The 56,460-nt window shown below is 69.5% G+C and carries 55 protein-coding genes and 2 pseudogenes (1 of these 57 only partly in view); 31 read left to right on the top strand and 26 right to left on the bottom strand.

Annotated features, from left to right (window positions below):
• On the bottom strand, positions 1-763 hold the 5' portion of the coding sequence (locus AC0ZLC_RS25090; RefSeq protein ID WP_476754219.1) for an ATP-grasp domain-containing protein. It extends 611 nt beyond the left edge of the window; only the first 763 of its 1,374 coding nucleotides appear in the window; the start codon lies at positions 761-763; its stop codon lies off the left edge, out of view.
• 430 nt (positions 764-1,193) lie between these two features.
• Between AC0ZLC_RS25090 and AC0ZLC_RS25085 the strand changes: the two genes are divergently transcribed.
• From AC0ZLC_RS25085 to AC0ZLC_RS25070, 4 genes are all read left to right on the top strand, one after another.
• On the top strand, positions 1,194-2,519 hold the full coding sequence (locus AC0ZLC_RS25085) for a PAS domain S-box protein (protein ID WP_476754218.1): 1,326 nt from the start codon (positions 1,194-1,196) through the stop codon (positions 2,517-2,519).
• Positions 2,520-2,824: 305 nt separating this feature from the next.
• Positions 2,825-3,346: a GNAT family N-acetyltransferase gene (locus tag AC0ZLC_RS25080; RefSeq protein ID WP_476754217.1), complete on the top strand. Its 522-nt coding sequence runs from the start codon at positions 2,825-2,827 to the stop codon at positions 3,344-3,346.
• A gap of 51 nt (positions 3,347-3,397) precedes the next feature.
• Positions 3,398-4,651, top strand: coding sequence for a hypothetical protein (locus AC0ZLC_RS25075; protein WP_476754216.1), 1,254 nt, complete (start codon positions 3,398-3,400; stop codon positions 4,649-4,651).
• 342 nt (positions 4,652-4,993) lie between these two features.
• Positions 4,994-6,199, top strand: a complete 1,206-nt coding sequence (locus AC0ZLC_RS25070) for an esterase/lipase family protein (protein ID WP_476754215.1) — start codon at positions 4,994-4,996, stop codon at positions 6,197-6,199.
• 137 nt (positions 6,200-6,336) lie between these two features.
• Here the strand turns inward: AC0ZLC_RS25070 and AC0ZLC_RS25065 are convergent, their stop codons facing one another.
• The 3 genes from AC0ZLC_RS25065 to AC0ZLC_RS25055 form a co-directional block, all read right to left on the bottom strand.
• Positions 6,337-6,792, bottom strand: coding sequence for an RICIN domain-containing protein (locus AC0ZLC_RS25065; RefSeq protein ID WP_476754214.1), 456 nt, complete (start codon positions 6,790-6,792; stop codon positions 6,337-6,339).
• A gap of 134 nt (positions 6,793-6,926) precedes the next feature.
• On the bottom strand, positions 6,927-7,919 hold the full coding sequence (locus AC0ZLC_RS25060) for an ArsR/SmtB family transcription factor (protein ID WP_476754213.1): 993 nt from the start codon (positions 7,917-7,919) through the stop codon (positions 6,927-6,929).
• A gap of 152 nt (positions 7,920-8,071) precedes the next feature.
• Positions 8,072-8,578 (bottom strand): hypothetical protein, encoded by a 507-nt coding sequence (locus tag AC0ZLC_RS25055; RefSeq protein ID WP_476754212.1) that lies wholly within the window; start codon positions 8,576-8,578, stop codon positions 8,072-8,074.
• A gap of 220 nt (positions 8,579-8,798) precedes the next feature.
• On the opposite strand from AC0ZLC_RS25055, the gene AC0ZLC_RS25050 reads away from it, so the two are divergent.
• On the top strand, positions 8,799-9,431 hold the full coding sequence (locus tag AC0ZLC_RS25050) for a DUF2461 family protein (protein ID WP_476754211.1): 633 nt from the start codon (positions 8,799-8,801) through the stop codon (positions 9,429-9,431).
• A gap of 71 nt (positions 9,432-9,502) precedes the next feature.
• Here the strand turns inward: AC0ZLC_RS25050 and AC0ZLC_RS25045 are convergent, their stop codons facing one another.
• On the bottom strand, positions 9,503-10,438 hold the full coding sequence (locus AC0ZLC_RS25045) for a helix-turn-helix domain-containing protein (RefSeq protein WP_476754210.1): 936 nt from the start codon (positions 10,436-10,438) through the stop codon (positions 9,503-9,505).
• A gap of 127 nt (positions 10,439-10,565) precedes the next feature.
• On the opposite strand from AC0ZLC_RS25045, the gene AC0ZLC_RS25040 reads away from it, so the two are divergent.
• Positions 10,566-11,609 (top strand): saccharopine dehydrogenase family protein, encoded by a 1,044-nt coding sequence (locus tag AC0ZLC_RS25040; protein ID WP_476754209.1) that lies wholly within the window; start codon positions 10,566-10,568, stop codon positions 11,607-11,609.
• 154 nt (positions 11,610-11,763) lie between these two features.
• Here the strand turns inward: AC0ZLC_RS25040 and AC0ZLC_RS25035 are convergent, their stop codons facing one another.
• The 3 genes from AC0ZLC_RS25035 to AC0ZLC_RS25025 all read right to left on the bottom strand — a co-directional run bounded on the left by AC0ZLC_RS25035 (position 11,764) and on the right by AC0ZLC_RS25025 (position 14,862).
• Positions 11,764-12,471, bottom strand: a complete 708-nt coding sequence (locus AC0ZLC_RS25035) for a hypothetical protein (RefSeq protein WP_476754208.1) — start codon at positions 12,469-12,471, stop codon at positions 11,764-11,766.
• 263 nt (positions 12,472-12,734) lie between these two features.
• The gene (locus AC0ZLC_RS25030) at positions 12,735-13,769 is read right to left on the bottom strand and encodes a DUF6215 domain-containing protein (protein WP_476754207.1); all 1,035 of its coding nucleotides are present in this window, start codon (positions 13,767-13,769) and stop codon (positions 12,735-12,737) included.
• Positions 13,770-13,980: 211 nt separating this feature from the next.
• Positions 13,981-14,862: a LysR family transcriptional regulator gene (locus tag AC0ZLC_RS25025; protein WP_476754206.1), complete on the bottom strand. Its 882-nt coding sequence runs from the start codon at positions 14,860-14,862 to the stop codon at positions 13,981-13,983.
• Between the two features lie 61 nt (positions 14,863-14,923).
• On the opposite strand from AC0ZLC_RS25025, the gene AC0ZLC_RS25020 reads away from it, so the two are divergent.
• The 3 genes and pseudogenes from AC0ZLC_RS25020 to AC0ZLC_RS25010 all read left to right on the top strand — a co-directional run bounded on the left by AC0ZLC_RS25020 (position 14,924) and on the right by AC0ZLC_RS25010 (position 16,376).
• The gene (locus AC0ZLC_RS25020) at positions 14,924-15,289 is read left to right on the top strand and encodes a DoxX family protein (RefSeq protein WP_476754205.1); all 366 of its coding nucleotides are present in this window, start codon (positions 14,924-14,926) and stop codon (positions 15,287-15,289) included.
• A gap of 170 nt (positions 15,290-15,459) precedes the next feature.
• Positions 15,460-15,840, top strand: a pseudogene (locus AC0ZLC_RS25015) (helix-turn-helix domain-containing protein); the annotation flags it as partial.
• A 212-nt stretch (positions 15,841-16,052) separates the two neighbouring features.
• Positions 16,053-16,376 carry a hypothetical protein gene (locus AC0ZLC_RS25010; RefSeq protein WP_476754204.1) on the top strand — a complete coding sequence of 108 codons (324 nt, stop codon included), beginning with the start codon at positions 16,053-16,055 and terminating at the stop codon, positions 16,374-16,376.
• Positions 16,377-16,900: 524 nt separating this feature from the next.
• Here AC0ZLC_RS25010 and AC0ZLC_RS25005 read toward each other — a convergent pair.
• Positions 16,901-17,224, bottom strand: coding sequence for an ArsR/SmtB family transcription factor (locus AC0ZLC_RS25005; RefSeq protein ID WP_476754203.1), 324 nt, complete (start codon positions 17,222-17,224; stop codon positions 16,901-16,903).
• Positions 17,225-17,532: 308 nt separating this feature from the next.
• Between AC0ZLC_RS25005 and AC0ZLC_RS25000 the strand changes: the two genes are divergently transcribed.
• From AC0ZLC_RS25000 to AC0ZLC_RS24950, 11 genes are all read left to right on the top strand, one after another.
• Complete coding sequence (locus tag AC0ZLC_RS25000; RefSeq protein ID WP_476754202.1) at positions 17,533-18,228, top strand: response regulator transcription factor; 696 nt, start codon at positions 17,533-17,535, stop codon at positions 18,226-18,228.
• Between the two features lie 94 nt (positions 18,229-18,322).
• Positions 18,323-19,699 (top strand): sensor histidine kinase, encoded by a 1,377-nt coding sequence (locus AC0ZLC_RS24995; RefSeq protein ID WP_476754201.1) that lies wholly within the window; start codon positions 18,323-18,325, stop codon positions 19,697-19,699.
• Between the two features lie 190 nt (positions 19,700-19,889).
• The gene (locus AC0ZLC_RS24990) at positions 19,890-22,151 is read left to right on the top strand and encodes an MMPL family transporter (RefSeq protein WP_476754200.1); all 2,262 of its coding nucleotides are present in this window, start codon (positions 19,890-19,892) and stop codon (positions 22,149-22,151) included.
• Between the two features lie 258 nt (positions 22,152-22,409).
• Entirely contained in the window at positions 22,410-23,543 is a 1,134-nt protein-coding gene (locus AC0ZLC_RS24985) for an acyl-CoA dehydrogenase (RefSeq protein WP_476754199.1), read from the top strand.
• A 178-nt stretch (positions 23,544-23,721) separates the two neighbouring features.
• Complete coding sequence (locus AC0ZLC_RS24980) at positions 23,722-24,798, top strand: SDR family oxidoreductase (RefSeq protein WP_476754198.1); 1,077 nt, start codon at positions 23,722-23,724, stop codon at positions 24,796-24,798.
• On the top strand, positions 24,795-26,081 hold the full coding sequence (locus tag AC0ZLC_RS24975) for an aspartate aminotransferase family protein (RefSeq protein ID WP_476754197.1): 1,287 nt from the start codon (positions 24,795-24,797) through the stop codon (positions 26,079-26,081). The genes AC0ZLC_RS24980 and AC0ZLC_RS24975 overlap by 4 nt, the downstream gene beginning before the upstream one ends.
• A gap of 1 nt (position 26,082) precedes the next feature.
• The gene (locus AC0ZLC_RS24970; protein WP_476754196.1) at positions 26,083-26,574 is read left to right on the top strand and encodes a type II toxin-antitoxin system RatA family toxin; all 492 of its coding nucleotides are present in this window, start codon (positions 26,083-26,085) and stop codon (positions 26,572-26,574) included.
• A gap of 59 nt (positions 26,575-26,633) precedes the next feature.
• Entirely contained in the window at positions 26,634-27,110 is a 477-nt protein-coding gene (locus AC0ZLC_RS24965; protein WP_476754195.1) for a flavin reductase family protein, read from the top strand.
• Positions 27,111-27,157: 47 nt separating this feature from the next.
• Positions 27,158-28,000, top strand: a complete 843-nt coding sequence (locus AC0ZLC_RS24960; protein ID WP_476754194.1) for an SDR family oxidoreductase — start codon at positions 27,158-27,160, stop codon at positions 27,998-28,000.
• Positions 27,997-28,668, top strand: coding sequence for a sterol desaturase family protein (locus AC0ZLC_RS24955; RefSeq protein ID WP_476754193.1), 672 nt, complete (start codon positions 27,997-27,999; stop codon positions 28,666-28,668). The genes AC0ZLC_RS24960 and AC0ZLC_RS24955 overlap by 4 nt, the downstream gene beginning before the upstream one ends.
• Positions 28,669-28,866: 198 nt before the next feature.
• Positions 28,867-30,102, top strand: coding sequence for a nitric oxide synthase oxygenase (locus AC0ZLC_RS24950; RefSeq protein WP_476754192.1), 1,236 nt, complete (start codon positions 28,867-28,869; stop codon positions 30,100-30,102).
• A 22-nt stretch (positions 30,103-30,124) separates the two neighbouring features.
• On the opposite strand, the gene AC0ZLC_RS24945 is transcribed toward AC0ZLC_RS24950, so the two are convergent.
• Positions 30,125-31,048 carry a sterol desaturase family protein gene (locus AC0ZLC_RS24945; RefSeq protein WP_476754191.1) on the bottom strand — a complete coding sequence of 308 codons (924 nt, stop codon included), beginning with the start codon at positions 31,046-31,048 and terminating at the stop codon, positions 30,125-30,127.
• Positions 31,049-31,108: 60 nt separating this feature from the next.
• Complete coding sequence (locus tag AC0ZLC_RS24940; RefSeq protein WP_476754190.1) at positions 31,109-31,858, bottom strand: helix-turn-helix transcriptional regulator; 750 nt, start codon at positions 31,856-31,858, stop codon at positions 31,109-31,111.
• Positions 31,859-32,442: 584 nt separating this feature from the next.
• On the opposite strand from AC0ZLC_RS24940, the gene AC0ZLC_RS24935 reads away from it, so the two are divergent.
• On the top strand, positions 32,443-33,105 hold the full coding sequence (locus tag AC0ZLC_RS24935) for a chaplin (RefSeq protein ID WP_476754189.1): 663 nt from the start codon (positions 32,443-32,445) through the stop codon (positions 33,103-33,105).
• Positions 33,106-33,460: 355 nt separating this feature from the next.
• On the opposite strand, the gene AC0ZLC_RS24930 is transcribed toward AC0ZLC_RS24935, so the two are convergent.
• Entirely contained in the window at positions 33,461-33,745 is a 285-nt protein-coding gene (locus AC0ZLC_RS24930; RefSeq protein ID WP_476754188.1) for a hypothetical protein, read from the bottom strand.
• A 73-nt stretch (positions 33,746-33,818) separates the two neighbouring features.
• Complete coding sequence (locus tag AC0ZLC_RS24925) at positions 33,819-34,388, bottom strand: hypothetical protein (RefSeq protein ID WP_476754187.1); 570 nt, start codon at positions 34,386-34,388, stop codon at positions 33,819-33,821.
• Positions 34,389-34,833: 445 nt separating this feature from the next.
• Here AC0ZLC_RS24925 and AC0ZLC_RS24920 point away from each other — a divergent pair, with 445 nt between their 5' ends.
• The 4 genes from AC0ZLC_RS24920 (at position 34,834) to AC0ZLC_RS24905 (ending at position 38,475) form a co-directional block, all read left to right on the top strand.
• The gene (locus tag AC0ZLC_RS24920) at positions 34,834-35,307 is read left to right on the top strand and encodes a hypothetical protein (protein WP_476754186.1); all 474 of its coding nucleotides are present in this window, start codon (positions 34,834-34,836) and stop codon (positions 35,305-35,307) included.
• A 190-nt stretch (positions 35,308-35,497) separates the two neighbouring features.
• Positions 35,498-35,779, top strand: coding sequence for a hypothetical protein (locus tag AC0ZLC_RS24915; protein WP_476754185.1), 282 nt, complete (start codon positions 35,498-35,500; stop codon positions 35,777-35,779).
• 841 nt (positions 35,780-36,620) lie between these two features.
• Positions 36,621-37,856, top strand: a complete 1,236-nt coding sequence (locus tag AC0ZLC_RS24910; protein WP_476754184.1) for a transposase family protein — start codon at positions 36,621-36,623, stop codon at positions 37,854-37,856.
• Positions 37,857-38,112: 256 nt separating this feature from the next.
• A complete protein-coding gene (locus AC0ZLC_RS24905) occupies positions 38,113-38,475 on the top strand; it encodes a hypothetical protein (protein ID WP_476754183.1) in 363 nt (120 codons plus the stop codon).
• An 869-nt stretch (positions 38,476-39,344) separates the two neighbouring features.
• Here AC0ZLC_RS24905 and AC0ZLC_RS24900 read toward each other — a convergent pair.
• Positions 39,345-39,590 carry a hypothetical protein gene (locus tag AC0ZLC_RS24900; RefSeq protein WP_476754182.1) on the bottom strand — a complete coding sequence of 82 codons (246 nt, stop codon included), beginning with the start codon at positions 39,588-39,590 and terminating at the stop codon, positions 39,345-39,347.
• Between the two features lie 458 nt (positions 39,591-40,048).
• On the opposite strand from AC0ZLC_RS24900, the gene AC0ZLC_RS24895 reads away from it, so the two are divergent.
• Complete coding sequence (locus tag AC0ZLC_RS24895) at positions 40,049-40,654, top strand: dihydrofolate reductase family protein (RefSeq protein WP_476754181.1); 606 nt, start codon at positions 40,049-40,051, stop codon at positions 40,652-40,654.
• Positions 40,655-40,727: 73 nt separating this feature from the next.
• Here AC0ZLC_RS24895 and AC0ZLC_RS24890 read toward each other — a convergent pair whose 3' ends face one another.
• A complete protein-coding gene (locus AC0ZLC_RS24890; protein WP_476754180.1) occupies positions 40,728-41,234 on the bottom strand; it encodes a carboxymuconolactone decarboxylase family protein in 507 nt (168 codons plus the stop codon).
• Positions 41,235-41,581: 347 nt separating this feature from the next.
• Here AC0ZLC_RS24890 and AC0ZLC_RS24885 point away from each other — a divergent pair, with 347 nt between their 5' ends.
• Positions 41,582-42,175 carry an isochorismatase family protein gene (locus AC0ZLC_RS24885; protein WP_476754179.1) on the top strand — a complete coding sequence of 198 codons (594 nt, stop codon included), beginning with the start codon at positions 41,582-41,584 and terminating at the stop codon, positions 42,173-42,175.
• A gap of 410 nt (positions 42,176-42,585) precedes the next feature.
• On the opposite strand, the pseudogene AC0ZLC_RS24880 reads toward AC0ZLC_RS24885, so the two are convergent.
• Positions 42,586-42,720, bottom strand: a pseudogene (locus AC0ZLC_RS24880) (IS5/IS1182 family transposase); the annotation flags it as partial.
• Between AC0ZLC_RS24880 and AC0ZLC_RS24875 the strand changes: the two are divergent.
• Positions 42,710-43,030, top strand: a complete 321-nt coding sequence (locus AC0ZLC_RS24875) for a ParA family protein (RefSeq protein WP_476754178.1) — start codon at positions 42,710-42,712, stop codon at positions 43,028-43,030. The pseudogene AC0ZLC_RS24880 and the gene AC0ZLC_RS24875 overlap by 11 nt on opposite strands.
• On the opposite strand, the gene AC0ZLC_RS24870 is transcribed toward AC0ZLC_RS24875, so the two are convergent.
• From AC0ZLC_RS24870 to AC0ZLC_RS24845, 6 genes are all read right to left on the bottom strand, one after another.
• The gene (locus AC0ZLC_RS24870) at positions 42,924-43,652 is read right to left on the bottom strand and encodes a GAF and ANTAR domain-containing protein (RefSeq protein ID WP_476754177.1); all 729 of its coding nucleotides are present in this window, start codon (positions 43,650-43,652) and stop codon (positions 42,924-42,926) included. The two genes, AC0ZLC_RS24875 and AC0ZLC_RS24870, sit on opposite strands and share 107 nt — an antisense overlap.
• Positions 43,653-44,237: 585 nt before the next feature.
• Positions 44,238-45,749 (bottom strand): HAMP domain-containing sensor histidine kinase, encoded by a 1,512-nt coding sequence (locus AC0ZLC_RS24865; protein ID WP_476754176.1) that lies wholly within the window; start codon positions 45,747-45,749, stop codon positions 44,238-44,240.
• The gene (locus AC0ZLC_RS24860) at positions 45,746-46,495 is read right to left on the bottom strand and encodes a response regulator transcription factor (RefSeq protein ID WP_476754175.1); all 750 of its coding nucleotides are present in this window, start codon (positions 46,493-46,495) and stop codon (positions 45,746-45,748) included. Before AC0ZLC_RS24860 ends, AC0ZLC_RS24865 begins: the two co-directional genes overlap by 4 nt.
• Before the next feature lie 104 nt (positions 46,496-46,599).
• Positions 46,600-48,513, bottom strand: a complete 1,914-nt coding sequence (locus tag AC0ZLC_RS24855) for a CotH kinase family protein (protein ID WP_476754174.1) — start codon at positions 48,511-48,513, stop codon at positions 46,600-46,602.
• On the bottom strand, positions 48,513-49,190 hold the full coding sequence (locus tag AC0ZLC_RS24850; RefSeq protein WP_476754173.1) for a DUF4956 domain-containing protein: 678 nt from the start codon (positions 49,188-49,190) through the stop codon (positions 48,513-48,515). Before AC0ZLC_RS24850 ends, AC0ZLC_RS24855 begins: the two co-directional genes overlap by 1 nt.
• The gene (locus tag AC0ZLC_RS24845; protein WP_476754298.1) at positions 49,187-50,005 is read right to left on the bottom strand and encodes a VTC domain-containing protein; all 819 of its coding nucleotides are present in this window, start codon (positions 50,003-50,005) and stop codon (positions 49,187-49,189) included. The genes AC0ZLC_RS24850 and AC0ZLC_RS24845 overlap by 4 nt, the downstream gene beginning before the upstream one ends.
• A 753-nt stretch (positions 50,006-50,758) precedes the next feature.
• Between AC0ZLC_RS24845 and AC0ZLC_RS24840 the strand changes: the two genes are divergently transcribed.
• Positions 50,759-51,997, top strand: a complete 1,239-nt coding sequence (locus AC0ZLC_RS24840; protein ID WP_476754172.1) for a PP2C family protein-serine/threonine phosphatase — start codon at positions 50,759-50,761, stop codon at positions 51,995-51,997.
• Between the two features lie 141 nt (positions 51,998-52,138).
• Here AC0ZLC_RS24840 and AC0ZLC_RS24835 read toward each other — a convergent pair whose 3' ends face one another.
• From AC0ZLC_RS24835 to AC0ZLC_RS24820, 4 genes are all read right to left on the bottom strand, one after another.
• Positions 52,139-52,810, bottom strand: a complete 672-nt coding sequence (locus AC0ZLC_RS24835; RefSeq protein WP_476754171.1) for a 2OG-Fe(II) oxygenase — start codon at positions 52,808-52,810, stop codon at positions 52,139-52,141.
• A gap of 232 nt (positions 52,811-53,042) precedes the next feature.
• Positions 53,043-53,339 (bottom strand): tail fiber domain-containing protein, encoded by a 297-nt coding sequence (locus AC0ZLC_RS24830; protein WP_476754170.1) that lies wholly within the window; start codon positions 53,337-53,339, stop codon positions 53,043-53,045.
• An 86-nt stretch (positions 53,340-53,425) separates the two neighbouring features.
• The gene (locus tag AC0ZLC_RS24825) at positions 53,426-53,833 is read right to left on the bottom strand and encodes a hypothetical protein (protein WP_476754169.1); all 408 of its coding nucleotides are present in this window, start codon (positions 53,831-53,833) and stop codon (positions 53,426-53,428) included.
• A 561-nt stretch (positions 53,834-54,394) separates the two neighbouring features.
• A complete protein-coding gene (locus AC0ZLC_RS24820) occupies positions 54,395-54,544 on the bottom strand; it encodes a hypothetical protein (RefSeq protein ID WP_476754168.1) in 150 nt (49 codons plus the stop codon).
• Between the two features lie 242 nt (positions 54,545-54,786).
• Here AC0ZLC_RS24820 and AC0ZLC_RS24815 point away from each other — a divergent pair, with 242 nt between their 5' ends.
• Positions 54,787-55,794, top strand: coding sequence for a hypothetical protein (locus tag AC0ZLC_RS24815; RefSeq protein WP_476754167.1), 1,008 nt, complete (start codon positions 54,787-54,789; stop codon positions 55,792-55,794).
• Between the two features lie 402 nt (positions 55,795-56,196).
• Positions 56,197-56,337 (top strand): hypothetical protein, encoded by a 141-nt coding sequence (locus tag AC0ZLC_RS24810; protein WP_476754166.1) that lies wholly within the window; start codon positions 56,197-56,199, stop codon positions 56,335-56,337.
• The last annotated feature ends 123 nt before the right edge of the window (positions 56,338-56,460 follow it).

The raw sequence follows: 56,460 nt of genomic DNA, 5'->3' as shown, positions 1-56,460 counted from the left end.
CGGCGCGCTCGGTGAACGGCTCGATGGTGGGCATCCGGCCACTGAGGCAGACGGGATGGAAGACACCGCCCGCCACGACACCCTCGACACTGAGGTAATCGCCCCAGCCGGGCTCCGCGAACCAGTCCGCGGCCGTACCGCTGACGATCTCCTCCACCACGAAGTCCGCGTCGGCCGCGGCGACATGAAGCTCCGCGAATCCCAACCGGGCCGACTCCGCCATGACTTCACGCGAACGAGCCCAGGCGGCGGACACCTCACCGGGGGAGCGAATGATCTGGTGCGCGGTGGACCCCGCGCTCCAGGCCGCCTTGAGCAGCAGCGGGCAGGACAGGGAATCCACCGCCGCATGCAGGTCCGCCTCCGTGGCGACAGCACGGAACGCGGGCTGCGGCAGACCGTACTGCTCCCAGGTGCTGCGCATCAGCCGCTTGTCGCGGGCGAGTTCGACGGCGCCGCCCGCGCCCACCAGACCGAGCTTCTCGCAGGCCCCGGCGACGGCCACGACCGCGTACTCGGAGAACGTGAGCACCGCGTCCGCGCCCACCTCCCTGGCCCGGGCCACGATCAAGGACACCAGGTCGGAGCATCCCGCGTCGCCGGGCGTCACCACCGAGGCGCACAGTCTGTCGGCGGCCCCCGTCACGGCAGGCGGAAGAGCGCTGAGCGCCAGCAGGTGCACGTCCGCCTTCGCAGCCGTCCGCGACAGGACATGGCCGAGCGGCGGACCACCCTTGGCATGCACCAACAGCACCGTGCTCACAGAAATCCGTCTCCATTCACCCATTCGGTACGGACCCTTGCCCGCACCGCTGGTGCGGTGACGGGCCCGGGGAACATCGCGTGCGGTGAACGCCGGAAGCGTGTTCACCCGCACACTCAAGGGGACCAGGCGGCACCCGCCTCCAACACCGCACAGGGCGCCCGCGGTTCAGGCAAATGCCTGAGTCGCACACCGTGGCGGGCCGCCCGGCGCGATCTGCGCGTACGCGCCGAGTCCTGCGGAGCGGGCGAGCTGCACCCGGCCTGCGTACGCAGCCGCGAACCGCCCCCGCACCCGCCGGTGGAGCAGTCCCTCGGTCCACCGTCCACTTTCGGCACTTCGGCCGGGAACGGAGCTTGTGCCGGACCGAGCGGGATATCCAACGTCATGTGACTGTGCGTCAGCCAGTCGCATACGGACGGAGACCGCTGTGGACGATCCCAGCCCCAAGACACTGCTCGAGCACCCCCCCGTGGTCCGGGAGGAAGCCGACGAGCCGCAGCAGGCACGGGAACGGAGAGGCGACGCCCTCACCGGCCCGGACACCGCACAGCGCCTCCCGGACCGGACCCGCCCAGACCCCGCAACTCCCGCGCACCGGAACGACGATGGCCGACGGCAGCCCCCCGCAGACAGCCGCACCCCCGTCGACGGCCGCATCCCCGTCGACGGCCGCACCCTCGACGTCGTCCGGCACCACCCCGAGCACCGCGCCCGCACTCACGCGACAGAACCCGACACCCACGCCGCGGTGCCCCGCGGCTACACCGCCTTCGCGGACCTCGTGGACCTCGCCCCGGCCGCCGCCTTCATCCGGGACCGCCACGGCCGCTACCTGTGGGCCAACCACGCCTACGCGCACCTCTACGGCACCGTCCCCCGGCAACTGGTCGGCAAGTACATCGAGGACTTCGACACTCCCGCCGAGGCCGACCGCTTCCGCGCCCTCGACCAACAGATCCTCACCCGGGGCACGCCGGTGCGCCACACCCTGCGCTACCGGCGCCCGGACGGCAGCACAGGCCGGGCGTTCGGCCACCGCTTCCCCGTACGGGAACACGCCCGCACCTGCATCGCCGGGATCTACGTGGACATCACCGACCACCTGCGCGCCACCGCCCAGCGCCAGGAGGCCGAGGAAAACCTCAGCGCCCTGCGCGACCACAGCGGACTGCCCTGTGCCCTGCTGTCGGCCAACGGGCGCGTGATCGAAGCAAGCGCGGCAGCCGCGGAACTCTTCGGTCTCAGCCTGCCCGACCTGGTCGGCCGCCGCGCCCACACCCTGCTCGCCCCCGAGCCCGCCCGCGGCCTCGACACGCTGCACCACCGGTGGAACAGCCTGATAGCCCGCCGCACCCGGCGCGTGGAGACAACCGCCCTGCTCGTCGACCCCCAGGGGCTGCAACGCCGCGCGGAGCTCCACCTGACGACAATCGGCCATTCCACCAGCCGGGCCCGCCACGTCTGGGCCGTGGTCACCCACCAGAGCCTCGCCCACGAGGCCCACCCGCCACTCACCGCCGCACAGATCCGCATCCTGTCCCTCCTGGCCCAGGGCAGCAGCAACAGCGACATCGCCACCTCGCTGAAACTGTCCCGGCAGACGCTCGACTACCACCTCAGCCGCCTGCGGCAACTCCTGGGCGCCGCCACCCGCCCCGCGCTCGTCGCCCGCGCCTACGTCCTCGGCATCCTCGCCCCCCACGCATGGCCCCCACGCTCCGCCACGGCAGCCCACCCACTCAGCACCGCCTGACCCGCACGGCGGGTGTGCAGCACGGCCAGGATCCGCCCAGCGGCTGCCGGCCCGGTGTCCGTGCCCGGCCCCCGCCCCCGGCATGGCTGCCGGGGGCGTCCGCTGCTCGGCCGGACGGCCGAGCCGGGTGTCAACGGTGCAGCCGCCGGCACGCTCCTGGCGACCGCAGGTCGCACGGGCACCCGCCCCGCCACCTGACCCGAAGCTCGGACGCGTACGGCAAAGCGGCAGCACCATGCCGCGGGCCAGGCCGGCACCCGGCACCGGTCCCGGAAATGCATTGCCGTGCCGTTGCGTCGGTCGGCATGCTCACGGCCGTGACCACCGCACACGGATCCACCGATGCCACCGCCGTCGTACGCGTCAGTGTGCGCGACCTGCTGCCCCGAGACCTGACCGCATGCACGTGGTCGGGCTCCGCCACCCATCTGCGCCAGGTGGAGCGGGAGTTGACGCGCGCTGCCGCCGGCGAGGTGGACTACCTGGCTGTATGCACCCCGGTGGACCTGCCGGTGGCGATCGGCGGCATCGACTACCAGGTTTCCAGGGGAGCCGGAACCCTGTGGCAGCTCGCCGTGCTCCCGGCACTGCAGTCGTGCGGCCTGGGAACGTTGCTGATCCGAGCCGCCGAGCACAGGATCACCAACCGCGGCCTGCGCAGGGCCGAACTCGCCGTCGAGGAGACCAACCCGCGGGCGCGCGCCCTGTACGAGCGCCTGGGATACGCCGTGTACGGCCGCCGGCCTGATGCCTGGGACGCAGAAGGACCTGACGGGTTGATCCGTCGCCACGAGACGATGTGCCTTCTCCTGCGAAGAGACCTCTGAGCGGTCGGGGAGGATGGGCGTCGGCAAGGGGAGCGACAGGGGAGGGCGGTCATGCGCAGCTCTGCGGGGACTTGGACCAGGGGCACAGCGGCGGCCGTCGCCGTACTGGCCGCGGTGCTCACGGCCGCGGGGTGCGGCACGGACTCCGAGCCGACCGCCTCCCGCACCACGCGCCCCGCCGGCACCACGCGCCCCGGCGACACGAGCGGCCCGCCGAACGCCTCCACGGTTTCCCTGGCCTGGGAGTTCGAACACATCGAGGAGGGCGGCGGAAACCTGGTGGATGTCGCCGCTCTCGCCGAGGACGACGTCTGGGCCGTCGGGAGCGGCCACACCGCCGGGTCCCGCCCGTATCTGCTGCACTTCGACGGTACGCGGTGGAAGCGTGAGCCGGTCCCCGAGGCCGTCGGCACCGTCGTGGCTCCGCTCGTGCTCGAAGAGATCGGTGACCAGGCCCTGTGGCTGGGACAGCAGTCCTCTCAGCAGGACACCGCCGAGAACTCCTGGGCGAGGTGGGACGGCACCCGCTGGTCCGCGGTGCCGGACCCGCCGCCGGGCCCGGTCATGGACCTGGAGGCCGCGGGCCCGGACGACATCTGGGCCCTGCAGGCCGGCGAGCGGTCCGCCCGGCACTGGGACGGCACTGGCTGGACCACGACCCGGCTCCCGTACCGCACCACCGACCTCGCCGTGGCGGGACCGCACGACGTCTGGGCGGTCGGCAGCCGCTCGACGGGCCCGGGCACCGAAGCAGGCTACGGCGTGCGCTACAGCCAGCCCGCCTCCATGCACTGGGACGGCACGAGCTGGAAGTCGGTCAGGACTCCGCAGGCCGGCTTCGACGAACCGCTCCCGCCGGAACCCAGCGCCGAACTCGTCCAGGTCTTCCCGCTCGACAGCGGCGAGGTGCGCGCGTACGGCACCAACACCTTCAACCACGGCGAGATCGACGACGAACCCGCGGACGAGTACCTGCGACTGCGCTGGGACGGCTCGAAGTGGGTCGAGCAGGAGCCGGCGCCCGGCGAGTGCGCCGCGCGGACCCCGGTGGGGCAGGACGACAAGGGTCTGTTCCTTCAGGGCAACTGGTACCTGACCGACGACGGCGAGTGCGTGAAGGTGGAACGCCGCCGCCTGCCCACCTCGACCGGGGCCCGCGAGGATTCACGTCAGTCGCTGTGGCTGTCGCAGATCCACCGGGTGCCCGGCACCGGCACGTGGCTGGGCGCCGGACACGTCCAGGTCAATCAGTCCGGCGCCCCCTTCGGCGCCCCCGTCGTCGTCCGCCTCGTACGCAGCGGCTGACCTCCGGTCCGACGGGCGCGGCTGCCGACGGCACCGTGTGGGTCGTCAACTCCGCCGGCGGCATCTACCGCTACACCGGAGACCAGCCGAGCTGACCGACGTGAGCACGCGTGCGGGGTCCCGTCGGTTGGACCGGGACCCCGCATGCGGCGGGCTCGTCATGGACCATGTCGTCCCTCGGCGCTGGCCTCGCCAGGCCGGCAGCACATGCCGGGCACGTCAAACACTTCCCGTGCGTGCTCCATCAAATGTGGTGAACTCCGCAGCCCAGAAGGGCGATACGCCCGAATCGCCCCTCATGATGACGTCGTCTCACCCACCCCCCTCACGAGGAGTACGTCCATGTCTGCGACGACCGAGCCCAACGTTGGTTCGTTCACTCTCGGCGGTCCGCTGATCGCCGAATCCGCCGGGACCATCGAGGTGCCGGAGCACGAGGAGTGGCCCCTGCCGAACGGCTTCGCGTGGGTCTTCCTCGGTGAGGGCAACCGCAGTCTCACCCGGCCCGTGATCATGGCCGACGGCTTCAACCTCGGTCGGAGCAAGCTCGACGCGCTCTACCAAGGCCTGGAGGGCGGCGACTTCGCGTTCATCAGCGAGCTGCGCCGACGTGGCAGGGACGTGATCCTGCTCGGTTTCGAGGAGCGCAGCGCCTCGATCCTGGACAACGCGGAGACGGTCGTGGCCGCCGTCATTCAGGCCACCGGAAGGCAGCAGGGCGACGACCGTCTGGTCGTCGGCGGCTTCAGCATGGGCGGCATCGTCACCCGCTACGCACTCGCCAAGATGGAGAAGGAGCACGTCGACCACCGGACCGCGCTGTACTTCTCCTACGACAGCCCCCACCGCGGCGCTTCCATCCCGGTCGGCGTGCAGGCGTTCTCCCACTTCATCCCCTTCCCGAACGACTTCGCGAAGCAGATGAACAGCCCGGCCGCGCGCCAGATGCTGTGGCAGCACTACGACAAGGACACCGGCAAGATCGGCGTCGCGCCGGAGCGCACGGAGTTCCTGGCCGAGCTGGAGCGGGTCGGCAACTGGCCGGCGATCCCGATGAAGGTCGCCGTGGCCAACGGCCGCGCGGACGGGGTCGGCCTGCCGGACGTGAAGCCCGGCGATGTCGCGCTGCGGATCGACCGGATCTACCCGGGCACCGCCTTCTACACCCAGGCCCAGGGCGACGACGTCACCGCCGCTTACCTGAACCGCCGGTTCCCCAAGGCCGAGAAGACCATCACGACCAGCGGCTTCCCGGAACTGGACGGCGCGCCGGGTGGGACCCTGCACACCTACAGGATCCTCGCCGACACGATCAAGAAGCTCGGCGGCAAGGCGGATCTGCGGCACGAGGAGGTCTGCTTCGTCCCCTCGGTCAGCGCGGTCGCGATCCGCACCATCGACAAGCAGGACGACCTGTACGCGAGCATCCACGAACTGAACCCGGACGAGAGCGAGTTGGACGAATTCGTCTGTTCGTCCGCGACCACCGCACACACCGCCGTCACCGAAGAGCTGTGCCACTGGCTCATGGAGCGGCTCCCCCACTGACCGCCGCCATGTGCCGACCAGGGCCGCCGACCGCCCACCTCGTGCGGAGGGCGGCCCCTCGTCGGTCCATCCGCTTCACCCCACCTGCGCGTTTGCGCCCCCCGGTCAGCCGGCCCCGGGTGAAACGGCGGGGTGGTCTATCCCCAGTGCTGGTAGAGGCTTCCGTTGCAGGCGACGAGCCGGATCCCCTGGGACACGCTGCCGTCGAGGCACCGCCCGGACTGAACGTGCCTGATCTCGCCGGTGGAGGAGGTGGGACGCCACTTCTGGTACGTGCTTCCGTTGCAGGCGACGAGCCGGACCCCCTGGGAGACGCTGCCGTCGAGGCACCGCCCGGACTGGTAATGCCTGATCGCAGCGGTGCTGTCCCAGAAATAGTCCCATTTCTGGTAGGAGCTCCCGTTGCAGGTGTTGAGGCGGACCCCCTGGGATGCACTGCCGTCGAGACAGCGATCGGCGTAGGCCAGATTGTCCCAGGTGTTCCACGCGGTTGCTGTCGCCTGAGCCGGTGCAGCGAACAGGGCCGCCGCGGCCAGTGTTGCCGCCGTTCCCGCAGCCAGCGCCGTCGCCCTCGACAGGACACGCTTGATCATCGGCGTTCTCCTTTCTCCAGGAGTTCGGCACCGGCCATCCGGAAACGCCGAACGCCATGAATGCTCCGGGCTGCCGGCACGGGCGGCCAGGCCCTTAAGCCATGGCTTAAGGGCCCCGGCCACGCTGCGCGGTGCTATCGGTTCCCGTCCAGCAGTTCCCGGCCCAGGGCGGTGGCCATGTGCAGCACGGAACCACCGCGCCGGCTGGTGGTGATGAGGCGCGCCTCGCGCAGCGCCCTGGTGTGCTGGCTGACGGCGGCCGGCGAGACACCCAGCCGCGCGGCCAGTTCGGTGGTGCTGCAACCGCCGGCAGCCACGCGCAGCGCGGTGGCCCGGGTACGTCCGAGCAGAGCGCCCAGGGGATCGCCGCTCACGGGGCCCCGGGGCTGCCACAGTGCGGCGCCGGTGGCCGGGTCGGTCACCGCGGGTACGGTGAGCCGCGGCAACGACGCGTCGTCGTACGGGTCGTACAGCAGGCTGAACGCACGCCAGGAGAACAGCGTCGGCGTCAGGACCAGCCCTCTGCCGCCCAGGTGGATCTCGACCGGGCGGGGGTGGCGTATCTCCAGCACGGGCGGTTGCCAGCGCACCAGCGAAGGGCTCAGAGCGGCCAGCAGGGCGTCAACTCCGCCTTCCAGGAACGTGCGGGCGTACTGCGCCCGTACGGCCTCCAGCTGTGACCGGGCAGCCGCCCAGTACGGTGCGACGGCCACCCGGTGGCAAGCCGCGAGGCTGGCCGCCAGCAGCCGCCGGGCATCGGCGTCCCAGTCGGCGAGGGCCCGCGCCCACGGCATGTGGGCGGGGCCGACGGCGACGGGTTCCAGTTCGCGGCGTACCAGGGTGCGCGGTGCCCGCAGCAGAGCCTCCACGGCGTGGTCGATGTCGGGCGAGTCACCGGCCAGCGCCAGCAGGTCGAGGCCCGGGCCCCGGGCCGGCAGCAGCGCGGTGAGTGGCCCGGCGTCCTGGCCCAGCAGGCCGGCCACCGTGGCGCGCCACCGTTGGAAGGGCAACGGGAGCGAGCGCCCGCACAACATCTCCAGGCTGTAGTACGTCTCCGCGGCGGCCCCGATGGTACTGGCCACCCGGGTGCGGGCGAGATCCTCCGCGGTGAAGTGAATGCGCAGCACCACAGACCCCCGTCACACGGCGGGGGACACCTTCAGGTGCGTGCGGTGCCGGTCCCGGCTGCCGCCTTGGTGGCGGCCGTGACATTGTCGGACGGGACGAGCGGGACCGACAACGCCCTTTCCGGACCTTTCGCATGCGGTGTTCATAGGCGTCACCTGCGGTTCTCGGCGTCCGCCTGCCGGGGCGTGGTCCAGCTGTGGTCAACCCCGTACGGCTCCCGGTCATCCGTCCTGGTCACCTCGGGGGTGTCAAAGCCCTGGGCCAGGACCAGACTGCGCAAGGTGCTGTACCCGAACAGGACGATCGCGGCCGCGGTGAGGTACAGGCGGAGGTCCGCCTCCCCCAAGCCGTCACCGGTCCGCAGCACATGCACGAAACCCCAGACGCTCGACACGGCCAGCAGCGCCCACACCGGCCACAGCAGCCGATGTGTACGCCGCCGCTGCCGTACGTCGGCCGTGGACCGGAGCACGACCCGCAGCCGTGCCTCGCAGTGCTCGCAGCATGCGCCTATCTCGCTCGGCCGCTCGGCGAACCGGTCCAGGCTGCCCACCTCCGCGTTGACCAATGTCGCCGTCTGTGTGCTGTCACCGACGTGCCGCGTGACGTAGGTGTGCGTGATGCTGTACCGGACCCTGTCCGAGATCTCGCTCCCCACAGCGCCTCCCCGCTCTCCCGGCTCCCGCCGACTTCCTTCCCGTTCCTGACAGTTCACACCCGTGGGCGGCAGGGACGGGTCTGGGTGAACCCACCCACCGCGCACAGCACAGCGAACCGGCCGGCGAGCCCCGCCGCAACACCCCCCCTTGCCTGCGGCTGCACCTCCCCGCCCGTCTCACTGCCCCGCGCACGGATCACGGGTGAGCTAACCTGCGCGCATGCGTGGACAGTTCACCGGCTGGCCGGAGCAGGCCATGGACGTGTTGTGGCAGCTGCAGGGCGAACCGACCCACGCGACCCGCGAGCGCTGCCGCGCGGACCGCGAGCGCCTGGTCCGGCAGCCGATGATCGCCCTGCTGAACGAGGTCGCGGACACCGACCCCCGGTACGAGGACTTCTCCGTCTGGCACTACCGCACCGACTCCTGGTGGTGGCAGCACCAGAGCGCGGTGATCCGGCTCGGCCGCAAGATCGAGATCGGTCTCCGGTTCGACCTGGACGGCCTGCGGATCCAGGGCGCCTGGTGGTACCCCGATCCCGGCCAGGTGGACATGTTCCGCAAGGCCGTGGCCTCCGAGGGGAGCGGCCGGGAGCTGTCCGGCATCGTCGAGGAGGTGCGGAAGAAGGGCTACGACATCTCGGGGGACATGATGAAGCGCCCTCCGCGTGGCTATCCGGCGGACCACTCCCGTACGCACCTGCTGCGCCACCGTTCGCTGATCGCCGCGCGGCCCCTCGGTTGCGCGGAATGGCTGCACACGCCCGAGGCGGTCGACCGGGTCCTCTCGGCCGCCGCCGACCTGGATGCCCTGCTGAGGTGGCTGGTCCGCCACGTGAAGCGCGCCGCCTGACATCACGGGGGTGCCGCGCGGCACGCGAGGCACCACACCCGATTCCCCGGTGGGGTCTTGGAGACCACTCCTCAGGGGCGGAAGGTGCGGCGGTAGGTGTCGGGTGGGACGCCGACGCTGCGGTGGAAATGGCGGCGCAGGGTGGTGGCGGTGCCCATGCCGGTGGCCGCGGCGATGGTGTCCACGGTGGCGTTGGTGGTCTCCAGCAGTTCCTGGGCGTGGCGGATGCGCTGGGTGTGAAGCCAGCGCAGTGGTGTGGTGCCGGTGAGGTGTTTGAAGTAGCGGCCGAGGTGGCGTGAGCTCATGCGTGCCTGGCGGGCCAGGTCCTCCACGGTGAGCGGTTGGTCCAGCCGCTCCAGCGCCCAGGGGAAGAGCTCGTCCAGTGGGTGGTTGCCCGGGGCGGGGAGGGGAGTGGCGATGAACTGGGCCTGGCCGCCGTCGCGGTGGGGCGGAATGACCAGCCGGCGGGCGATCTTGTTGGCGTTGGCCGAGCCGTGGTCGAGGCGGACCAGGTGCAGACACAGGTCCATGGCGGCGGCCTTGCCCGCGGAGGTGAGGACGTCGCCGTTGTCGACGTACAGGACGTCCGGATCGACGGTGGCCGCTGGGTGGCGCCGGGCCAGCTCCCCGGTGTGGGCCCAATGCGTGGTCGCGCGCCTGCCGTCCAGCAGTCCTGCCGCGCCCAGGACGAAGGCACCCGTGCACAGTGAGGCCACGCGGGCGCCGGCCTCGTGGGCGCCGCGTACCGCCTCGACCAGCTCGGCGGGCGGGTCCTGGTCGGTGTCGGCCCAGCCGGGGACGATCACCGTGTCCGCGTGCGTGAGGTGGTCGAGTCCGTGGTCGGGTTCAAGGCGGAAGCGGTCGAGGCGTACCGGACCGCTTCCGCAGACGGAGAAGTCGTACCAGGGGTCCACGATGTGGCTCAGGTCGGCTCCGAAGATCTCAACGGCCACGGACAGTTCGTAGTGGAGCATGCCGTCGGTGACGGCCAGCGCGACAGCAGGCATGTCCGAAACTGTATGCGTCGTGTCGTTTCCGACAGTCGTGCGGGGTGCCGCCGTGAGGCCAGGATGTGGGTGTCGGGCCGCAGCGGTTCGACATCGCGGCGAGCGTTCGAGGGCACGGGAGAGTCTCATGGGGTCAGGTCGGCTGGTGGCGGTGTTCGGCGCGTACGGTCACACCGGTCGGTTCGTGGTCGCGGAGCTGGCCGCGCGTGGGTTCGTCCCGGTGCTGTCCGGGCGCAACGCGCAGACCTTGGAGGAGCTGGCCCGCGAACACGGGCTGGAGGCCCGGGTGGCCTCGGTCGAGGACCCGGCTTCGCTGGATCGGGCCCTGGCGGGCACGGCGGCGGTCATCAACTGCGCCGGCCCCTTCGCCTCGACCACCGGCCCCGTCATCGAGGCCTCGCTCCGCGCGAACATTCCCTACCTGGACGTGGCCGCCGAGCTCGAGGCCAACCTCGACACCTTCGCCCACTACCGCGAGCGGGCCCGGGAGGCGGGAGCGGTGATCGTCCCGGCCATGGCCTTCTTCGGCGGCCTCGGCGACCTGCTGGCCACCGTGGCGATGGGCGACTGGACCGAGGCCGACGAGGCTCACATCGCCTACGCGCTCAGCAACTGGCACCCCACCTCCGGCACCCGGCTCTCGGGCGCGGTCTCCCGCAAGCGGCGCGGCGACCACCGCCTGCGCTACAGCGGCGGACAATGGGAGCACCGCACCGACGCCGCGCCCACCCTGGAGTGGACCTTCCCGGAACCGATGGGACCGCGGAAGGTGATCGGGGAGTTCACGATGGCGGACGCCGTCACCGTTTCCCAGCACCTGTCCATCCCCGAGGTGACCACCTACATGAGCGCCGAGGCGGCCCGCGACGTCGCAGCTCCCCACACTCCGGCCCCGACCGCCGCCGACGAGAGCGGGCGCTCCGACCAGACCTTCGTCGTCGACGTGGTCGTGCGCTCCGGCGGAGCCGAACGCCGGGCCACGGCCAGCGGCCAGGACATCTACGCCGTTACCGCGCCCCTGGTCGCCGAGGCCCTCGAGCGCGTCCTGACCGGCCGCACCAAAGCTGTCGGCGTCGTCTCCGCCGGCGAGATCTTCGATGCCCCCGACTTCCTTCACGCGCTCGCCCCGCACATCGCACTCGACCTGCACCCGCAGAAGCAGAGCGCCTGACGGGGCCGTGCGCAGGACACGGCCCCGCCGGCGACGGGCGGACAACGCCACCGGTTTCGGCGCCGGCCGCTCCCGTCGGCTCACTCCTGCCGTCGACCGCCGAGGCGGAGGCGGCGCTGACGGCTGCGGGCCTTGCTGCCGTACCGTGCACAGGTCAGCTGGTCTGCCCCGAGGAGGCGACCTCGTTGAGGTCGACGGTGTCACCGGCAGCGGGCTTCTCGGGGTTCACGGCCTTGCCGTACTCGCTGAACGTGGCGGTGTTGGGGCTCTTCCCGCCGCTGGTGGTGGTGCGCAGGATGTAGGGCTTGCCCTCGGTGGCCACGAACAGGCTGAGCGTCTCACCGCCCGCCGACTTCTTGGTCAGCCGGATGGCCTTCTTGCCGTCCACGGTCGTCGTGGCCCCCTTCTTCAGCCCCTTGCGCTCGGACTTGTCCTCGTCCATCGACGCCACCAGCCCCTGCTTGTCGCACAGGCCCTGCGTCATGGAGTCGTCGGCGGGAGCCTTCACCCACTTGTCGCTCACCTTCGGCACGATCCGGTCGCCCCGGGGCTGGTCCTTGAGGGCCTTCTTCCAGTACGCCTCGTTCCCCCGCAGGTACAGCGTGGCGTTCACGTGGCGCACGTCAGCCGTCGCTCCGGCCGTCTTCACCGTGCCCTCGCAGTTCTTGCGCTGGTCCACGGAGAGATCCACGTCCAGTGCCGCCCCATCGGCCTGCCGCAGGTTGCCCTGCACGTGCATCGAGTCGGCCTGCTCGGTCGCCTTGACCGCTTCGGCTGCGATCTTGTCGGCGCTCTTGCCCTCGAACGGCTGCTCCTCGGAGTCGGAGTCGGAGCCGCTCCCGCACCCGGTGAGGACCAACACCGCAGCTCCCGCTAAGGCGGCCATCGCTGACGTCCTGTTGCCCATCAAGTTCCCTCCCATGAGGCGCAGTTGCGCCCCCGTGCACCCACGACCCCTGCGGCCGCAGATCACCCCGGATACCCAGCGGATCCACCAACTCACAGGAAGAAGGAATTCCTCTTGTTCCAGGCGCTCGACAGGGACCGGCTCGCGGCGGGGGAGAGTGGCCCAAACGCAGAGGACGTCATCTCACCTGGGCGCATCAACGCGGGGCTCAGGCCGTCTCACCGGACAGGCCGTTCGGGGATCCTCGGAAGGACCTTCTCGGCGATGCCGAGCAGAGCGCTGTCGTCCGGGAGGGCTCCGGACGAGCTCCACACGGTGATGTCGCAGTAGCCGCCTCGGTCATGACGGTCCAGGGCCACGGACAGCGTCCGGGCCAGGGGGCCTTGTTCGACCGGTCCGCCGGACCCGCTGCTCCCGAGATCGATCTCGAACTTCATGGTGTGGTCCGAGGACAGGACCGCGGGCCGGCCGAGGACGGTGAGCTTCTTGATGTCCCTCTCGTCCCCGAACTTCATCAGCTTCACGTACTGGCCGGTCGTCAGCTCGTTGTAGGTGGCCGAGACGTTCACGGTGTACGTGTCGAACGCGACCTCGGCCTCCGGTTGGGCGACCCTCCCATCGGTGAGGGGAGCGGTGTTGTTGGTTCCGGAGGCAGTGGTCGCGGTCTCTTGGGGCGTTCCCAGGAGCTCGGCCAGGTCTGAGTGGTTGAGCGCCTTGCACAGCTCCTCACCGGTCACCGGCTGCGGCGTGTCCTTGTAGACCTTCGGAAGCTTCTCGTGTGCCCCGTCCGAACACGAGGCGGGCTCGGCGGTGTTGTCGTCGGACGGCGTGAAGCGTGGTGCCAGCCACAGCGCGGCCGCGAGTGCCCCGAACACGGCCACGGCCGCCACGGCCTGGCTCCATGCGTTGTGCTCCTTCTCCGCGGTGCTGGGGCCGGGAAGGGGCCCGGTGCCGGCCTGGGCCTCGAATCGGGGCGCGGGCTGCGGCTGTGGTTGTGGCCGGGCGCCGGCGTCGACGGCCGCCCCCTCCGCGGAGGCCGCCTGACCCGGGTTCCGGCGTGCGCGCAGGGCCCGGATCACCGTGTGGACGCGTATCGCGGTGAACACGAGGAACACCGCGCCGAGACCGGCCGCGACCCGATCGTGATCACGGACGGCGAGGTACGTGATGCGTACGCCGAGAACGGACCCGACCGCGATGAGCAGGGGCTCGCGCACCCAGAACGGCAGGAGGCGGAGGAGGAAACCGAGCATCCGACGATCTCACCAGGTCAAGATCACATTCGCCGTGATGGAGGCCACAGTTCCGGGCACGTGCCTGCGCGGAGGCCTCGCTGCCTGCCGAGCTGATCAGCGCACCTTGCTGCGGTGGCCGGGAGTGTCCTCGTGCTGGGCGAGTCGTTCGACGCGGCCGCCGGGAGCAGTGCCGATCCGCCCGGGCAGCCCGGCGGTGTCGGCCCCGTCGTCAACTCGGGTTCAGCTGCCGGGCGATGGCCGCCAGCAGCTCATCCAGCGCCGCGTCGTGCGTCCGCCCCCGAGGCCGGGCCAGCCCCACCCGGCTAGGTGAGATCCCGCGGACCGGACGGAACACCACGTTGGGGTGGGAGTAGAAACGGGCCGCCGACACCGGGGCCAGCGCCACGCAGCCGCCCGCCACCGCTCCGAGCCACTCGTCGGGACGGCTGGCCACGGCACCGACCCGGACGAGGTGCCCGCCCCGCTCCTCCGCCGCCAGCCAGTGTTCCCTCCAGGCTCCGGTCTCGGCTCCGGCCGCGACGAACGGCTCGTCCCACAGCTCCCGGAACTCCACCGTCTCGCTGTTCGCCAGCGGATGCCGGGCCGGTAGCAGCACCCCACGCTCCTCGACGAACAACTCCCGCACCGTCAACCGCTCCTGCCCCGGGAACGGCAGACGCACCACTGCCGCATCCACCTCACCCCGGGCCAGGCCGGCGCTCGGATCCGACCAGTCGAACTGCCGCAGCTCCACCCGCCACTCCGGCTGCGCCCGGCGGAACCCGGCGATGACTTCGGGGACGGCACCCACTGCGCCCGCGTCCAGGAAGCCGAGGCGCAGCACCCGCGCCGCCCGGCCGGTCGCCTGCACCGCCTCGTCCCAGCCGTCCAACAGCACGGGCACCCGCAGGGCGAGTTCACGACCAGCCTCGGTCAGCGCCATCCCCGACCGCGAACGCGCGAAGAGCCGTACCCCGAGATCGTCCTCCAGGCGACGGATCTGCCGTGTCAGCGCGGGCTGCGAGACGAACAGCCGCTCCGCTGCCCCGGTCAGGCTGCCCTCCTCCGCCACTGCGGCGAAGTACCGGAGCAGGCGCGTGTCCACGTCCATGCCGCCAGGTTATAGAAGCAGGTATTGGACGGTGCCGATGTGCACGCGGACCCTCAAAGGCATGACCGGTATCCAGCTCGCGCTCCTCCTCGTCACCCTGCTCACCGCCGTCGTCAATGTCGGTATCGCCGCCGCCGACCTCGCCGGGGCGCGCTTCGTGCTGGCCAACTCGGCGGAGGTGGGTGTCTCCCGATCCTGGCTGCCCTGGCTGGCCGCCCTCAAGCTGGCTGGTGCGGCGGGCCTCCTCCTCGGCCTCCTCGACGCCGCGCTGCGCCCCCTTGGCGCCGCCGCGGCCTGCGGTCTCGCCCTGTTCTACCTGGGCGCGCTGGCCTTCCATCTGCGCGCCCGCGTGCTGTACAACCTCGCGTTTCCCGGTTTCTACTTCGCCACCGCCGTAGCCACCCTGGCCCTGACCGTGTCCTGCTGATGGCGGCCACCACTCACTGTCCGACGAGAGCACTGAACCTTCGCTGCGAGAGGCAGGCTCCTCCGCAGCACACCGGCCCACCCTCCGAACGGCATGCGTACGCGATCCGTACGGCTGAAGTACGCGATCCTTACGGGTTGAGGGGTAGGGTGTGGGTCAGGAGGTGTTCCATGTCCGAGCTGTTCGACGCGGTCGACGCGCTGGTCGCGTCCCGCTCTCCGCTGCCGCCTGCGGAGGAGCGAAAGCGGCTGCGGGTCGCGCACGGCCTGACGCTGGACGAAGTCGCCGCAGCACTCCAGGTGCGCCGGGCCACCGTGTCCGGCTGGGAGTCGGCCAGGAAGCCGACCGAGCCGCGCGGCCCCGAGCGTGAGGCATACGCACGGCTGCTCCGGCAGCTCGCGGAGCTCTACCCCACCGCCCCGGAGGAGCCGGCCGCCGCCCCCACCGCGGCGCAAGCGCAGACGCTGCCCCCCGCTCCGGCATCCGACGCCGCGGACAGGACTGCGACCAAGAACACCCAGCCCCGCCCCGCCGCCAACTCCGCCCCACCTGTGGCCAAGATCGGTTGTTACGTATGGGAAAAGTGACGCAGCGCCCACTGCAGCTTCGGGCGGCTGTCGGCGGCATGACGCTGGCCTTGGCCATGTGCGGCGTCAGCGCATGTACCGGCGATGAGCAGCCTTCTGGGGGACCACCGCGTACCGCCTCCACGACGCACTCTGCACCGTCCTCCGCGTCCACTGAGAACGGCAGAGCAGAGCACGTGGAAGGCGAGACCGTAACCGACGCTCCGAAACCGATCAGCGGCGGCAAGGCCTTGCTGAGTGCGGCCTCGCGCCAGGGAAGTGCAGTACTCCCTCTGGACGGAGGGGCCAAGACTGGCGCACTTGGTATTCAAATCAACTGCTTGGGTGCCGGAAAGCTGAAAGTCAGCTTCGAACCTGCGGACCTCAGCTTCTCTCTCGACTGTGTACAGAAAGAAGTCAGCAGCACCTACAACGAGATCAACCTGAAACGCGAACGAGCAGAGGCAGCCCTTCGCATTTCGGCCCCCTCCGGTGTGAAGTGGGCAATCACCGTGGAGTAGCCGGGGGCACAGCAGTCGGCCAAGACCCGCAAGCGCGCCGCAGGCGCAACACGGCGGCGCCCCGGCCAGGAGCCACCGCCGCACCACGCCCGCCTGGGGCCCTGCCCACCAGCCTTACGTCCGCCGCTCCAGCCGGAGGGCGGCGGCGTAAGGCTGGTGCACTCACCAGCCGTCGGACGCGCTGCCCCACACGCGATCGGCTGCCACTGGCTGCTGTGGCCCAGTGCGGTGCGGCGCCTCCATCGAGGTCTCGTGGCCGTCGTCCGGGACACGGATCCGGCCCCACCGGCGGTGCTTGCCCGGACGGATCCCGGTGAGCCGGACCGCGTCGCCGTCGCGAGCGGCCTGCTCGTAGCGAAGTCGTCGACGCCGATCACTCGCGGCACCGCCTGCCGTGCCACCGCCGATATCATCTGGCAGGCCAGCTGCACTGTCCGGAGTTGGAGGGGCTTTAGCCGGCCGGGAATCTGCTCGCGGAAGGTTCCGCAGGGGCGGTCACGTCAGGGGTGGTGGCGGGGCGGTGCTCATCGGACGGGCTTCCCGGGGACTTCGGTGCCCTTGCCGTAGTTGGAGCAGAGGTCGACGGCTTCGCCCGTGGCGGCCAGCAGCTGCTCGGCGGAGGCGAGGAGGTCCAGCAGTTCGGGGCGGGCCAGCGAGTACAGCGAGGCGCGGCCCCGCGGGCGGGAGACCACCAGTCCGCACTCGCGCAGGCAGGCCAAGTGGGCGGAGACCGTGGACTGGGCCAGTTGCAGGCAGGCGACCAGGTCGGTGACGCGTGCCTCGCCCTCGGCCAGGCGGCGAATGATGGCAAGTCGTGCCGGGTCCCCCAGGGAGCGGAAGAGCGCCACTGCCGCCGTCGGGGCGGCGTTACATGGGTCGGCTGCGGGGGCTGGTTCTGTCTGTTGCATCGTCACTCTCCGCTTTAATGGGCCGTGTCGCCGGGGAAGTCGCCGCGCGCCGTCCCCCGGATCACGGCGGCGGCCCTACTCATCGACACGTGACGATGATAGCGCGGAACGCCGATGTGATAAATGCATGTATTCGGCTGTCCGCTCGGTTACCCGTTAGTTTCATCCATGTATTCCGATTTCATCGATAACATCCGATGTCGGGGTGGGTCGTCAGAGGACGGCTCCACTGCGACGGGGGTGCGGAGATGCAGGTTCTCGTGGTGGAGGACGACATACGGATCGCCGAGGCGCTGTCGGAGGCGCTGCAGCGCTTCGGGCACAAGGTCGACTGCGTGGGCAGCGGCGAGGAGGCGCTCGACGCGGCGTCTCACACCGACTTCATGCTCCTGGACCTGGGACTACCGGATCTGGACGGGCAGGAGGTGTGCCGGCGGGTCCGCCAGACGTCGGCGGTGCCGATCATCGCGGTGACGGCCCGGACGGAGGAGCTGGACCGGGTCCTGGTACTCCAGGCCGGTGCGGACGACTACCTGGTCAAGCCGTACAGCATGCGGGAGCTTCTGGCGCGTATGGAGGCGGTGGTCCGCCGGGTGCGTACCCACAGCGCCGTGCCGGCCGGCGGCGACGGTGCGGGGGCAGCGGAGCGGTGCGTGTTCGGGCCGATCTCGGTGGATCTGCGGACCCGGCAGGTGGAGGTGGAGGGAAGCCCCGTGCACCTGACGCGCCGTGAGTTCGACCTGCTCGCCGCGCTGCTGGCCGATGCCGGGGCGGTGCGCGAGCGGGAGGACCTGATCAACGAGGTGTGGGATCCCAACTGGCACGGCTCCACCCGGACGCTGGACGTGCACATCGGCTCGCTGCGTTCCAAACTCGGCGGCCGGGACTGGGTCGAGGCGGTGCGGGGGGTGGGGTTTCGCCTGGTGCTGCCCCAGCGGCCGTGACCACGAAACCGGATGTCTGCGGGGTCCGCCGCGGCGTGAGGGGAAGGATGCCGTGCGGCGTCACTTAATAGCAGCCCTGGTGGCGTTACCGGCTGTGGTGGTCACTGCGCTGGGCCTGCCGCTGGCCATGGACCAGGGGGACGAGGCGCTGCGGGAACTGGCGCACACCCGGGCCCAGCAGGCCAGGCAACTGTCGCCGGCCGCGGTCAAGGCCCTGACGATGGGTGAGCGGGACGAACTGCGTGAGCGGATCGCCGCGTATCAGGACGACACCGGAGGCCGCGCCCACGTCTTCGATGCCCACGGCCGCTCCGTCGAGGGAGCGTTGTGCCTGCTGACACCGGAAAAGCTGGCGCAGCAACAAGTGGTGCGGGCGGCGCTGCGCGGGCAGTCCACCGACTCGGCCGACTGGAAGTCATCCAGGCTTTCAGAAGAACTCGTGGTCGCGGTGCCGGTCATCCACGGCGGGGTGCTGGTCGGGGTGGTCGTGGTGTGCTCGGCCCTGGACGACCTTCAGGTGCAGCAGCTGAGGATGTGGCTGGTGGTCGCCGTGATCGCCGCTCTCGCGCTGGCTCTCAACGGCTTCCTGGCTGAGCCGATCGCCCGGTGGATCCTACGCCCGGTGCGGTATCTGGAGGCAGCGGCCCGCCAGTTCGCCGCAGGTGACCACGATGCGCGGGTACCAGTGCACCTGGGCCCGCCGGATCTGCGGGTGTTGGCGGAGACCTTCAACCACCTGGCCGTGCAGGTGCAACAGCAGGTGAGTGTGCAGAAGGCGTTCGTCTCCGACGCCTCCCATCAACTGCGCTCTCCGCTGGTGGCGTTGCGGCTGCGCCTGGAGAACCTGGAACCGCACGTGGCTTCGGCCGGGGCGGGCAGCCTGGAGCAGGCCCTTGGGGAAGTGGACCGGATGACCGGCATCCTCAACGCGCTGCTGCTGCTCGCCCGTGCGGAGTCCGGCACCCAGGCGGCCGAACCGGTCGATGTGCTGGCGGTTGCTGAGGAACGGGTGGCCTCCTGGAGGCTGGTGGCCACGCCCCAGAACGTCACCCTCGCCATCGACAGCGACAGCCAGCCGGTGGCACGGGCGATCGGGGGCACATTGGACCAGATCCTCGATGTCTTCCTCGACAACGCCGTCCGGGCCGCACCGGCCGCCTCGACCGTCGTTCTGCGGCTGGCCGAGGACGCCGGGATGGTAGCGGTGCAGTGCATCGACGCCGGGGCCGGGATGAGCCCGGACGAGCGCGGCCGTGCCTGTGACCGGTTCTGGCGCGGACCCCGGGCCGCACCGGGTGAGGGATCCGGTCTGGGTCTGGCCATCGCCGCAAGCCTCGCCCGCGTCAACAACGGCCATGTCCTGCTCCAGGAAGCGCCGGGCGGCGGCCTGCACGCCGAAGCCCGCCTGCCGGTCTGGCCGCCCGCACCCCACAAGCCGCACAGCGGCATGCTCCACCACACCCGGAGGTGATCCTGTCATGTTCCTGCATGTCCCCTGCATCTGCCCTGCATCTGCCCTGCCGGAGTGCTGATACGGGCGTTCCTAGGCTGACGCCCGGCCCCGGCCACGTCCGGCCGGCTGCCGTCGGCCCTTCACCCCTGTTCGTGTGCGGCCTTCGCTCGCCGGCCGCCGCCCCATCTGCACCTTCCAAGGAGGAGGCGTGGGATCCCCATCCACCGTTCGCAACCAGACCCCACCTGATGTCGCACCGTCCGTACCCACCCGGGGGCTTGCCAGGCTGGGCCACTGGCTGGCCCGCCGCCGACTTCTGGTCCTGCTGGCCACCCTCGCGGCGGTGCTCGTCGCGGTCCCGTTCGGCTCCGATGTCGAAAGCCGCCTGTCCGAGGGCGGCATCACGGTCCCGGCCTCGGAGTCGGCCCGCGCGGATGAACTGCTCAACACCCGCTTCGAGGGCGGCTCCCCGCACCTGGTGTTCATCGCCTCCGCCGATACCGACATCGACGCCGCGCAGGTCAGCAGAGAAGGCGCCGCGCTGACCGAGCGGCTCGTCGACGAACGCGGAGTGGTGCAGGCGGCCTCCTACTGGACCCTGGACAAGGCGCCCACGTTGCGCTCGAAGGACGGCCGCACCGGGCTGATCATGGTGCGGCTGGCCGGGAACGAGGACCAGGTCCGCAAGGCCGCAGCGAGGATCGTGCCCGACGTCGTCGGCGAGCGGGGGCCGCTGAAGGTCACCGCGACCGGCGTGACCGCGGTGCGCATGGAGATCGAGAAGCGCAGCGAGGAGGACCTGACCAAGGCGGAGCTGTTGTCAGGTCCGCTGGTGCTGATCATCCTGCTGCTGGTGTTCGGCAGCGTCGTGGCCGCCAGCACCCCGCTGGCCGTCGGCATCCTCGCCGTGATCGGATCATTTGTCATCCTGCGGCTGCTGGACATGGTCGTGCAGGTCTCCGTGTTCTCCGTCAACATCACCACCGCGCTCGGCCTCGGGCTGGCGATCGACTACAGCCTGTTCATCGTCACCCGCTACCGCGAGGAACTCGCCCGCGGCCGGACCGTGCACGAGGCCGTAGCCGAATCCGTGCGCACCGCCGGCCGCACCGTGCTGTTCTCTGCGCTGACGGTCGCGGTGTCGCTGTCGGCGATGCTCGTCTTCCCCATGTACCACCTGCGGTCCTTCGCCTATTCCGGTATCGCCGTGGTGGGCCTGGCGGCGCTCGGCTCAGTCGTGGTCCTGCCCGCCCTGCTGGCCGTCCTCGGCCGCCGCATCGACGCGCTCAATGTGCGCCGCCTCTTCCGCCGGAACGCCCCGGTCGCCGCCGCACGCAGCAACCGGGAGGGGTTCTGGCACAAACTGGCGATGGCGGTGATGCGCCGTCCGCTGCCCTTCGCACTGGCCGTGACGGCAGTCCTGGTGGCGCTCGGACTGCCGTTCCTGCGAGCCGAGTTCGGAGACAGCGACGACCGGGTGCTGCCCGCCAGCTCCTCCGCCCACCGAAGCGCCGAGGTGCTGCGCCAGGAGTTCGACAACCGCGAGAGCTCCCCACTGAACGTGGTCATGCCCGACATCGACCCCGAGGCGGCGTCGGCGAAAGTGGCCCACTACGCCCAGAAACTGTCGACGGTGCCCGGCATCACCCGGGTGGATGCACTGACCGGTTCCTACAGCGAAGGGCAGCGGGTCGCCCCGCCCGGCAAAGCGTCCGAGCGGTTCGAAGCAGAGAAGGGCACCTGGCTGTCGGTGGTCTCCGACACCGAGCCGTACTCCCCGCGGGGCATGGACCTGGTCGACACCGTCCGTGCCCTGCCCGCCCCGGACACGGCCCTCGTGGGCGGGCAGGCAGCGCTGCTGGTGGACTCCAAAGCGACCCTGGGCGACAAGCTGCCCTGGGCGCTGGGCATCATCGCAGCCTCGACCATGGTGCTGCTGTTCCTGTTCACCGGCAGCCTGCTCATCCCCGTCAAGGCGATCGTGCTCAACCTGCTGTCCCTGACCGCCACGTTCGGCGCGATGGTCTACGTCTTCCAGGACGGCCATCTGCGCTGGCTGGTCGGTGACTTCACGGTCACCGGCATGCTCGACATCGACACCCCGATCCTCATGTTCTGCGTCGCCTTCGGCCTCTCCATGGACTACGAGGTCTTCCTGCTCTCCCGGATCAAGGAGGAATACCACCGCACCGGCGACAACGTCTCCGCCGTGGCCTGGGGACTCGAGCGCACCGGACGGCTGGTCACCGCGGCTGCCGCGCTGGTCGCCACCGTCCTGCTGGCGTTCGCGACCTCCTCCCTGACCCCGCTCAAGCTCCTCGGGGTCGGGCTCGCGCTCGCCGTCATCGTGGACGCCACCCTCGTGCGCGGCATCCTGGTGCCGGCGTTCATGCGCCTTGCCGGACGCGCCAACTGGTGGGCCCCGCGTCCCCTGGCCCGCCTCCACCAGAAGATCGGCCTCGACGACTGACCAACCGACCCGCCCTCACCCGTCCGCCCCGGTCACCGACCGGGGCGGACGTCTTCACGCCGGGCCCCATCACCCGTACAGGACACTTCGCAGCACGCCGTGCCGAACTCTTGAGCGGTACCTGCAACTCCGCTGCATGGCTGCTGCAGCATCACCTCATAACGTTGCCCATGCCGTGGGGGGTTTTCGGCCGGGAGCGACTTCGGGCGGACGCAGCGGCTGATACGGGTAGGCAACCAGGTTGGGGGAACCAGGTCCATGCGGTATCTGCAACGTGAACGCGCCATCGTCGAGGAACTGCTGCCCGGACTGGACCAGGCCCTGGCCGCCGTGCCGCTGGCGGAGCTGGAAGCTCCCGGCGCTCCCGGCATCAAACTGTTCACCGAAGCCGACGGACCGGGCCTGCTGGTGCCCATCGAGCACGGCGGCCGCGGCGCGGACCTGCTCACCGCCCTCCGCGTACAGCGTGCGCTCGGCTCCCGATCGCCGTCGCTGGCGGTCGCCACCACCATGCACCACTTCTCCGTGGCCTCCCTGGTCGAGGCGGCGGCCACCAGCAGCGGCATGGAGTGGATGCTGCTGGCCGCCATCGCCAAAGACCGTCTGCTGCTCGCCTCCGGCTTCGCCGAGGGCCGCACCGGACAGGGCATCCTCAATCCCGCGCTGACCGCCCGGACCGAGGGTGACAAGGTGTTCCTGAGCGGGTCCAAGAAGCCATGCAGTCTGGCCCGCTCGATGAACCTGCTCACGGCATCCCTGCCGCTGCCCGGCCCCGGCGGCACCGAACAACTGGCCATCGCGCTCGTGCCCGCCGACGCACCGGGGGTGTCGGTCAAACCGTTCTGGAGCAGCCCGATCCTGGCCGGCGCCGAGAGCGAGGAAGTCGTCCTGGACGACGTCGAGGTGCCCGCCGAACTGCTGGTGCGCACCGACGTCACCGACGACGGCCGCCTGGACGCGCTGCAGACCGTCGGCTTCGTCTGGTTCGAAACCCTCATGACCGCCAGCTACCTCGGCGCGGCCTCCGCCCTCGTCGAGCACACCCTGGCCAACACCCGCGTGGACACGACCGTACGAGCCGACGCCGTCACCACCGTGGACGCCGTCGCCCTCACCCTGGAAGGGCTTGCCGCCGAGGTGGCATCCGACGGCGTCAGCGAGCACACCCTGGCCCGCTCCCTGGTGTGCCGCTACGCCGCCCAGGACGCGATCAGCCACGTGCTGTCGGTGTGCGTGGAGGCACTGGGCGGCATGGCGTTCATCCGTTCCGGTGACATCGCCTACCTGCACTCCGCCTGTAGCGCGCTGGCCTTCCACCCTCCGTCCCGGGCCCGCATGGCCGCCCCGCTGGCCGACTACTTCGCCGGCCACGCCCCGCTGCGCATCCCCTGACGGACCGCCGCCGCGCAGTCCCACCGCGCCGCCCTCCCTGCCTTTCGCTCGTCGCGCTCTTCCTGCGCGCCCTGCCGACCGTGCAAGCCGTGCTGCCACGCCGCAGCCACGACACGTCCGGCTGCCGCTGCCCGTCGACTCCTGTACGCCCGTAGACCTGTCCGTGAGGTGCTCGATCGTGCCCTGCCGTCCCACTGTTCTGCTCACCGGCGCGTCCGGTGTCCTCGGCAGCGCGCTGCTGCCCCAACTCGCCGACTGCCACGTCATCGCCCTGACCCACCGCACGCCCGCGCCCGGCGCCGACGAGCAGCTGACCGCAGACCTGACCGCGCCCAGCCTCGGCCTTGCCCGGGCCGCCTACCGCCACCTCGCCTCCCGGGTGGACGTGATCGTGCACTGCGCGGCCATCACCGCCTTCTCCAGCGGTCCCGAGGCCACCCACGCCCTGAATGAGGCCGGTACCCGGCAGATCGTGCAACTGGCCGCCGACGCCGACGCCGTGCTTTACCACGTGTCCACCGCGTTCGTGGACCGCACCGATCTGACCCGGACCCACCTGGGTCAGGACCAGGGGGAGGCCACCGCGCGCCCGGAGGACTACCTGGACTCCAAGCGGGCGGGCGAACAGGTCGTGCGCACGGCCGGCATCCCCGCGGTGATCATCCGTCCGTCCGTGGTGATCGGGGACGCCACCACGGGCGAGATCTCGGCGTTCCAGGGCATGCACGGCATCATCCACGGCCTCCTGCGCGGCCTGCTGCCGTTGGTCCCGGTGCCGGCCGACTCGCCCGTCGACTTCGTACCGCAGGACGTCGTCGCCTCCGCCATCACCGCTCTGATCCGGCAGGGCCGCCGCGACGGCGAAATATGGGTCACCGCGGGGAACAACGCGCTGAGCACCGAGCGCGCCCTTCAGGTAATCGGCGACACCGCCGGCGAACTCGGCCTGGACCCGGTGCGGCCGCGCATGACCGGCCCCGAGATGGTCGACCGGCTGATCAGACCCGTGTTCATCGCCAACCTGCACCCACGGGCGCGGCGCCGCTTCGACGACATGCTCGCCATGACCGCCCTCTTCGCGCACGGGCACGTCTTCCCCACCAGCCTCGGGGAGCTGCCCGGCATACCGGGCGCGCTCAGCGCCGCCGAACTGGAGGCGGCACTGCGCACGTCGGTCACCTACATGGCCCATGCCAGGGGCATGGTCCGCCAGCCGTCGGCGCCCGTCCTCGACACCGCGCAGGTGACGGCATGAGCGAACTCACCCTGACCCCTCCGGCGGCAGCGAATGCCTCGTCCGCCGAGGTACTGGGCATCTACCGGCGGCACCTGAGCAAGGGCCGGGCCCGCCTGGCGTCCCTGACCGGCGCGGCCATGGAGACCGCCTCCGAAGGCAGCCGCGTGTGGGACGCCGACGCCAAGGAGTACCTGGACTGCGGCGGCTACGGCGTCTTCCTCCTCGGCCACCGCCACCCCCGGGTCGTCGACGCGGTGATCGAGCAGATCAGACGGCACCCCATGGCCACCCGCCTGCTCCTGGAGCCGGCCGCGGCCACCGCCGCGGCAGCGTTGGCCAGCGTCACCCCGCCCGGGCTGGAGCGCGTGCACTTCGTCACCTCCGGCGCCGAAGCGACCGAGACGGCGATCAAACTGGCCCGCGCCCACGGCAGGCACCGGCTGATCTCCGCCGTCGGCGGCTACCACGGCAAGACCACCGGCGCACTCGCCGTCACCGCCAAAGCTCTCTACCAGGACCCGTTCCGCCCGCTGCTGCCGGCCGAACACGTCCCCTACGGCGACGCCGACGCCCTCGAGCAGGCCCTCGCCACCGGCGGGCCGGCCTGCGTCATCCTCGAACCGATGCAGGGCGAGGGCGGCGCCGTCCTGCCGCCGCCCGGCTACCTCACCCGCGTGCAGCAACTGTGCACCGAGCACGGCGCGTTCTTCGTCCTCGACGAGATCCAGACAGGCCTGGGCCGCCTGGGCACCTGGTGGGGTGCCGACACCGAGGCCGTCCGGCCGGACGTGCTGCTCGTCGGCAAGAACCTCAGCGGCGGCGTCATCCCCGTCGCCGCCGCCGTCGCCACCGCCGAGGCGTACACGCCCTTCGACAAGGACCCGTTCCTGCACACCTCCACCTTCGCCGCCGCCCCGGTTGCCATGGCCGCCGCGGCGGCGGCCGTGGCCGCGATCCGCGACGAGAACCTGGTGGAGCGGGCCGGCACCCTCGGCCAGGAACTGCTGGACCGGCTGCACGCTGCTCTGGCGCCGCTGTACGGCGACACCGTGGTCGACATCCGAGGCCGCGGCCTGCTCATCGGCATCGAGATGCGCAACGAACGCGCCGCCGGCGAACTCGTCCTGCACCTCCTGGAGGCCGGGCTGCTGGTGAACCACTCCCTCAACGCCCACCGGGTCGTGCGCCTGACCCCGCCCGCGGTACTCACGCCCGCCGATCTGGACTGGATCAGCAGCGCCTTCACCTCCGCGGCCACCGCCCTGACCCGCCCGACCGCCTTCAAGAAGGGGACACGCTGACATGCCCGAGGTGACCCTCGACGCCCTCATAGCCGACGCCTCCGCCACCGACGTATTCGACCGACTGCGCGACTTCGCCGCCTACCCGCGGTACACCGACGCCGTCCGCGAGGTGAACGTCACCGACAAGGGAGACGACACCCTGGACTCGGACTGGTCGGTGAACTTCCGCAACGGCATCCTGTGCTGGTCCGAACGTGACCGCGTCGACGCCGCCAACCTGACCATCGAGTTCACCCAGACCGACGGCGACTTCGACCAGTTCGACGGCAGCTGGCAGGTCTACAGCCACGACCGTGCGGTCACCGTGCGGTTCACCGCCACCTTCGACCTCGGCATGCCCAGCCTCGCCGCGATCATCGACCCGATCGCCTGCCAGGCCCTGGCCGAAGCCATCAGCCTGATCCTGCGCGGCCTGCTGGGCGAGCACATCACCCTGACCGCCTCCGAACCGCTGCCGGTCCCGGCCACCGCAGCGGACGCCCGGCCGTGACCCGCTCCCTCACCACGCCGGCAGCCCCGCCGCAACACCCAGGCGACGCCACGGACCCGGTGACCGCACAACAGTTCAAAAATCTGTTCGCCCAACTGCCCACCGGCGTCACCGTACTGACCACCAGCGCGACCGACGGCACCGGCCCGGCCGGGATGACGGCCAGCGCGGTGTGCTCACTGTCCCTGGACCCGCCGCTGATCCTGGCCTGCGCGGACAACCACAGCCGCACCCTGGCCCGGATCCGCGCCACCGGCGCGTTCGCCGTCAACGTGCTGCGCGATGACCAGGTCCACCTCGCGAAGCGGTTCGCCGACCGCAGCGTGGACCAGACCGACCGCTTCGCCCACACCGCGCACCACCGCATGGACCACCTGCCGGTTCTGGACGAGGCACTGGCCTGGCTGACGTGCCAGGTCCAGGCCGCCTATCCGGGCGGGGACCACACCATCCTCACAGCCGCGGTCCGAGCCCTCGGCCACCGCGGCGGCCACCCACTGATCTGGCACAACCGCACCTTCCGCATCCTCGCCTGACCCACCCCGTGCCCCACCGACCCACCGCGACTTCAGGAGGACCCTCCGTGCCCAGGGACATCAACAACAAGGTCGTCGCCATCACCGGCGGCAGCCGCGGCATCGGCCGCGCCACCGCCGAACTGTTCCTCGCCAAGGGCGCCAAGGTGGCCATCGGTGCCCGCAACCTGGACTTCGCGACCAAGGTCGCCGCCGACATCGGCGCCCACGCCTACCCCCTCGACGTCACCGACCCCCGCAGCGTCCAGGCATTCTGGACCGCGGTCGAAGCCGACCTCGGCGCCATCGACATCTTCGTCAACAACGCCGGCGAGATGATCGTCGGCCGGTTCGAGAACGAGTCGGCCGAGGACACCGCCCACCAGCTGAACGTCAACCTGCTCGGCACCCTCAACGGCATGAAGACCGCCATCAGCCCGATGCGCGAGCGCGGCCGGGGCCACATCATCAACATGGTCTCCGCCGTCGGCATGATCGGCCTGCCCGGCTGCGCCACCTACTCCGCCGCCAAACACGGCGTGGTGGGCCTGTCCGAGGGCGTACGCGCCGAACTGCGCGGATCCGGCGTGGACCTGTCCATCATCCTGCCCATCCCCGCCCAGACCGAGCTGACCTCCGGCGTCGGCAAGGGCCGCTTCGTACCCCTGCTCACCCCCGACGACATCGCCAAGTCCGTGCTGCGCACCGCCCGCCGCCCGGTCTACAACCGGTACGTACCCGGCTGGACCAACCCCGTCACCCGCTCCCTGTTCCTGCTGCCGCAGCCCTGGCGCGACGCCATGGGCCGTTTCCTCAAAGCCGACCAGCTGCTGCGCACCACCAACTACCAGGCCCGTGTCGCCTACGAGACGCGGGTGAAGGTTCCCACCACGGAAGGAGCCGGGGCGTGACCTCCCCATCACCCGCCCGGGGCAGCTACAAGGGCGCCGTCCGCCGCGGCAACGCGCCCGCCGTCGTCGGCCGGCGGTGGCTGGACAACCTCATCCACGTCCACCCGGTCACCACCGTAGCCATGTTCAGCCCCGTCATCGCCCTCTGCGTGTGGTTCTCCACCGGCCGGGCGAGCGGCTGGGCGCTGGCCGGCTGGGCGGCAGCCGGCTACCTGACCTGGACACTGTCGGAGTACTGGGGCCACCGCATCGTGCTGCACTACGAGCCCGAAAAGGGCTTCGGGGCACGCCTGCACTACATCCTGCACGGCATTCACCACGACTACCCGCAAGATGCGCGCCGCTCCATCCTCAGCCCGCTGCTGAGCATCCCCATGGTCGGCGGCACCCTCTATCTCGCCTCCGGGCCGGGATCACTCCCGCTGACCTTCGGAGCCGGCTACACCTTCGGCTACCTCACCTACGACCTGTTCCACCTCTACCTCCACCACGCCAAACCGAAGAGCAGGCTGATGCGGCACCTGCGCTCCCTGCACATGCGTCACCACTTCCGCGACGACACCCGCGGCTTCGGTATCTCCGCCCCCTACTGGGACGAGCTGTTCGGCACCTCCATCGCCCGGCACTCAGATCCCCGTACAGCAGCGTCAGGCGACCTGGCCGCCTGACGCGCCCCGCCGGTCCGGCAGATGACCCGGACCCCGTGTGCCGGCGTGGGCACCGGCGCGGTCGCACGGCTCACCCCCGAAGTCGTCGATGCCCACGCGCGGGTGCCCCCGCCCATCACCCCCGCGCCACAGCTCATCCGCGGCTCGCCCTGCCGACAAGGCGACCCACGGAGCCGAACGCCACCCGCGAGGAAACCCATGAACTCCGAAACTCTTCTGGCGCGCTCCACCCCCACCGACCCGACCCCCACCCCTTCCGGCACCTCGGCCGCGCCCTCATCCTGGCCGGACGCGGCCCGCCGGGCGCCTGCAGACGCGACGGCCGACTGGGACGAAGCCGAAGAGTTCGTGCGCCTCCACCACGCCGAGCAGCCGGACCAGCCGGCCCCACTGCACGCACGCCTGCAACAGATCCGCACCCACATCGAACGGAGCGGCACCTACACCCACACCGCAGACGAACTGGCCTTCGGCGCCCGCGTCGCCTGGCGCAACTCCAGCCGCTGCATCGGCCGCCTGTACTGGAAGAGCCTGCGTGTCCTGGACCGCCGCGACGCCACCAGCGCCGACCAGATAAACCGGCACCTCGCCGAGCACCTGCGCCAGGCCACCAACAACGGGCGCATCCGCCCGGTCATCTCCGTCTTCGCCCCCGACACACCCCAAGGACGAGCTCCGCGGGTGTGGAACGACCAGCTCATCCGCTACGCCGGATACCGCAAGGACGGCAACGACACCGTCGGCGACCCCGCCTACGTGGACTTCACCGACACCGCCCGCCGACTGGGATGGCAGGCCCCCGGCGGCGCCTGGGACGTACTGCCCTGGGTCATCGAAACCGACCACGACAAGCCCCAACTCTTCGACGTGCCCAGCGACCTCGTCCTCGAAGTCCGCCTGACCCACCCCGACCACCCGCGCTTCGCCGACCTGGGCCTGCGCTGGCATGCGGTCCCGGCCATCTCCAACATGCGGCTGCGCATCGGCGGCGTCGACTACCCGCTCGCCCCCTTCAACGGCTGGTACATGGGCACCGAGATCGGCGCCCGCAACCTCGTCGACGCCGACCGGTACGACCTGCTGCCCGCCATCGCCGAACACCTCGGGCTCGACACCAGCAGCGAGGCCACCCTGTGGCGCGACCGCGCCCTGGTCGAACTCAACATCGCCGTGCTGCACTCCTTCAACGAGGCCGAGGTCAAGATCAGCGACCACCACACCGAATCCCGGCACTTCCTGACCCACCTGGCCAAGGAGGAACGGCAGGGCCGCACCGTCCCGGCCGACTGGAGCTGGATCGTGCCCCCCGTCTCCGGCGGCATCACACCGGTCTTCCACCGCTACTACCACCAGGCCGACCAGCGCCCCAACTTCTACCTCGACGACGACGCCAAACGCCGTGGCAAGGGCGGATGCCCCTTCGGCCACGGCTGAACAGAGCGGACCTCAAAGCCCGCTACGCCCGGCCGGTGGCGTCCCCGGTACGGGTCCGCGATGGGGGAGAGCCGTGGTCCGCGGGTGGTGCGGTGCAGGCGCCGCGGGCACGGAACGGTTCGGCAAGCTGTGCGAGGTAGCCGCCCGGATAGCACGGCTTCGCGGCCATCCCCAGATCATCGCTGGAGAACCGGCGCCCGGGATCGTACGAGTACGTGCCGAGCATCCGGTCCCAGACGAGGGTGAAAAGACCGAAGTTGACATCACCCACACCCGCCCACTTCAGGTGGTGGAACCGGTGCCCCTCGTTCAGCGACAGCACGTACCGCAAAGGACCCACTCTGTAGTCCGCGTTGGAATGCTGCAGGAGCAACTGCACGGCAACGATCAGGGCCAGAGCCGCGGCCACATCGACCGGAAGGCCCATGGCCAGGAGCGGCGCGACCCCCGCACTCAGTTCCACACTCTGGTGCAGCGGATGCTTCATCAGACCGTTGAAGCCGTAGAAGCGTTTCACGGAGTGGTGGACGGCATGGAAACGCCACAGAACACCGACCTTGTGACTGGCGAGGTGGACGAGCGTGATCCCAAGATCCGCCACCAGGACCGCGAAGACCACCTGGAGGGCGAACGGCCAACGGTGCGGCCACACTTCGGCCACCGTGACGACGGCCGCCAGCACCGGAATGGCAGCGACGCCACCGAGGATCAGGGTCTCGTTGATCACAGCATGGGCCGTGTCGCGACGACCGTCACCCGCCGGCGTGTTCCACTCCCGGCAGTAGGGCAACAGCCGTTCCGCGGCGAACGACGCCCCGACCGCAGCCGCCAGCAGAGCGAGCAGCCACACCTTCGACGCGCCCGCCCCGGCCAGGGCGATGCCGCAGCCGTTGACCCCGACCAGCAGGAGCGGGGCATATCCGTACCGAATGAGGTTGCCGACCATGCAGTCCAGCGTGCTGCGCACCGCCAGGACTGGCTTGGACGGATCCGCTGCCGTGCGCCCTCAAGTGGCGAGCAGGGGGTTCGTCGAGGCCGGCGCCCACTGAACACCGCGGATGACCTCGGAGGGTGCGAGCCCGAACATCTCGTGGGCGACCCTCGTCAGATGCGAACTGTCGGCGAACCCCGCACCGTGGGCGGCCTGCGTGAGAGTCGCTCCGCCTCGTGCCAGCTCCATCGCCCGCCGCAGCCGGGCCCACCGCAGGTAGGCGGGGAAGGACAGCCCGAGCTCTTCAGCGAACAGGTGCCCGAGCCGATCGGCGGACAGACCGACCTCCGCAGCCACGTCGCCCAGCCGTATGGGGCAGCCCAGCAGTGCCTGGACACGGCCGGTCGCGGCGCGTACCGCCGGATGGCAGCCACGCGCGGACCGGCCCACGGCCAGACTGCGCATCACCCTCTCCCCGATCCCGCCGGCGGCCGGCGCCCGCAGCGAGGAGGCGATCGGGGCGGCGGCGGTGATCCAGCCGGTGAGGCGGTCACCCGGTGCGTGCGTGAAGCGGGCTCGAAGGGCCCGGCCCACAGGACTGTCCGGGTCGCAGTAGACACAGACCGCTGTCGCGCCTTCGCCGTTGACCACGTGCACGGCTCGGGCAGGGATCAAGGCAGCCTCGACGGCGCGCGCCTCTCCATGCCCGTCCGCGAGCTCTACCCGGCCGGCGGTGACGACCAGGAGCTGCACTGCCGCATGGGCATGCGCGTGCGCCGTACCCACCACGCCCTCGAAGACCAGCAGTCCAGGCTCCAGCGCCACCGAACCAGTCCATAGCGGAGCAACGTCGTCGTGGAGCGTCACGGGCTGCCCCTGCCGAGGTCGGCCCCGCCTGGCCCGACTGAGCCGCCTTTGGCGAAACGCACCGGAACACTCACCGGCCCGTCCCGGCCGGCGCCTGGCATCTGCACAGCGATCACCTGACCCTGATGACGCGAGGAGTGCGTCGGCTGTCCCGTACCTCCCCGCCGCGACGCCCGGGCAAGCGGCAGTTACCCGCCAGTTCCCGGCCTCCCGCCCCAGCCAGGGTGGCATCCGCCACGGTGGGCCAGCGCGAGCGGGAGCCACGGCCGTGACGACGGCCGCAGCAGCCGCACGGGCTTCTCGCCGCTGGGGACTCGGGGAGGGGAGGGTGCCGCGCGCGGGAACGCGGCCCCGACCGGTTTCGCTCTGACCGACAGTCACATGATTGAGGGCGGCTGTCGGAACCCCATGGCCCAGCACAACGACTTGGAAGGCGGTATGCCATAACTCTGCTGCCTTTCCAGCGTTTGCAGATGTGCGGGTGAGTACCCGCGGTGATGCTAGGAAGGTAAGGATCTATGAGACGGGCTACTCGAAACCGCATGCTCGCCGTTGCCGCCGCATCCGGCGCGATGGCCGTGGCACTTCCCACGTCCGCAGTTTTCGCGACCGACGGTGCTGATGCCGGGGGTGCGGCGGCCGGTTCGCCCGGGGTGCTCTCAGGGAACAACATCCAGGTTCCGCTGTCTGCGGCGGTCAACGTCTGCGGCAACACGGTGGACGTCGTGGGGCTGCTCAACCCGGCCGTGGGCAACGTGTGCAGAAACCAGGACGCGGTGAAGGCCCACGGTGCGGAAACCGACGGCGGACCGGACTTGTCAGGCGGAGCTTCGGCCCATGGCCACGTCAAGGACTCGCCCGGGCTGATCTCAGGCAACGGTATTCAACTGCCGATCGATCTGCCGGTGAACGTGTCAGGGAACAGCGTCAACGCGGTCGGCGTGGGTAACCCAGCGATCGGCAACCACTCGGTCAACGAAAGTGACCAGTCCCACCCACACGTCCCCCGGCAGACTCCGGCCCCCAAGCCCCCAGCGTCGCACCCCCCGACCCCCCGGCATCGGCCCGTTCCGAACATCCCGGATACGGCAGCGCCCACGCTGGCCCACACGGGAGCGGATCTGACCGTCCCTGCCGTCGCCGGCGGAGCAGCGTCCCTCCTGATGGGTGCGATCTTGTACCGCCGCTTCCGCCCAAGTAACTGACGCGGATGCCGATGCGGGGTGAGCGGCCTGCCGGTGCATAACCTGTAGGGCACAGCGTCGTTGAAGTATGCGTGTTCCCCCCCGGGGCCCCAGGAGGATATGACACTTCCTCCTGGGGCCCTTGATACGTTTGACCAGCTCAGCAATCGTGGTGCCTGCCACGAACACTTCGGACCCCCCGTTCGTGCTGCGTACCGACATCCAAATGGGAATACGCCGGCAGGTCACCGACATGCGGTCACGGTCTGTGCTCAGGAACCCAAGGAAAATGGAGGCGGCGCGGACGCTTCACGCGTCCACGCCGCCTCCATGCAACCCGATGCAGTGATGGTGCCGGCTAAGAGTTCGAAGTCGGTCAGAGCGCCCGGCTGTTGCAACCCATGTCGGAACCGAGGTGGCTGTTCTGTGCGCCCGGGGCCCCTTCTCCGTTCAGCAAGTTGCCTGCCAGGCCGGTGAGCGCGCCGATGTTGCCGAGCACCTCGATGTTCATGTCGTGTGATCGGCACTCGGTGCCCTGCGTGATGTCGATGCTGTCGATGTCGTGGCCCGGCTCGCCGTGTGCGAAGGCGGGGTTGGCGCTCAAGGAGCCGGCACTGCCGAGGAGGGCGCTCAGGAGAATCACCGTGTGCATCTTGCGCATTTGACGTTCCTTGGGGGAAGTGTAGGGATCCAACATGTCGAGTCAGGACCGCGGGTGGGCAGAGCGCGGGCTCTCAGCCGAGTCGGGGAAGTCCCAGTTGTCCGATCGGAGGCGCCGCGATCTGTCCGAGGCCGACCGGAGCCAGCTCCGGTGCGCTCGTGGGCGTGATCGACGGGTTGACGAGCGGGTTTACCTGAGGGTTGAGCTGCGGGTTCACCTGCGGGGCGACAAACACCGGGGGTTCGTCGAATGCCTGGGGTACTGCTACCTGTGGGGCCACTTGCGGCATGACTTGCGGCATGACCTGCGGCACGACCTGCGACGGGGCGGCCTGTGCCTGCTGTGCGGGGGCGGCCTGTGCCTGTGCAGGGGCGGCCTGTTGCGGGTTCGGCGAGCTGGCGGCTTGGGCCGTTCCCTGTGAGGAAGCCGAGGCCGAGGCGTATCCGGTCTGCTGTGGTCCTGACGGGGCGGCCGGTGGGGCTGGTTGGGGAGCCGCGGCCGGAGCAGTTGGCTGATCCGGAACCGATGCCGGAGTGGCACTGAGGCGCCCATCCGGCGAGTTGGCATAGCTGCCGCCGGCGCCGATGCCGGCCAACCCGCTGGCCGCTGCGACGACGAGCGCGGCCTTGTGAAGCTTCCGCATGAAACTCTCGGCCCTTCGTTACCTGAAAATGTGAGTCAATTGCATTCAATGCGGTCACGCGCAGTCGGTGCGCTAATCGCATCGCGTCGGGGGTTACGGTTATCTCAAGGAGCAGCGGACTTGGTGTCGGAGCTGGCAACAGATGGCTTTCGGTCGCTGCCTCTCGTCCGAGGAACGAGGTTTCGGCGCCGCAGTCACGGCACTCGACGACTTGTCACCCATTTGCCGTCTGGCGATCCGGGTGTCACGGTTCGCGCGCCCCTGCTCAAATGGGTGACCACACCCCTGCCCCCGTATCGAGTCCGTGCTCAATTCGTTCCCCACGAAGCGATAGGGATGGCCCATCGCAGCCGGACAGGGCAGCAAGGACAGCGAAGACTGCGTTGCCCCATCGGCTATCAGCTCCCGTGTACAGGTCAATTGAAGAGCCGAGGAACTCATGCGCATGCTTCATAAGGTCGCGCTCGTCGTCGCAGCAGCCGGCAGTCTGTCCGGCGCGGGCGTCGGCCCAAGCTCCGCCGTCACCCCGCCCGCCAACAGCGGCGCTGCACCGCCCCCGGTTTCGCAGCCCGACGCCCAGGCCGCCTCGGCGTCTTCCGCTCAGGCGACCGCGCAGACCTATGGCTCGCCGGCACCGCAACAGGCGGCACCGTCGCGTGGCACTCAGGTCTCCCCGCAGGTCAATCCGCAGCTGAATCCGCAGCTCAGCCCGCAGATCTCTCCTGAAGCGCCGCGGAAGGAACAGGGCGCTTCGGCGGGGCAGGCCAACCTGTTCCGTCCGTACCAGGAGTGCAGCCCGCAGACCCTGCTCGATGCGAACGTCCCGGTCGCCCTGCTTGCCCCGGCACAGACCAAGGGCGTCGAGTGCACCCAGGCCAACAGCCAGTCGAACTCCTTCGCCAGTGTGCAGCAGCACTGACGGACGGCCACGTCGGCGTGGGCACGGGCCGTGGACGACCGGGCTCGGCTGGCCCTGCGATTCGGCTTTCCGTGCTTTCCGGCGACACGAGGTCCGCGTGTCGCTGTCCGTTTCAGGGAATTTGTGAGTATTCTCCCCCATTGTAACCGCGATCTTCCACAGATCGTAAAACTCACCCATCGGAGATGAAATGCTCAAGCTTCGCAACGTTGCGGTCCTGGTCGCTGCCCTCAGCAGCATCGGATTCGTGGGCGGCACTGCCTACGCCGGCGGCGAGGGTCACGGCGGCGGCGACCAGTTCAGCGTCACGCAGAGCTCCAACTGCAAGTCGCACGACCTGAACCTCGACGTCCTCGGCCAGGTCGGCGTGCTGAACGGGCTGCTGGGCAACGCCCTCAACGGTGAAGGCAACCCGGGCGCTCAGTCCACCGACATCGGCTCCACCATGGGCTGCAACAACAGCGCCTTCTGAAGTTCCCTCCGGCGTAGCGACGCCGAACAATGAATGGTCCCGGCACTGGGCATCAAGCCAAGTGCCGGGACCATTCGCGTGTGCCCAGGGACTACTGGCTCGAACAAGGGCTGTTCATAAGTGTGTTGGCGGTCTACTGGTGGGTCTGATTGTGGGGAGGCGTCAGTCCCGGCGCCGTGGGGCGTGGCGGGAACTGTGGTCGCTCATCGAGCTGTTACTGCCCAAGCCGATGCCGAGGCTGGTCGAGGGCAGACCTCAAGCGCCGGACCACCGGGCTTTGTGCGGGATCCTGTTCGTCCTGCACACCGGTATGCAGCAGTGAGGCGGCGCGTGACGCCGCCCGTCACGCCGCGAAGTCCGACGCCCTCACGGACGGCGAGGCGGCACGCGCGGACGCCGAGGTGGAGGAGTCGGAGCGCGTGGGGGAGTACCGGGTCACGGGGCTTGCTCATGGAACTTCCGGCGTGCGCCAACTACCTGGGGCCCAGGCCGGCCGGCGCTGTCACAGCCCGCCGCCGCGGTCGAGCAACGGGGCCACCTCGGCGATGAGTTCAGCGATCGCATCCGGCGAGTTACGGGACAGCGCTTACGAACTCCTGCACGACAAGCGGTGAGACGTCGAGCCCGTGATGGCTGACCATGGTCGGGTGGTGGGAAACAGGACTCGTGCAGTGATCATCAGCAACCGTCGCATCACGGGCCTGACGGGCGATGTGATCGCTGAACGCATAGCCGAGATAGGTCTGTTGTGGCATGAGCGTCACCAGGCCGAGCCGGCCTCCCGGCCACGGAAGCGGGCCGTGGGCGGCGGGCCGAAACACCGCCTGGTGTTCGTCGACGGGTGCTGGCCACCCTCGTCGATCTTCGTCATGGAGCCACCCACGACGTGCTGGCCTGCTGGTTCGGCGTGGATCGCTCCATGATCACCCGAGCTGTCAACGAGGTGCGGCCTCTGCTCGCCGAGCGAGGCTGCACGGTCAGCCCCGACGTGCGGCTGCGGACCCTGGCCGAGGTCGTCGACCCCCTCGGCTCGAGCGGAACGACCGGCATCATTGACGGCACCGAGATCCGCGTCCGGCGACCCGCCCCAGGACGCAAGGACCGGGACACATGCATCTCGGGCAAGAACAAGCAGAACGCCGTCAAGTCCATGGTGGTCACGGACGGCGAAGGCCGCGTGCTGTGGTGCAGCCCGGCTCGTCCCGCGAGCTGCGCGGACATCACCCACGCCCGCCAGTTGGGGCTGGTCGCGCTCCTGGCCGACGGGCCCGCGCTCGTGCTCCACGCCGATGCCGGCTACCAGGGCCTGGGCGCTCAGACCGGCGGCCGGGTGGTGACAGCACCGCACCGCAAGGTCAAGAAGAACGCCCCCGACTGGTACGAGGAGATGTACCAGCGCCAGCGCAAGGCACACTCCTCGCGCCGTATCCGGGTCGAGCACGGCATCGCCCACCTGACACCTCGGCCGCCGCGAGCACATGAGCGACACCGTCCAGGCCGTCGCCGGTCTGTTGTCCCACCAGCGGACCGCGGACCTGCACTCGACACGGCAAACGTGAACACGGGCCCCACCGAGGTTCTCGACGTCTCACCGCTTGTCGTGCACGAGCCCGTTAGGCACGGGAAGTCTGTTTCCTTCGGGAGAAGGGCTGCCGCTGCGAAAAAGAAATTCTGGTCCGGGAACCCTTCCCGGACCAGAATTTCCGTGAGCTCTCAGATGCCGATGTGCGGCTTCTTGAACCCCTCAGGGAGCTTGGCCGTGTTGGAGCAGTCCACAACTTGTCCCTCTTTGACAGGCTCGCTTCCCAGCGATGGTTCCTGCTGCATGGCCACGTTCGGTCGTTCTGTTGTCGAGCATTGCTGGTCCTGCTGGATGACGTGCGTGCCGTCCTTGTCGATGTACGTCTTGTTCTTCTGGACGCACATGACGCCCTCCTGTACGGCCGTGGCGCACTCACCTGAGTTTCCCTCGGCATCGGCATGGGTAGCGCCGAGGCAGATGACGGCGAGGCTTCCGATGAATGCTGCGGCGGCCGCAGTCTTCTGCGAAAAGAGCATGCGTTGTATTCCTTTGTAGTGAAGGATCGGACAGTCGTTTGTTGACCGGCCCCGTCCGGGAGTCAAACAATTGAATCTGTACCTGCCGATGGGATGGCAGGTAGCCCGGACGCCAATTACGCGCCCGGGCTACCTGCACCACAGGTGTCACTCAGCGCACCGCATAGATCGAGCCAATACGTATCCCCGACGCTGAGTGAGACCGCGGCGCACCTTTACGGTCAGCTGTGACCGTAACCGTTACCGCCCTGCTCCGGCGCGGAGCCTTCCTGCTCGTGCGGCTGCTGCTGCGGTTCAGCCTGCGCTTCAGCCTGCGGCTGCTCCTGTGCTTCGGCCTGCGGCTGCTCCTGCGGTTCGGCCTGCGGTTCAGCCTGGGGTTCAGCCTGGGGTTCAGCCTGGGGTTCGGCCTGCGGTTCAGCCTGCGGCTGGACCGCGGGCTGAACCTGCGGCTGGAAGTAGTAGCCACCCCCGACGGCTACGGCGTTGGCAGAGGAGGAGGCAACGGCGGTGACCGGTGCCGGCGCGCCGTCGTTACCGTGTGCGAAGCTGACGCCGGCACCGAAGACGGACAGCCCCGCAACCGCTGCCGCTACGACCGCGGCGCGCTGGAACTTACGCATAGCATGACCCTTTCCTGACCCAGGCAGCTGCCTGGATTGACCACTCGCGGTAATCATAGGCACACCGTGTGTAATCATTCGGGATCTGCTCTCCCATGTCGCGCTGGCGCCCTGTCGCCATGGGGTGCCCATGAGGTTGAAGCCAGGAGTTCAGCCATCGCGCTCCTCCGGGAGGAAGCCGGTCAGCTTCCGCTCCCCCCGACCGTTTCAGGTGCTCCGGACTCGGCAGGTGAACAAGTCACCTGAGGGCCGAGTCGTGTTGTGCCGTTGCCCGTAGCGGCGGGCAGCGTGACGGCCTGCACCGGCAAGCAGGTCTCCTGATGAGGAATGGTGCCGCCCTCGGGGACCTCACCTTCGATGTGCTGCACGCAAACGACGTCTCCCTGAGGGCTCCGAGTGCAAGGTGCCGTGTATCCCGAGACGTGCGCATACGTGATGCCGGTGGAGGCCACGGCGAGCCCCCCGACGAGCCCCCAGAGGGCTGCGATCTTTTTCCTGCTGAACATGGAATGCGTGTCCTTAATGCGGGCGCCAGGGCGCCGCTCCTTCACGTTCGGCCGCGCCGCGGGCGTGGTCTGCGACGCTGGGTCATTTTCAACTTCTCGCATCGGCTGGGCGGTTGCCCTGCGGGAACGGAAAGTCCCCGGCAAGGGAACCGTCTCCACCAGGGGCGTCTCCAGCAGCCCGGCCCTCCGCTTTCCTGCCGCCTGCTTGAGGGGTGCGTCGGTATACGCACTCGGCACCCCGTGGCCAGGCCTCAGCGCGGACAGGCCTTTCTTCGCCCACTCCGCACGGCGGCGCTCTGAAGCAGCCGGACCGCATTCGATCCCTTCGGGTTAACCCGAAGGGATCCCGTCCCAACCGTCGCGACGATGGCGCCGCTGACTTCAGTCAGTGGAGGCGCTGTTGTATTGGCCGCAGGTGGTGTCCAGGGTCTGACCGAAGCCGAGCACCCCGATGGGGATGTCGTTTTCCGATACCGTCTGCGGGCTGCACTCCTGGTAGGGGCGGTAGAGGTTGATCACCCGCGGTCCGTCGTCATGGGTGTCGGCGGCAGCCGTTCCGGCACTGACGGCGGACAGGCCACCGGCCGCCACTGCTGCTGCGATCACGACCTGCTGAAACTTATGCATGGGACCCTCGGTTCTCCATTGCTTGCACATGATGGCTAGTTGCCTAGCGTGACTGGGTGAACACTAGCAGTAGCGCCCAGTGGCAGGCGCACGGAGGCCATCCGTGTCCTAGGGAGGAGCCGGCCCGGCGTGGATGCCAACTGGCGCTGCAGAGGGACGCTTTGCCCGTCGGCATACGGCAGGGACGCACAGCGGACGAGGGCCCGGCACCGGCCACCATCGCGTCAACCCAATCGCTTGGTCCGAGAGTTGCATAAAGACCCTGAGCTTGTTCGGAGTGCCACCCATCGGGTGACGGGTCGGTGTCCGCAGCGCACAAGGCTCTTGTGCCCCTTCCGTCGGCGCAAGTGCCTCGCTGGCCGCCTGGTCGCCAGTCGCTGCAGTTCCGGCGCCGCGGGAGTCCCGTCGATGAGTTTGCAGCGGTTGTGGGGTCTATCTGTCGACGAAGGGAGCGCACCATGCGCCAGATCATCGTTTGCACGTTCTTGACGCTGGACGGCGTCATGCAGGCGCCGGGTGGTCCGGACGAGGACGCTGAGAGCGGCTTCGAGCGCGGCGGCTGGCAGAAACCGGTGGCCGATGACGAGGTCGGTGTGGCCATCGCGGGTTGGTACGAGTCCTCCGACGCGATGCTGCTGGGCCGCAAGACGTACGAGATCTTTGCGTCGTACTGGCCGACCGCCGATCCCGGCAACCCGTTCACCGATCGGATGAACAGCATGCACAAGTACGTGGCGTCTCGGACCTTGACCTCCGTCGAGTGGCAGAACTCCACGCTGCTGGAGGGTGACGTCGTCGATGCGGTACGCAAACTGAAGGCGTCCGACGGCGGCGACATCAACGTCGTCGGCAGCGGTGACCTCGCCCAGACCCTCATGCAGCACGACCTCGTCGACGAGTACCGGCTGACCGTCCATCCGGTGATCATCGGCAGCGGCAAGCGGTTGTTCGCCGACGGAGCGATCCCCACCGCGCTGGAGCCGGTCAGCGTCTCGACGACGAAGGGCGGCACCGTCGTCGGCGTCTACCGGCCGAACGGAAGGCCCAGCTACGACAGCTACTAGGACGAGCGGCCCAGGCCCTCACCTCCTCGGGTCCCGCTTGGGGACCCGAACATCGAGCCTTGCACCAGTGGCTCTACTTCCACGGGTCGGTGAATGACCGGCCGGGCACCGGCTTGGCGATGAGCGCTATGGGGATGAAGAAGTTGATCTGGCCGATCGCGAACATCAGTGTGGCGAGCGCCTTGGCCTCATAGTGCTCGGCTGCCTGCACGTACAGCTCGTCGGAGACCCTCTCGCCGTCTGCGGACGGCTGAAGCACGGCTTCCACCAGTGCCAGCGCGGCACGCTCGGCACCAGTGAAGTACGGCGAGTCCCGCCAGGATGCCACCGACGTGATCCGCTCCTCCGACTCCCCGGTCTTGCGCAGGAGGCCCGTGTGCAGAACAGTCAGGTAGGTGCTGCCCACGATCTGACCGGCGCGCAGCTGGACCAGGCTGATCGTGGAGCGCGGTACCGAACCGTTGCCGGTGACCTTGAACAGCGCCGCCGACACCTCCGCCAGCTCGGGGACGAGCTCCGCGGGGTCCTCGGACATCCGCGGAACCATCGGGACTTCTGCCGTGATCGAACGTGTTTCCATCGCCGTCTCCCTGGGGCTTTCACGTTGCTGTCACTGCCCTGACGGATCGCGACAGAGAAATGTGACATGACCAAAGGAAGACAGTCGTTCTTGATCAGGTAGAGGCCCAGGGGTAAGCAGTGTCAGCCGGTCGCGCTCTCACCCACCGTGGTCGGCGGGCAGCGTCAGGGCTTTGTGGAGACAAGGGGCAGCGGTCCTGAGCTCGGTGTGACCTTCGGCTGGTGTGAATCGTTCCTGCGGTGAAGACCCTGGTCCGTGCGAGTGAGCCCAGCCGTCTGCGGCTACCGGGGGTGGGTGAGGGCCGGTAGAACGCGGGGGTTGTTCCGTCGTGCTGAAGGGTGGTCGTGGTGAGCCGAGGCTTGATCGTCGTGGATGTGCAGAACGACTTCTGTGAAGGAGGCAGTATCCCCGTGAAGGGTGGCGCGCGGATTGCGACCAGGATCGCCGGCCTTGTGGAGCAGAGCGCGGGGAGTGACTACCAGTACGTCGTTGCCACCCGCGACCACCACGTCGACCCGGGAGGTCACTTCTCCGAGACCCCGGACTTCAAGGACAGCTTCCCCGTCCACTGCGTGGTCGGCGGCGAGGGCAGCGAGTTCCACCCCCACTTCGCCCCCGCCGTCACGGGCGGGAAGGTCGACGCGGTGTTCTTCAAAGGCGCCCACAGCGCATCCAAGAGCGGCTTCGAAGGAGCCGACGAAGAAGGGACCCCCCTGGCGGAGTGGCTGCGCGCTCGTGGGGTCGAGGACGTCGACGTGGTGGGCATCGCCACGGACCACTGCGTGCGGGCCACCGCGCTGGACGCCGTGAAGGCCGGCTTCCGCGCACGGGTACGCCTGGACTACTCCGTCGGAGTCGCCCCGGACACCACAGCCATGGCCGTGGAGGACTTCCACCAGGCAGGTATCGCCGTATCTGGCGAGGCACCCCTACCGCAGTAGTCCTGGGGAGGCGGGCAGTCCGGAGGCCAGGACTGCGTCGGCCGCGTTCCTGCTGGGCCGGCGGATGCATCGGGCTGCGGATCGCGTACCGAGCTTGCCGAGACCGGGTGTGGGGCAGGGCGTGCAAGGCACCGCGCGCCTGCCGCCTCCGGCCGCCCCCGCCCGCCGTATCGACTGCCCAGGGGACCCACCGTGCGCGTTCGGCCATTCCGGGCCGCCATTCGGGCTCATCCTGAAAGCCGGGCCAGAAGGCCGCCGTCAGAGCGGCGGTGCCGTCGGAAGGTGGGGATGCGGCGGGGGAGGGGCCGGGCGGGCGAGGTCAGGAGACCTCGCGTGCTCCGCGTACGGACGCGGGCGGCTGTGTTTCAGCTTCCGTTGGGCCGCAGCTGGTGTGGCGCTGAGCCAATTCCGTGAGACCTGTTGTGGTCCTCTTTCCGGGCCGGGAGCTCGGTCGGGCCGCGTCTCGCGGCGGTGCGGGGTGACCAGTCCGGTGCCCTTGCCGACAGCGGCCTGGCGCCGGATTCCTCCCACTCCTTGCAGCCGTTGCCCACACGGCGCATCATCGTCTGCAACCAGAAAGGCGGGGTCGGGAAGACCGCCGTCACCGCCGGCCTCGCCCAGGCGCTTGCGGAAGACCCCCATCCACTGCTCTACGGCTCATTCCTGTGGTTCAGAAGGGATCCGGGGAGCCGGCAGCCCGAGCCCCCTCGTCTCCCGGGTGACCCGTGCCTTCAATCAGCGTGGTCGGTTACGAGAGGCTGCCCTGTTCGCAGACCAGTCGGGCGACCTCACGGAGTTTGGTGTTGGTTTCCTGTGAGTGGCGGCGCAGCACGTCGAACGCCTGCTCTTCGGTGAGGTGGTGGCCGCCCATGAGGATGCCCATGGCCTCGCCGATGACATGGCGGGTGGTGACGGCCTGCTCCATCTGGGCGTGGGTGCGGGCGCTGGAGAAGGCGACCGCCGCGTGGGAGGCCAGCAGCAGCCCCGCCGTCTCGCTGGCCTCGGTGAATGCGCCGGTTTGGCGGGAGTAGAGGTTCAGTGCGCCGAGGTCTTCGTCCCCGGTGAACAGCACGAAGCCCATCATGCTGCCCACACCGAGCGCGTGAGCCTGTGGGGCGTAGGCGGGCCAGTGCCGCTGCTCGCTGGTGAGGTCGGCGATGCGGTAGACCCGCTCTGTCCGTGCGCTGCGGGCGGCATCGAAGCACGGCCCTTCACGCAGCCGCTCCTGTAGCTCATGGCTGTCGATGACCAACTGGTCGGTGGGGGCGAGTGTTTCCACCTGATTGCCGTGCAGCACCAGGATGCCGGCCGCGTCGCAGCCGTCCACCAGCTCCGTGGCCGATGCCGTGATCCGCTGGAGTGTGGCATCGACTGAATCCTGCGCCAGGAGATCCCGCGCCATCGACGCCATCCCCTGTGCGAAACGATCCCACTGCACTTGGCCCTCCGCGGTCTTGTCTGTCTGGACAGACCTCATACCCAGCTTGTATGTGAGCCACATGGCGGATCGGCAACTGATGCTGGCGTTCGAGCAACGGGCCCGCCAGCGCTGGAGTAATGGACTGCGCGCTCGACTGGCCAGCCGGAGCGCATAAGGCCAACCAGCGCGCTGAGCCACGGTCCACAGATCGCAGCTGCTCCCGGCCCCCATTTCGCCGGACTCTGTCCACAGGGCCTGGCCGCCGCCTCCCTCACTGTCCTGTCCCTTACCGTCTCAGCGCCCCCACGCGGCACAGACGCTTCCCCTGACCGAGGCCGTCGCCGGCCTGCCTCTGGGGACGGAGTCCCGGGATGGCTACGACCGGGATGCCTTCCGGATCTTGCATGACGGTCCACCGACTCCGTCGGCGGACCGTAGCGCCTGCGCCAACCCCTCCGACGGCTGCAACACGCGCTCCGCTGGAGCCTTGCGGCCGAGAAGCCGAGGTGGCTCAACCTGCCGCCTCCGGGCGGCGACCGTTGCACAGAAGGGCAGGAGGGTACGACGGTTGTTGTCCAGCCTTGCCGCGGCGGTGCGAGTGCTGGTGATGCGCAGGGTCGTCAGTCTCATCGCTGAGCTTCCTCAGTGCGCGGGCAGAAGGAGCCGAAAGGTGCATCCGGCTTCTGGCCGGGTGTCGAGTTCCATGCGGCCGTGGTGGGCTTCGGCGATCGCGGCGGCGATCGCGAGGCCGAGGCCGCTGCCGGGCTCGTCGGCGTCCGCGGGGGCGGCGCGGTAGAAGCGGTCGAAGACGTGCTGGGCGTCGTCGGGGGTGAGGCCGGGGCCGGTATCGGCGACCTCGATCACCGCGGCGGCGCTTCCGGGGGGAAGAGCAGGGGTGGCGCTGGTGCGGCCGGGCCGGTCGACGCCTCCTGCGGCGGGGCTCGTACGGATGGTGCCGACGCGTACGTGGATGCGTGCGGAGGCGGGGGTGTGGGCGCAGGCGTTGTCCAGCAGGTTGGTCACGACTTGGGCGAGTTGGTGGGCGTCGCCGACGGCCTCGACGACGTCGAGTTCCTGGCCACTGGTGTCGGCGGAGCCGGTGCGGAGCGGTTCGATGGTGATGGTGCGTTCAGGGTGGTGAACGGCCGTGCTGGTGATGCTGTCGGCGGCCAGGGAGAGCAGGTCCACGGGTTCGGGGTGGGGTCCTGGTGCGTAACCGAGTTTGGCGAGCAGGAAGAGGTCGTCGACCAGGCGGCTCATGCGGTTGGCGTTGGCGGCGATCAGCGCGTGGGCCTCGGTGCGCCGCTCGGCAGGCATGCGGGGGTCGTCGTGGAGGAGTTCGGCGAATCCCTGGATGGCGGTGAGCGGGGTGCGCAGCTCGTGACCGGCGTCGGCCATGAACCGGCGCATCTGTTGCTCCGAGGCAGCGGTGCGGTGCAGAGCCGTACGCAGCCGGTCGAGCATGGTGTTCAGGGCCTGCCCCAGCCGGCCGACTTCGGTGGCGGGATCGGTGTCGGGGACGCGCAGATTCAGGTCGCCGTCGGTGATCTTCTGTGCGGTGGCCTCGACTCGGGAGAGGGGCCGCAGGCCCAGGCGTACGGCGGCGTTGCCGAGCACGGCGACACCGGCGGCGACGATCACGCCGAGGAAAGCGCTGAACCAGAGCAGTTTGGCGGTCGCGCCGTCGACGGTGTCCAGGGGCAGGGAGACCACGGCGCGCATGCCGTCGGGGCCGGAGTCGGTGACGATGCGCCAGCTGCCTCCGCCGTCGCGGGCATCGACGGTGGTGGGCTCGTTGTTGCGCAGGCCCAGCTCGTCGGCGCGGGTGGGGAGGCGAGGCCCCCGGTCGTCGGTGCGGCCCAGGGAGTTGCCCATCAGGCGACCGTCGGAGTCGTAGAAGTAGACGCGGTAGTCCGAGGGCAGGACGTCGTCGCCCTTGGGCGTGGGCAGCCGGCCGTCGTCGGCGATGTCCTCGTAGAGGCGGGTGGGTGGCCGGAAGCCGGTGAGCCGGCCGTCGACCTGGTCGGTGAGCCAGGAGCGCAGCACGGTCAGTCCGGCGGTCTGGCACAGCAGCACGGCGCAGGTCGCCAGGACGGTGGCGATGAGCACGAGCCGGGTGCGCAGCGAGCGCGGCGGGCTGGCGAGGTTCCTCATGAGTGAGGTGTCTCGGCGCTGCCGCTGCCCGTCAGGCGCAGGCAGTAGCCGACGCCCCGGACGGTGTGGATCAGGGCGGGAGGCGTGGCGTCGATCTTGCGGCGCAGGTTCTTGATGTAGGTGTCGACGATCCGCGTGTCGCCGGCGAAGTCGTACTGCCACACCTCCTGCAGGATCTCGCCCTTGTCGAGCACCCGGTCGGCCCGTGCCATCAGGCAGGCCAGGAGCCGGAATTCGGTCGGCGACAGCTGCAGCGGCCGGCCGGCGCGGTGCACGGTGTGGGCGTCCTCGTCCAGGACGAGGTCGGCGTAGCGCAGGGGCGGCCGGGTGCGGGCCGGAGTTGCCGGGGCTGCGGCGCGGCGCAGGATCGCGCGGATGCGCAGCAGCACTTCCTGGACATGGAAGGGCTTGGTGACGTAGTCGTCGCCGCCGGAGCTGAGGCCGATGATGCGGTCCTCGACCTCGGTGCGCGCGGTGAGGAACAGCACCGGTGTGTACAGGCCCTGGGCGCGCAGCTGCCGGGTCAGGTCGAAGCCGTCGGCGTCGGGCAGCATCACGTCCATGATGATCAGGTCGGGTTGCCTGTCGCCTGCCCTGAACATGGCCTCCTGGCCGGTGACGGCCGCGACGACGGCGTACCCAGCGGCCCCCAGGGCGGTGGTGAGCAGGGTGCGGATACTGGGGTCGTCCTCGACCACGAGGATGGTGGACCGGGCCGAAGTGGGCCCGGAGGCGAGGCGGGACATGTGCGGCTCACTGGGGTAGAAGGCGGTGCCGCGTGAGAGTAGCGGCACCGGCTGTGAGAGGAGGCCGGAGCCCGGGACGGGGGTGGCAGTCCCGGGCTCCGGGGTCATCCGGTGACCTGTTTGTTCTTCGCGAGCGCCGCGGTGCGTTCGGTCACCGTGGTGCGCAGCTTCTCCACGGCGGCGTCCAGCTCCTTGGAAGAGCCGGCCGCCTCACGGGCCTGATCCGCGATGGTGTCCAGGGCCTTGGCCGCCGTACCGGAGGCGAAGGTCTTGGCGTAGACCTTCTTGTACGCCGCCTTGTAGACCGCATCGAAGGCATCGGACTCCAGGAAGCGGTCCTTCAAAGCGTTCCCGGCCATGAAGCCACCCTGGTCCCCTGCACCGTTCCCGCCGCCTGGCATGCCCTCCGGCATTCCTTGAGGCAGTCCTTCAGGCATCTCGGGCATGCCCTCCGGCATTCCTTCAGGCAGTCCTTCGGGCATGTGCGGCATGCCTTCAGGCGCCCCTTCGCCGTTCTGCCCCTCCCCTCCCTGCCCGCGGCCGCCGCCCATGCCCCCCATGCCGACCTCGTCGTCCGGGCCTGCGGCGGTGTCGCCGGAGAAGGCGAGGTTGTAGTCCCAACCGAGGACGGAGAACTTCTTGGTGTCCAGGTCGTAATAGAGCATGTAGTTCTTACCGGGACCGGAGATGTCGTCGAAGTTGAGCAGGAGGTTCTGCGTGGCGATGTACGTGGCGAGCGAGTCGACGTCGACGTACTGGTGCAGTTCCTCCTCGAACTCCTTGTCGGAAGCCTTGTCCGCCCACTTGATCAGCTTCATGAGCGGCTTCAGGTCCTGGCTGCCGACCTTGTTGAGCTGGCGGAAGGACGTCTCGTAGTCGGACGGGTCATCCCCGCGGTAGGCGAAACTTCCGCCGGCCCGCGCCTTGTACAGCACCCCGTTGCCGTCACCGATGGCCCCGGCGTACTCGGTGTCCGGGTTGTCGACCATCAGACGGGAAACCGCGGGCCGGTTGTTGACCTGCACCGAGGTGAAGCTGTACGCCTCGGCAGGCTGTCCGGAGGTCTTGGTCAGGGACAGCGACAGCGCCTCGTTCAGCGGCACCTGCTCGTCGGCGCCCGGGCGCAGCGAGATCTCTCGCTCACCCTGGTAGGCGCGCCCTTCGATGTACTCGTCGATCTTGATCAGCCAGGGCAGTTCCTCGGGCTTCTTCGCGGACAGGTCGTACTGAACCATCCCGCCGGGCCCCCCGCCTGGGTTGCCCTGACCACTACCGACAGCCCCACCCGTACCGTCCTGACCCCCGGCGGCACCTCCGGTGCTGTCCTGAACTCCGGTCGCAGCCCCACCCGTGCCTTTCTGCCCTCCTGCGGGAGCCCCGGCCGTGCCGTCCTGGCCTGCGGTGGCGGCGGGCGGGCTGCCGGTCGCACCGTTCTCGGCCTTCTGGCCGGGCTGCTGCTCGGTGGTGCCGGGACCGCCGCCGGTGTTCCGGCCGCGGTCCCGGCCCCCGCCCGCGCCCTGATCGGCGGCGAGCGGGTTGCCCTGCTGGTCACCGGTGTTGCCGGGCATGTTCCGGCCGCCACCGGCCATGCCCTTGCCGTTGCCCCGCAGGGACATCAGGGTGGAGTTCCCCTTGAGACGGATCCCGACGTCCTCCAGATGGACGCCGTCGATCGTCAGGTCGGCCGAGATGCAGTCCTTCGTACCTTCGTCCCGGAACTCCTTCATCATCTTGTTGAAGTCGGTCTGCTCATAGGTGAGCTGGATCGAATGGGACACCGAAGCGTCGTACAGGTCGACAGTGCCTTCGATGTTCTGGGTGATGGCGTCGGCCTCCACCCGCGAGGAGGAGGTCACGTACGGCGACACGCGGGCGTCGCCGAAGAAGTAGACCGCCACCGCGAGTCCCACACACAGCGCCCCGGCCGGCTTCCAGTGGTGGCGCAGCCGCACCGGCAGCCGGTCCTTCAGCCGCCGTTTGCGTACCGGCACCACCGGGTCCCGCTGGTCGCCGGTCATCACAGGTCCGTGGTGTCGTAACCGGTCAGGACCGTCACTCGCTGCCCGGACGTACGCTCCTGCAGTGCCGCCACCAGATCACCGGGCTCGGTGCCCTTCTTCATCCGCACGGTGTAGAAGACCTCGGTCAGCGCGCCGCCGCGGATCGTCTCGGTGCTCACCAGCTCGTACTCGGTGGTGTACCTGATCAGGACGTCGCTGATCACCGGGCCGTAGTCCTCGCCCGGCGGGACCTGGACCTTGACGACCTGCCGCTGAACGTTCAGGGCGAACCAGTTGAACTTGAACATGACCAGGATGACGACGCAGACCACGATGGCGCCTGCCACGGCCAGCGTGTAGAAGCGGGCGCCGCAGGCCATGCCGATCGCCATGGTCAGGAAGATGAAGCCGACGTCCCGGGTCTCCTTGACCGCGTTACGGAACCGGACCACCGACAACGCGCCGACCAGGGAGAACGCCCGGGCCAGGTTGGACCCGACCACCAGCATGATCAGCGCCACGACCATGCCGACGATCACGAGGGTCTGGACGTAGGACTGGCTGTAGGACACGTTGCGGTGCGTGTACCGGTAGGTGTAGCCGATCACCGTGCTCAGGATGAACGACAGCGCCATCGCCACCACGACGTCGGCGACGCTGAACGTCCCGCTGAGTTCCTGCAGATCGAAATTCACTGTGTTCCTGCTTTCAGCAGCGTGCGCTGCTGCTGCTCGACGGGGGAAAGCGGCGGGTAGTCCGCCTCATTGATGTGGAAGACCGAGCGCGGCGCGAGGCCGAACGCCTCGATGGACTGGACGTACTTGGAGATCCGGACCAGGTTGAGGTTGCGCCGGGCGGCCAAGTCGGTGATCCAGTGCGGGGTGCGCTCGTTCACCTTGATCTCCATCACCGACATGTGCGGCGGGATGGTGAACCGGTTCTCAGGGGTGGGCGTGCCGAAGTGGAAGTCCCGGTCCCGGCCGCGTACGCGCCTGTCGAAGGTGACCCGCAGACCGGTGTCGGCGTTCCGGCCCACCAGGGCCTCGCGCTGGTAGCCGGTGATCGCGGCGGGCTGCAGATTCAGCCGTACGATCAGGTCAAGCACTTCCTGGATGAAGGCGCTCTCCTTCACCGAGTGGCTGACCATCTCGCGGCCGTCGCACAGGCGCCGCGCCACTCCGTACGGCAGGGTGATCCGCCGCTTCTGAGTGACCCGGTTGACGCGCTGCTTGATCTCCACGCACACCGGCGACCCGTCGGTGACCCCGTCGAGATCACCGTAGTGGCGGATCCGCAGCTTGCGGCGGAACTTCAGCCCCTCGATCTTCTCCCAGTAGAACCGCAGCTGAGGAGTGTCGTAGTACAGGCTCCACACGCCGTAGCCGCCCACCGGGCTGTTGAGATCGCGGTCCATCCGCTCACCCAGCTCGTCCCGGATCTCGGCGGCCTGCTCGACCGGCACCAGATACTTCAGCTCGAACCGGTTGAACGCGTGCAGTCTGCTGGCCACGTGCAGCGGCTGCCCGTCCTCTTCTGCTCCTGCGGCTTGTGACACCTGCGCCTCCTCGTCGTACGGTCCGGACCAGCCGGCCAGAAGAGACGCAATCAACCGCGCATGAGGAGCCCATGAGAATCGTGGGTGTATTGCGGGAGCACTCAAGGCGTCCAGAAGGTGAACGAGTGCGTCACGGTTGTCGCGAATCCGGCTCGCAAACGTCTGACCCGGCCTGATGTGAGCGGAACAACGACGCGTACCGAAAAGACTGTTCGGCTCTCGCAGCCGGTTCGTGACCGGCCAGCCGAGCATGCCGTTGGATGGGCCTGGGGGAGGTGACGGCGTCGCGGTGCGTCCGCGTCCTGAAGGCCAAGCATCGGAACCCGGCCCTCGTGCTGCCGATGTGCTCGCCCGTACAGGACGGTGCGTGCAGCCGCTTCGACGAACTCGCCCACCACTACCGGGCCGGAGTCCACCTCGCCTCACTCATCCTCTGGCTCCGAGAACCTTTGTCAGACAGGTCCGCTCTCGGTGGACCGTGCCACGATCAGAGGCCGTCCCCGACAGGACGGGCCACACTCAGGCAATGACCCGGCCAGGCAACGCAAGGGAAGGGAATGGGTCCGTCTCTGAGGCCGCCGTACCCCGACGTGCCGCGCCCGCTGCCCTGCACAACGGACCGGCGGTTGTCCGGCGGGCGCACCTGGCGTTCACCTCGTAGGTTGGAGGTGAAATGGTCTCGCTCGTAAAGATCGGCGGGTCAGGCGCGTGACAGCGGAAATCGATTTCGAGGGGCTGTTCGACGCCGCGCCGAACTCGTACCTGGTGCTGGACGCCGAACTGGTGATCCGCTACGCCAACCGTGCCTACCTCCAGGTCACCGGCAGGACCTACGAGGAGATGGTCGGGCGGTCCATCCTGGAGGCGTTCCCGGAATCTTCTGCGGCGCCGGACGCGGCGCGTGACTTCGGCGCCTCACTCCAGCGCGTCCTGGCCTCCCGCAGCCCCGATGTGGTCGCACCGCAGCGATTCGACCTTCCCGTCGCCGGTCGGCCCGGCGAGCTCGAGGAGCGATGGTGGTGCGGGATGTCCAGCCCCGTCCTGGGGCCGGACGGCACGGTGAAATGGATCATCGCGCGAGCCGAAGACGTCACCGAGTTCATGCGTTCCCCCGTCATCCATGAGCTCACCCAGCCGCTGAGCAACCAGGCGACAGGGATCGCGGCCCAGGTGTATGCCCGCTCGCGTGATCTGGAACAGCTGAACGAGCAGCTGCGCCAGGCGCATGCCCGCGAACGTGAAATCGCCGTCACCTTGCAGGAGGTCATGCTCCGCTCGCCCGACCTGGCCAGGCACGACCGGGACATCGCCGTGCGCTACCTGCCGGCCGGCGGATCACTCAACGTGTGCGGCGACTGGTACGACGTGGTCGATCTGCCGCCCGACCGCTACGCCATCGCCATCGGGGACGTCGTGGGCCACGGCCTCGAGGCCGCTGCCGTCATGGGAATGCTGCGCAGCGCCCTGAGCGCAGCCATCCGGGCCGTTCCCAGCCCCGCACAAGCCCTGGAGGTACTGGGCCTGTACGCCCGGGCGGTCGACGGCGCACTGGCCACCACCGTGGCCAAAGTGCTCATCGACCCGCGCAGCCGACTGATCATCTACAGCAACGCCGGCCACCCACCGCCGGTGCTGCTCCATCCAGACGGCAGCTGGCAGCTGTTGGACCAGGCCACCGACCCGCCGCTGGGCGCTCGACCCCAACATGTTCCCCGCCCGCAGGCCGGGCTGCCCTACACCCGGGGGGACACCCTTGTGCTCTACACCGACGGCCTGATCGAACGCCGTGGTGAGGACATCGATGCCGGCCTGGCCCGGCTGACCGACGCCCTCGGCCGGTACAGCACCCTCCCGGTGGAGGGAATCGCCGACGGACTGCTGGCCCACCTGGGCGTCACCGGCGGCAGCCAGGACGACGACATCGCCCTCGTCGTCGTCCGCCTGTGACCGTTTCCATGACATCAAGACCGGCATCGGTGCTGACAGCGTCCTGCACGAGACCCTCGACCGCATCATGCTCGACACCAGCTTGACCCACCTGCCCGCGCAGTGGACATCCCCGCCAGTCGGACACGGGAACGATGTGTTTCACGGGCTCGCGTCATTCCCACGGTTCGCGGGCTCGGGGCTGCTCAGCCAGCCGTTGATGGCGAAGCGGCTGTCCGCGTGCTGCCTACTCGGGCAGCTGACCGGCCTTACCTCATGCCAGGCGGTGGGGAGGAAGAACACGATGCTGTCGTGCTCGGGCTCCCAGTCCCGCCAGGTGCGCTCCTGCCATCTCCCGGCCGTCTCGGTGTGCAGTGGCAGAGCCGCGTCGAACACACGCAGCTCGCCCCCATCGAAAGGCCGGGGTGTGCGATGCAGGTAGTACACGAATGTGAGCAGACGCCGGGGGGCGAACTCGGCGCTGGTGTCCTGGTGCGGCCGGTAAAAGTCGCCGTCGTTGTGCGCGTTGAGGCTGTAGCTGGGTTCGGTGTACTGGCAGGAGACTCCGAGAGTGTGCTCGACCGCCTCCAGCACCTCGTGGATGGCTGCCATCAACTCAGGCGCGGCGAAGTCTTGGCACGAGCGGGACCGGCGAAAGTCGGGGACCACTTCCCGGTCGCGAATCATGGAGGGCTTCAACGTGTCGCCGGCGGAGGCGATGGCGCGCTCCAGTAAGGCGCCGGCCGTCTGCTCACCCAGGAACTGGGTGATGCGACAGACCGTCACCGGAAGCCGCCAGACCGCGTCCGTACACACCGGTGACCGCAGATCCATCGCCTGGGAGGGTCCCGTCACAGTGTCGTGTCGTGCCAAGGTGTCCTGCCTTGTCATGGTGTCTTGCCTTCTGGATCATGATGAGTGTTCCGCAGGGACCGACCCCTTGCCTTCTGAGGGAAGGGATGGCCACACGGGCCGCGCTCAGCGAGGGCGGCGACTGGGGCAACTGGCCTGGCAACGGGCCTTCCCCGGCCGAGCGCTGGAGCATCACAACAGGCCATCCGGCGCGTCACGCGGCCCCGGGCGTGTTCAGGCTCGCGGCTTCTCGCAGACGATCCACTTCGGCCGTGAGCTCTTCCACGCGGCGGTGCAGTGCCTGGACGCACACCAGGGCGACGCCGAGGCCGTCGACGACGGGGATGGTGGTGTCGTCGTGGTTGAAGCCGAAGGCGGCGTGCCAGTCCTGGGCCATCGGCCCCAGGTGACGCACACCTTCGGGCTCCCAGAGGTAGCGCCAGGTACTGATGGGCAGCGCGGCCACGGTCCCCAGCACTGCGTAACCGTTGACCGGGCTGACCGATGCCACGTCGCTGAGCTCCCGGACCTCAGCTCGAAGCCGTGCCGGGGCACCGTGGTCAGCCGCCCGGGACCGCCGACGGAAAATGCCCACCGCTACCGGCTCCAGTCGACCGGGACCACATCTTGCTTGAGCGCACGGTCGCTGCAGACGGAGCAGGGGCTGCCCGGGACACCGGGGCCTTGGTCCGTGCCGATCGTGATCGCTCCGTGGGCTCCGGCCGGGGCGTGAATGCCGTCGCCGATCATCGCGGCTTCATAGCCGCCCAGCAGTTCCTGGAGGGTTCCGGGGCCGAAATTCTCCGGCGCGGCGATCGCAGCGATGCCGTCGTAGTCCGTGTAGGCCGTCCCCAGCGTCCTGCCGCCCATGGTGGCGAACACGATCTTCGCGCCGCGAATGGGCTCCCCGGTCACCGCGTCTGTCGCCATCGCGTTGATGTTTTCCAGTTGCATCTGGGTGACGTTCAGGCTGGCCTGGCTGGCCGTGAGCCTGGTTGGCTTCAAACTGGGGCACTCCGCCCCGCTGCACGACGGCGTCGCCGTGGGGGCGGCGGACGCGGGGGCACCACTTCCTACTCCCAGCGCCGCCATAGCCACGGCCATTGCCGAGACAGCCATACCCGAAGACCTCACGTCCCACTCCCATGTGTCAGCGACAGCTGCCATCTCATCCGGACGGCACGCAGACTGTAAGGGCGCCCGGCCGACGGTACTGCGTGAAGATCGGAGATGCCTTCTATCGGGTGAACTGTCGTACGGGGGAGCTGACTTGGTCAGTCAAGGTTCGATGGCACGAACTGGGCAGTGGTCAGCGCCGCACACCGCCCTCGTGCTGCACCGTGCAACGGGATGCGGCACACCACCGTCGCCCAGGCCCCGGGCGACGACGTCGGGCAGATGGCCATGCGGCTCGGTGCCGTACACCCATGCGGCGCCCCGGCCACCAGGTGGTCCGGGGCGTGGACAGCGGGATCGTGAGGACGGGGTCGGGGACGGGGACGGGGACGGTGTGCTCGGTGGTCATCGGTGGCCTTCCCAGGAGCGGGGATGGGTGCGGGGCGGGTTCTAGAGCCCGTGGAAGGCGCGCCGGACGTCGTCCGCGGCCCCGGCGAGGTTGTCGGCGTGCAGCCGTTCGTCGAAGTCGTACGGGTCGACGGCGTCCATGACGCGCTCGGAGGCGGGCGTCGAAGACGCGGGCGAACGCTTCGTGGACAAATGACGGCATTGTCGTAGCTGCGAACGTGGGGCAGCCAGCCGCCCGTCAGGGCGGCGGCCAGGTCACATTCCACGTCCGGTCAGCTGTGACATCACGCTCTGTGAGACATACCTGAGGCGTAGCAAGTGCTCACTCGATAGGCGGATGGAGCTCGTTCCAGCAGTGGATGTCGCGCTGCTGCGGGCGATGCGATGGTCAGTGCATGGTGGGCGCGACAGGGACGACGAGGGCGCCTCGGCGCATGGGGTGGCCGCGCTGGGTGGGCCGGGCAACGATGGTGTGGGCGGTGGTGTACGCCGGCTTCGGCCTGGCATGCGCGCTGAGCGGTACGCCGCTGCTCTACCTGGGCAGCGCCCCGGGACCCTCGGCGCTGGGCTGGGGGGTGGCGGCGGTGGGGGCGCTGGCGGCCCTGGCCTGTGGCGCGGTGGCGCGGTACGGAATGCAGTCGGCGTTGCGGGTGCTGCTGTGGGTGGTCTGCGCGCTGGCCGGGATGGCCGCGTTCGGCTTGCTGATGGACGTCATCACACTGGCATTCGGTCAGGGGGTGGACAGCGGTGTGGCCGCGGCGAACCATGCGCTGGCGGCGGCCGGAGTCCTGCTGCTCGCGGCCACTGCCCGGTCCGTCCGCCGCACCCCCTCCGCAGCCGTCGTACGGGCCCCTTCCGCCGCCTCCGGGCCGGTCCAGCTCGCCGTCTGCGCCGGGACGGCGGCTTTCCTCCCCTACGCGGCGATGAAGCTCATCTGGGCGTCCGGCGGCACCTTCGCCGGGATGACCGGCGAGGAAATGCTCGCCATCTCCAAGCGCAATGGTGCGTCAGGAATCTGGCTCACCCTGGAGTCCTGGGGCCTGGACGGCACCGTGCTGCTGGCTGCGCTCGGCACCTTCCTGCTGTGGGGCCTGGTCCGTCCGTGGGGCCAGGTCTTCCCGCGCTGGGCGCTGTGGCTGCGCGGCCGCCGCGTCCCCCGCTGGCTCCCCCTGGCCCCGGCCTTGATCGGCGCCGCCACCCTGGCTCCGTACGGGGTGTTCGGTGTCGGCTACGTGGCGCTGGCCACCGCCGGCGTGGTGACGATGCGGCAAGGGGACTTCCGCTCCTCGAGCGATGCACTGCTGGTCGCCTGGATAGGCATGACCGCGTTCGCGGTCTATGGCGTCGCACTGATCGTCGCTGCCCGCTCGTACTGGCTCCGGACCCAATCCAGGGCGCTGGTCACGCCGCAGACGGGTGTAACACAGCTACGAGGACGGTGAGCGCAGCCGCGACGGCGCCGAGCCGTCGGTCTTCACCACGGCCGTGGTGCAGTCGCTGCGCCACGGCACGGGCGACCGGGACGGCGACGGTCGCCGCCCACATCCAGCGCCACCTCGCCGAACCCGCCGACTTCGAGATCGCGTTGAGCCGACCACTGCGGGAGCAGGATGCCGCACTCATCGACGCGGGCACGCCCGTAGGGCGGTCACGTCAGGACGGGCCGCATCGTGGACTCGCAATGGGCGGTGGCCTATACGAGCACACATCTGTGCGTGCTCGACGCGACACACTTGCTGCGGGTGCCGTATCGGGAGCTGTCATTGCTCTCGGTGTCCTCCACGAGCCGGTAGGAGACCTGGTCGGGCAGCAACGACCAAGCGGGGTGGGGCGGGGAGACGGAATTGGTCACCACCACGGTCCGCTTCGGCGCTCAGGAGGCAGTGTTCGAGGAGCCCTACGGGAAGCGGATGGGCGACGCCCTCAATGCCTTCGTCGCCGCCATCGCCGATCTCCGCAAGCGCCACCCCGATTGGTTCGCCTAACGAGCTCGTGCACGACAAGCGGTGAGACGTCGAGAACCTCGGTGGGACCCGTGCTCACGTCTGCCTTGTCGAGTGCAGGTCTGCGGTCTGCTGGTGAGAGAGCAGGCCGGCGATGGCCTGGAC

It is taken from the genome of Streptomyces sp. GLSS-08 (genome assembly GCF_056387915.1).
This window is presented reverse-complemented; position numbering and strand designations above follow the sequence as displayed.

Bases quoted from the DNA above. Each gene is read 5' to 3' on its own strand.
- AC0ZLC_RS25080 (WP_476754217.1), top strand. From the start codon at position 2,825: ATGCTCACGGCCGTGACCACCGCACACGGATCCACCGATGCCACCGCC.
- AC0ZLC_RS25075 (WP_476754216.1), top strand. From the start codon at position 3,398: ATGCGCAGCTCTGCGGGGACTTGGACCAGGGGCACAGCGGCGGCCGTC.
- AC0ZLC_RS25070 (WP_476754215.1), top strand. From the start codon at position 4,994: ATGTCTGCGACGACCGAGCCCAACGTTGGTTCGTTCACTCTCGGCGGT.
- AC0ZLC_RS25065 (WP_476754214.1), bottom strand. From the start codon at position 6,792: ATGATCAAGCGTGTCCTGTCGAGGGCGACGGCGCTGGCTGCGGGAACG.
- AC0ZLC_RS25050 (WP_476754211.1), top strand. From the start codon at position 8,799: ATGCGTGGACAGTTCACCGGCTGGCCGGAGCAGGCCATGGACGTGTTG.
- AC0ZLC_RS25045 (WP_476754210.1), bottom strand. From the start codon at position 10,438: ATGCCTGCTGTCGCGCTGGCCGTCACCGACGGCATGCTCCACTACGAA.
- AC0ZLC_RS25040 (WP_476754209.1), top strand. From the start codon at position 10,566: ATGGGGTCAGGTCGGCTGGTGGCGGTGTTCGGCGCGTACGGTCACACC.
- AC0ZLC_RS25030 (WP_476754207.1), bottom strand. From the start codon at position 13,769: ATGCTCGGTTTCCTCCTCCGCCTCCTGCCGTTCTGGGTGCGCGAGCCC.
- AC0ZLC_RS25025 (WP_476754206.1), bottom strand. From the start codon at position 14,862: ATGGACGTGGACACGCGCCTGCTCCGGTACTTCGCCGCAGTGGCGGAG.
- AC0ZLC_RS25020 (WP_476754205.1), top strand. From the start codon at position 14,924: ATGACCGGTATCCAGCTCGCGCTCCTCCTCGTCACCCTGCTCACCGCC.
- AC0ZLC_RS25000 (WP_476754202.1), top strand. From the start codon at position 17,533: ATGCAGGTTCTCGTGGTGGAGGACGACATACGGATCGCCGAGGCGCTG.
- AC0ZLC_RS24985 (WP_476754199.1), top strand. From the start codon at position 22,410: ATGCGGTATCTGCAACGTGAACGCGCCATCGTCGAGGAACTGCTGCCC.
- AC0ZLC_RS24975 (WP_476754197.1), top strand. From the start codon at position 24,795: ATGAGCGAACTCACCCTGACCCCTCCGGCGGCAGCGAATGCCTCGTCC.
- AC0ZLC_RS24970 (WP_476754196.1), top strand. From the start codon at position 26,083: ATGCCCGAGGTGACCCTCGACGCCCTCATAGCCGACGCCTCCGCCACC.
- AC0ZLC_RS24950 (WP_476754192.1), top strand. From the start codon at position 28,867: ATGAACTCCGAAACTCTTCTGGCGCGCTCCACCCCCACCGACCCGACC.
- AC0ZLC_RS24945 (WP_476754191.1), bottom strand. From the start codon at position 31,048: ATGGTCGGCAACCTCATTCGGTACGGATATGCCCCGCTCCTGCTGGTC.
- AC0ZLC_RS24935 (WP_476754189.1), top strand. From the start codon at position 32,443: ATGCTCGCCGTTGCCGCCGCATCCGGCGCGATGGCCGTGGCACTTCCC.
- AC0ZLC_RS24930 (WP_476754188.1), bottom strand. From the start codon at position 33,745: ATGCGCAAGATGCACACGGTGATTCTCCTGAGCGCCCTCCTCGGCAGT.
- AC0ZLC_RS24925 (WP_476754187.1), bottom strand. From the start codon at position 34,388: ATGCGGAAGCTTCACAAGGCCGCGCTCGTCGTCGCAGCGGCCAGCGGG.
- AC0ZLC_RS24920 (WP_476754186.1), top strand. From the start codon at position 34,834: ATGCTTCATAAGGTCGCGCTCGTCGTCGCAGCAGCCGGCAGTCTGTCC.
- AC0ZLC_RS24915 (WP_476754185.1), top strand. From the start codon at position 35,498: ATGCTCAAGCTTCGCAACGTTGCGGTCCTGGTCGCTGCCCTCAGCAGC.
- AC0ZLC_RS24900 (WP_476754182.1), bottom strand. From the start codon at position 39,590: ATGCATAAGTTTCAGCAGGTCGTGATCGCAGCAGCAGTGGCGGCCGGT.
- AC0ZLC_RS24895 (WP_476754181.1), top strand. From the start codon at position 40,049: ATGCGCCAGATCATCGTTTGCACGTTCTTGACGCTGGACGGCGTCATG.
- AC0ZLC_RS24890 (WP_476754180.1), bottom strand. From the start codon at position 41,234: ATGGAAACACGTTCGATCACGGCAGAAGTCCCGATGGTTCCGCGGATG.
- AC0ZLC_RS24870 (WP_476754177.1), bottom strand. From the start codon at position 43,652: ATGAGGTCTGTCCAGACAGACAAGACCGCGGAGGGCCAAGTGCAGTGG.
- AC0ZLC_RS24865 (WP_476754176.1), bottom strand. From the start codon at position 45,749: ATGAGGAACCTCGCCAGCCCGCCGCGCTCGCTGCGCACCCGGCTCGTG.
- AC0ZLC_RS24860 (WP_476754175.1), bottom strand. From the start codon at position 46,495: ATGTCCCGCCTCGCCTCCGGGCCCACTTCGGCCCGGTCCACCATCCTC.
- AC0ZLC_RS24855 (WP_476754174.1), bottom strand. From the start codon at position 48,513: ATGACCGGCGACCAGCGGGACCCGGTGGTGCCGGTACGCAAACGGCGG.
- AC0ZLC_RS24835 (WP_476754171.1), bottom strand. From the start codon at position 52,810: ATGGATCTGCGGTCACCGGTGTGTACGGACGCGGTCTGGCGGCTTCCG.
- AC0ZLC_RS24815 (WP_476754167.1), top strand. From the start codon at position 54,787: ATGGGGTGGCCGCGCTGGGTGGGCCGGGCAACGATGGTGTGGGCGGTG.